The 57,671-nt window shown below is 59.9% G+C and carries 46 protein-coding genes, 3 tRNA genes and 1 riboswitch (1 of these 50 running past the window's edge); of the genes, 31 read left to right on the top strand and 18 right to left on the bottom strand.

What is annotated here, in order from left to right:
* From CO583_RS09075 to CO583_RS09060, 4 genes are all read left to right on the top strand, one after another.
* Window positions 1-486: the end of a glycosyltransferase gene (locus CO583_RS09075; RefSeq protein WP_248630878.1), read on the top strand. 2,496 nt of this gene lie to the left of the window's left edge; 486 of the gene's 2,982 nt are visible here — the last part of the coding sequence; its start codon lies off the left edge, out of view; the stop codon is at window positions 484-486.
* Window positions 487-620: 134 nt separating this feature from the next.
* Complete coding sequence (locus CO583_RS09070) at window positions 621-1,511, top strand: hypothetical protein (protein ID WP_081563372.1); 891 nt, start codon at window positions 621-623, stop codon at window positions 1,509-1,511.
* Window positions 1,512-1,560: 49 nt separating this feature from the next.
* On the top strand, window positions 1,561-2,814 hold the full coding sequence (locus CO583_RS09065; RefSeq protein ID WP_197981651.1) for a glycosyltransferase: 1,254 nt from the start codon (window positions 1,561-1,563) through the stop codon (window positions 2,812-2,814).
* A complete protein-coding gene (locus CO583_RS09060) occupies window positions 2,811-3,350 on the top strand; it encodes a hypothetical protein (protein WP_086431843.1) in 540 nt (179 codons plus the stop codon). Before CO583_RS09065 ends, CO583_RS09060 begins: the two co-directional genes overlap by 4 nt.
* Before the next feature lie 163 nt (window positions 3,351-3,513).
* Here the strand turns inward: CO583_RS09060 and dps are convergent, their stop codons facing one another.
* Together dps and CO583_RS09050 are read right to left on the bottom strand one after the other, a co-directional pair.
* Complete coding sequence (gene dps, locus CO583_RS09055; RefSeq protein WP_043559660.1) at window positions 3,514-4,020, bottom strand: DNA starvation/stationary phase protection protein Dps; 507 nt, start codon at window positions 4,018-4,020, stop codon at window positions 3,514-3,516.
* 90 nt (window positions 4,021-4,110) lie between these two features.
* A complete protein-coding gene (locus tag CO583_RS09050) occupies window positions 4,111-6,615 on the bottom strand; it encodes a glycosyltransferase (RefSeq protein WP_248630869.1) in 2,505 nt (834 codons plus the stop codon).
* 255 nt (window positions 6,616-6,870) lie between these two features.
* Here CO583_RS09050 and pstC point away from each other — a divergent pair, with 255 nt between their 5' ends.
* The 4 genes from pstC to phoU are packed head-to-tail and all read left to right on the top strand — an operon-like array spanning window position 6,871 to window position 10,293.
* The gene (gene pstC / locus CO583_RS09045) at window positions 6,871-7,815 is read left to right on the top strand and encodes a phosphate ABC transporter permease subunit PstC (protein WP_081562574.1); all 945 of its coding nucleotides are present in this window, start codon (window positions 6,871-6,873) and stop codon (window positions 7,813-7,815) included.
* A complete protein-coding gene (pstA, locus tag CO583_RS09040) occupies window positions 7,812-8,720 on the top strand; it encodes a phosphate ABC transporter permease PstA (protein ID WP_103765329.1) in 909 nt (302 codons plus the stop codon). The genes pstC and pstA overlap by 4 nt, the downstream gene beginning before the upstream one ends.
* A 20-nt stretch (window positions 8,721-8,740) precedes the next feature.
* On the top strand, window positions 8,741-9,547 hold the full coding sequence (gene pstB / locus CO583_RS09035) for a phosphate ABC transporter ATP-binding protein PstB (protein WP_198027217.1): 807 nt from the start codon (window positions 8,741-8,743) through the stop codon (window positions 9,545-9,547).
* Window positions 9,548-9,567: 20 nt separating this feature from the next.
* Complete coding sequence (gene phoU / locus CO583_RS09030; protein ID WP_103765328.1) at window positions 9,568-10,293, top strand: phosphate signaling complex protein PhoU; 726 nt, start codon at window positions 9,568-9,570, stop codon at window positions 10,291-10,293.
* Window positions 10,294-10,401: 108 nt separating this feature from the next.
* Here the strand turns inward: phoU and CO583_RS09025 are convergent, their stop codons facing one another.
* Complete coding sequence (locus tag CO583_RS09025; protein ID WP_043559646.1) at window positions 10,402-11,820, bottom strand: amino acid permease; 1,419 nt, start codon at window positions 11,818-11,820, stop codon at window positions 10,402-10,404.
* Between the two features lie 172 nt (window positions 11,821-11,992).
* Window positions 11,993-12,622: a TetR/AcrR family transcriptional regulator gene (locus CO583_RS09020; RefSeq protein WP_052349008.1), complete on the bottom strand. Its 630-nt coding sequence runs from the start codon at window positions 12,620-12,622 to the stop codon at window positions 11,993-11,995.
* Between the two features lie 264 nt (window positions 12,623-12,886).
* Here CO583_RS09020 and CO583_RS09015 point away from each other — a divergent pair, with 264 nt between their 5' ends.
* From CO583_RS09015 to CO583_RS09000, 4 genes are read left to right on the top strand one after another with little or no spacing between them, the layout of a single operon-like run.
* Window positions 12,887-14,062 carry an efflux RND transporter periplasmic adaptor subunit gene (locus CO583_RS09015; RefSeq protein WP_081562571.1) on the top strand — a complete coding sequence of 392 codons (1,176 nt, stop codon included), beginning with the start codon at window positions 12,887-12,889 and terminating at the stop codon, window positions 14,060-14,062.
* A 6-nt stretch (window positions 14,063-14,068) separates the two neighbouring features.
* Window positions 14,069-17,212 carry an efflux RND transporter permease subunit gene (locus CO583_RS09010; RefSeq protein ID WP_043559643.1) on the top strand — a complete coding sequence of 1,048 codons (3,144 nt, stop codon included), beginning with the start codon at window positions 14,069-14,071 and terminating at the stop codon, window positions 17,210-17,212.
* 2 nt (window positions 17,213-17,214) lie between these two features.
* The gene (locus CO583_RS09005) at window positions 17,215-18,702 is read left to right on the top strand and encodes an efflux transporter outer membrane subunit (RefSeq protein WP_143539876.1); all 1,488 of its coding nucleotides are present in this window, start codon (window positions 17,215-17,217) and stop codon (window positions 18,700-18,702) included.
* Window positions 18,703-18,728: 26 nt separating this feature from the next.
* Complete coding sequence (locus CO583_RS09000; RefSeq protein WP_052349007.1) at window positions 18,729-19,082, top strand: hypothetical protein; 354 nt, start codon at window positions 18,729-18,731, stop codon at window positions 19,080-19,082.
* Between the two features lie 25 nt (window positions 19,083-19,107).
* Here CO583_RS09000 and pnuC read toward each other — a convergent pair whose 3' ends face one another.
* Genes pnuC through CO583_RS08985 form a run of 3 tightly spaced genes read right to left on the bottom strand, consistent with a single transcriptional unit; the run spans window position 19,108 to window position 23,042 of the window.
* Window positions 19,108-19,683, bottom strand: coding sequence for a nicotinamide riboside transporter PnuC (gene pnuC / locus CO583_RS08995; RefSeq protein WP_248630867.1), 576 nt, complete (start codon window positions 19,681-19,683; stop codon window positions 19,108-19,110).
* A gap of 3 nt (window positions 19,684-19,686) precedes the next feature.
* Complete coding sequence (locus tag CO583_RS08990; protein WP_248630866.1) at window positions 19,687-20,811, bottom strand: phosphotransferase enzyme family protein; 1,125 nt, start codon at window positions 20,809-20,811, stop codon at window positions 19,687-19,689.
* Window positions 20,812-20,813: 2 nt separating this feature from the next.
* Window positions 20,814-23,042: a TonB-dependent receptor domain-containing protein gene (locus CO583_RS08985; protein WP_249103374.1), complete on the bottom strand. Its 2,229-nt coding sequence runs from the start codon at window positions 23,040-23,042 to the stop codon at window positions 20,814-20,816.
* Window positions 23,043-23,292: 250 nt separating this feature from the next.
* Window positions 23,293-23,407: riboswitch (TPP riboswitch) on the bottom strand.
* Window positions 23,408-23,566: 159 nt separating this feature from the next.
* Between CO583_RS08985 and rpe the strand changes: the two genes are divergently transcribed.
* Together rpe and CO583_RS08975 are read left to right on the top strand one after the other, a co-directional pair.
* Window positions 23,567-24,241, top strand: a complete 675-nt coding sequence (gene rpe / locus CO583_RS08980) for a ribulose-phosphate 3-epimerase (protein WP_081847690.1) — start codon at window positions 23,567-23,569, stop codon at window positions 24,239-24,241.
* A gap of 3 nt (window positions 24,242-24,244) precedes the next feature.
* Window positions 24,245-25,888, top strand: a complete 1,644-nt coding sequence (locus CO583_RS08975) for a heparinase II/III family protein (protein ID WP_052349005.1) — start codon at window positions 24,245-24,247, stop codon at window positions 25,886-25,888.
* A 5-nt stretch (window positions 25,889-25,893) separates the two neighbouring features.
* Here CO583_RS08975 and CO583_RS08970 read toward each other — a convergent pair whose 3' ends face one another.
* From CO583_RS08970 to CO583_RS08950, 5 genes are all read right to left on the bottom strand, one after another.
* Window positions 25,894-27,114 (bottom strand): GIY-YIG nuclease family protein, encoded by a 1,221-nt coding sequence (locus CO583_RS08970; RefSeq protein ID WP_081562567.1) that lies wholly within the window; start codon window positions 27,112-27,114, stop codon window positions 25,894-25,896.
* A gap of 4 nt (window positions 27,115-27,118) precedes the next feature.
* A complete protein-coding gene (locus CO583_RS08965) occupies window positions 27,119-29,212 on the bottom strand; it encodes a DEAD/DEAH box helicase (RefSeq protein ID WP_249103373.1) in 2,094 nt (697 codons plus the stop codon).
* Window positions 29,213-29,216: 4 nt separating this feature from the next.
* Window positions 29,217-31,967 (bottom strand): DNA methyltransferase, encoded by a 2,751-nt coding sequence (locus tag CO583_RS08960; RefSeq protein ID WP_249103371.1) that lies wholly within the window; start codon window positions 31,965-31,967, stop codon window positions 29,217-29,219.
* 128 nt (window positions 31,968-32,095) lie between these two features.
* Complete coding sequence (gene tyrS, locus CO583_RS08955) at window positions 32,096-33,346, bottom strand: tyrosine--tRNA ligase (protein WP_043559705.1); 1,251 nt, start codon at window positions 33,344-33,346, stop codon at window positions 32,096-32,098.
* A 45-nt stretch (window positions 33,347-33,391) separates the two neighbouring features.
* Complete coding sequence (locus CO583_RS08950) at window positions 33,392-34,084, bottom strand: alpha/beta hydrolase (protein WP_043559620.1); 693 nt, start codon at window positions 34,082-34,084, stop codon at window positions 33,392-33,394.
* A 324-nt stretch (window positions 34,085-34,408) separates the two neighbouring features.
* On the opposite strand from CO583_RS08950, the gene CO583_RS08945 reads away from it, so the two are divergent.
* From CO583_RS08945 to putA, 5 genes are all read left to right on the top strand, one after another.
* A complete protein-coding gene (locus tag CO583_RS08945) occupies window positions 34,409-35,617 on the top strand; it encodes a cysteine desulfurase family protein (RefSeq protein WP_086431858.1) in 1,209 nt (402 codons plus the stop codon).
* Between the two features lie 7 nt (window positions 35,618-35,624).
* Window positions 35,625-36,758, top strand: coding sequence for a cysteine desulfurase family protein (locus tag CO583_RS08940; RefSeq protein WP_248630877.1), 1,134 nt, complete (start codon window positions 35,625-35,627; stop codon window positions 36,756-36,758).
* 32 nt (window positions 36,759-36,790) lie between these two features.
* Window positions 36,791-37,105: a ferredoxin family 2Fe-2S iron-sulfur cluster binding protein gene (locus tag CO583_RS08935; RefSeq protein ID WP_043559617.1), complete on the top strand. Its 315-nt coding sequence runs from the start codon at window positions 36,791-36,793 to the stop codon at window positions 37,103-37,105.
* 11 nt (window positions 37,106-37,116) lie between these two features.
* The gene (gene mnmA / locus CO583_RS08930) at window positions 37,117-38,193 is read left to right on the top strand and encodes a tRNA 2-thiouridine(34) synthase MnmA (RefSeq protein ID WP_043559613.1); all 1,077 of its coding nucleotides are present in this window, start codon (window positions 37,117-37,119) and stop codon (window positions 38,191-38,193) included.
* Window positions 38,194-38,482: 289 nt separating this feature from the next.
* Window positions 38,483-42,118 (top strand): bifunctional proline dehydrogenase/L-glutamate gamma-semialdehyde dehydrogenase PutA, encoded by a 3,636-nt coding sequence (gene putA, locus CO583_RS08925; RefSeq protein ID WP_248630859.1) that lies wholly within the window; start codon window positions 38,483-38,485, stop codon window positions 42,116-42,118.
* A 147-nt stretch (window positions 42,119-42,265) separates the two neighbouring features.
* On the opposite strand, the gene CO583_RS08920 is transcribed toward putA, so the two are convergent.
* On the bottom strand, window positions 42,266-43,213 hold the full coding sequence (locus CO583_RS08920) for a hydrogen peroxide-inducible genes activator (RefSeq protein ID WP_043559608.1): 948 nt from the start codon (window positions 43,211-43,213) through the stop codon (window positions 42,266-42,268).
* Window positions 43,214-43,446: 233 nt separating this feature from the next.
* On the opposite strand from CO583_RS08920, the gene ahpC reads away from it, so the two are divergent.
* Entirely contained in the window at window positions 43,447-44,019 is a 573-nt protein-coding gene (gene ahpC, locus CO583_RS08915) for an alkyl hydroperoxide reductase subunit C (RefSeq protein WP_043559605.1), read from the top strand.
* Between the two features lie 147 nt (window positions 44,020-44,166).
* Window positions 44,167-45,732, top strand: a complete 1,566-nt coding sequence (gene ahpF / locus CO583_RS08910; protein WP_043559602.1) for an alkyl hydroperoxide reductase subunit F — start codon at window positions 44,167-44,169, stop codon at window positions 45,730-45,732.
* A gap of 91 nt (window positions 45,733-45,823) precedes the next feature.
* Here ahpF and CO583_RS08905 read toward each other — a convergent pair whose 3' ends face one another.
* Together CO583_RS08905 and CO583_RS08900 are read right to left on the bottom strand one after the other, a co-directional pair.
* Window positions 45,824-46,693, bottom strand: coding sequence for a restriction endonuclease (locus tag CO583_RS08905; RefSeq protein WP_248460240.1), 870 nt, complete (start codon window positions 46,691-46,693; stop codon window positions 45,824-45,826).
* A gap of 29 nt (window positions 46,694-46,722) precedes the next feature.
* Window positions 46,723-46,797, bottom strand: a tRNA-Thr gene (locus CO583_RS08900).
* Between the two features lie 116 nt (window positions 46,798-46,913).
* Between CO583_RS08900 and CO583_RS08895 the strand changes: the two genes are divergently transcribed.
* Genes CO583_RS08895 through CO583_RS08885 form a run of 3 tightly spaced genes read left to right on the top strand, consistent with a single transcriptional unit; the run spans window position 46,914 to window position 50,698 of the window.
* Window positions 46,914-48,356 (top strand): paraquat-inducible protein A, encoded by a 1,443-nt coding sequence (locus CO583_RS08895; protein ID WP_043559600.1) that lies wholly within the window; start codon window positions 46,914-46,916, stop codon window positions 48,354-48,356.
* Window positions 48,353-50,035: an MlaD family protein gene (locus CO583_RS08890; RefSeq protein WP_249103369.1), complete on the top strand. Its 1,683-nt coding sequence runs from the start codon at window positions 48,353-48,355 to the stop codon at window positions 50,033-50,035. The genes CO583_RS08895 and CO583_RS08890 overlap by 4 nt, the downstream gene beginning before the upstream one ends.
* Window positions 50,036-50,038: 3 nt before the next feature.
* On the top strand, window positions 50,039-50,698 hold the full coding sequence (locus CO583_RS08885; RefSeq protein ID WP_248460243.1) for a membrane integrity-associated transporter subunit PqiC: 660 nt from the start codon (window positions 50,039-50,041) through the stop codon (window positions 50,696-50,698).
* 162 nt (window positions 50,699-50,860) lie between these two features.
* Here CO583_RS08885 and nusG read toward each other — a convergent pair whose 3' ends face one another.
* The 3 genes from nusG to CO583_RS08870 form a co-directional block, all read right to left on the bottom strand.
* Window positions 50,861-51,394 (bottom strand): transcription termination/antitermination protein NusG, encoded by a 534-nt coding sequence (nusG, locus tag CO583_RS08880; protein WP_043559594.1) that lies wholly within the window; start codon window positions 51,392-51,394, stop codon window positions 50,861-50,863.
* 9 nt (window positions 51,395-51,403) lie between these two features.
* The gene (gene secE / locus CO583_RS08875) at window positions 51,404-51,658 is read right to left on the bottom strand and encodes a preprotein translocase subunit SecE (protein ID WP_081562558.1); all 255 of its coding nucleotides are present in this window, start codon (window positions 51,656-51,658) and stop codon (window positions 51,404-51,406) included.
* 69 nt (window positions 51,659-51,727) lie between these two features.
* A tRNA-Trp gene (locus CO583_RS08870) sits at window positions 51,728-51,804 on the bottom strand.
* Between the two features lie 189 nt (window positions 51,805-51,993).
* On the opposite strand from CO583_RS08870, the gene CO583_RS08865 reads away from it, so the two are divergent.
* The 7 genes from CO583_RS08865 (at window position 51,994) to atpC (ending at window position 57,336) form a co-directional block, all read left to right on the top strand.
* Window positions 51,994-52,068: transfer RNA gene (locus CO583_RS08865), tRNA-Gly, on the top strand.
* A gap of 27 nt (window positions 52,069-52,095) precedes the next feature.
* Window positions 52,096-52,380 (top strand): hypothetical protein, encoded by a 285-nt coding sequence (locus CO583_RS08860; protein WP_143539988.1) that lies wholly within the window; start codon window positions 52,096-52,098, stop codon window positions 52,378-52,380.
* A gap of 15 nt (window positions 52,381-52,395) precedes the next feature.
* Window positions 52,396-52,971: an ATP synthase F1 subunit delta gene (gene atpH, locus CO583_RS08855; protein WP_249103368.1), complete on the top strand. Its 576-nt coding sequence runs from the start codon at window positions 52,396-52,398 to the stop codon at window positions 52,969-52,971.
* Window positions 52,971-54,506 carry a F0F1 ATP synthase subunit alpha gene (gene atpA, locus CO583_RS08850; RefSeq protein WP_043559586.1) on the top strand — a complete coding sequence of 512 codons (1,536 nt, stop codon included), beginning with the start codon at window positions 52,971-52,973 and terminating at the stop codon, window positions 54,504-54,506. Before atpH ends, atpA begins: the two co-directional genes overlap by 1 nt.
* 12 nt (window positions 54,507-54,518) lie before the next feature.
* Window positions 54,519-55,415: a F0F1 ATP synthase subunit gamma gene (locus CO583_RS08845; RefSeq protein ID WP_043559583.1), complete on the top strand. Its 897-nt coding sequence runs from the start codon at window positions 54,519-54,521 to the stop codon at window positions 55,413-55,415.
* Between the two features lie 22 nt (window positions 55,416-55,437).
* Window positions 55,438-56,901 (top strand): F0F1 ATP synthase subunit beta, encoded by a 1,464-nt coding sequence (gene atpD, locus CO583_RS08840; RefSeq protein WP_043559688.1) that lies wholly within the window; start codon window positions 55,438-55,440, stop codon window positions 56,899-56,901.
* Window positions 56,902-56,904: 3 nt separating this feature from the next.
* On the top strand, window positions 56,905-57,336 hold the full coding sequence (gene atpC, locus CO583_RS08835; protein WP_043559580.1) for an ATP synthase F1 subunit epsilon: 432 nt from the start codon (window positions 56,905-56,907) through the stop codon (window positions 57,334-57,336).
* The last annotated feature ends 335 nt before the right edge of the window (window positions 57,337-57,671 follow it).

Here is a 57,671-nt window from a genome sequence, read left to right as displayed (position 1 = left end):
ATCAGGGCATCAGGCCCCCTGTTGCGCAGTGAGCGCCTCCCAACGCCGGAGCGGCCTCTGAAAATACTGGTTCTGGGGGGAATCAGCCGCTGGAAAGGTCATGATGTGCTTCTGGCGCTGGGGCAGCACATCCAGAGGGAAGGGCTTCCTCTGCAACTCATAGTTGTTGGAAGTACGCATGATGACACGGCCAGCCTTGCGGCGGGCATCAGGGTGACTGGCTCTTATGAGGACAGGGATGTTCTGCCCCTGATAGAGGATGTGAAGGCGGATGTTGGTTTCGTGACATCCATTGCCCCCGAGACATGGTGCTATGCGCTGGGCTGGTTGTGGAAGGCCCGGCTGCCGGTCGTGGGCTTTGATATCGGTGCTTCTGCGGAACGTCTCAGGCAGGCGGGGCCAGCCTGGGGACAGGTTCTGCCGCTGGGGCTTCCGGTGGAACGGCTGGCTGGTGTTTTCCTGCGGGAAAAATGTCGCCAGGAGTGAACCGTGCCCATATATGACGATGACATTTTGCAGAATATTATCAAATCAGTTATGATTACAGGGACATTTTAAGATGTTCTGTGCAATGTGGGCGCCTCGCGCTTGACGCATGGAAGATGATCATCGGAGATAGCATGCCAGAGACGGACACAGAACAGCCTCGTCATCGTGTTGTGGACCTGAAGGCGGGAGCCCACGTGATGACGCTGGACGCCGGCGTTTTTTGTGTGTTTCACGCCCCGGGCCAGGTGGAAGCTGGGCCGAGCGGACTGCCGGGTGTGCGGATATCCCGGGCACCGGGTGTGCCGGAGGATGCCGTCGAGGTTGTCACGTTTGCTGCCGATGGCTGGATGGGAGCTGCCAACAGCGCTGCACTGGTAAGGGTGAGGCGTGGTCCTGCCGGTGTGATGGTGACGACCTATCAGGATGGTCAGGCAGGAAGTGAAACGCCCCGCCTTCAGGTGATCAGCCTTATCAGTGGGGTACCGGCGGACCCGGCTGCGGGCGCCATGGCGGAAGGGAACCGGGTTGGTGGCAGCAAGGCTTCCGTCTCTGGTGCTGTTGGTGGAGCAACCCGGGATGTTGTGGCCCATATCCAGCGTCGTGGTGATGTGGGCGGTGCTCTTGGTGAATGGATCGGACAGGTCGACAGCAAACGCTGGATCGAGGGTTTCGCCGTTCGTCCCGAGGGGCCTGTCCGGGCCAAGGATATTGAATATCAGGCCGTTCTGGGGCGTGGTTGGTTGTCTCCCTGGTCCGAGGGAGGGCAGTTCTGTGGTTCACGGGGGATGTCCCTGCCGATTCTGGGGCTGCGGGTCCGCCTGAAGGGTGAGGCTGCCCATAAATGGACGGTCAGGCTGGCGGCCAGCTTTACGGATGGTACGAAGGTGGGGCCCATCGAGGGGGGAGAGGAGGCTCTTCAGGCTGAGAGTCTGGCCCCGCTGGAAGGGTTCCAGCTTGAGTTTGTCCCGGTGAAGGGGCAGGGGAAAAACCAGGCTGCGGCGGCTTCTGGCAAGCGCAAATAAGGCCGTAGAAGGGGGTTGCAGGCAACGGCCCTGACAGGGCGTCAGGGGCATGATCAGGCCGGGGGAAGTGGTGCGTTTTCTTTTTGTTCATCAGAGCTTCCCAGCGCAATATGCCCATATGGTGGCTCATCTGGCCCGCAGGCCGGAGCATGACGTTGTGTTCATCACGGCGGGCAAGGGGCCGGATATTCCCGGTGTCCGCCGGGTGCTCTATCGTCCGCCGGAGGTGAGGCAGGATGGGGCGCATCCGTTCGTCCGGGAGATGGACCACGCCATCCATCGGTCTGAGGCCATTGCGACAGTGGCCCGGTCGTTGCGGGATCTTGGGTTCCGGCCAGATATTATCATTGGGCATCATGGCTGGGGGGAGCTGCTGAATATCGATTCAGTCTTTCCCGGTGTGCCTGTGCTGGGTTATTTCGAGTTCTATTATGGTCTGGAAGACCGGGACATAGGGTTTGACCCGGAGTTCCCCATGCCGCAGGAAGCGGGCCTTCTGATCCGCTGCAAGAATGCCATCAATCTTCAGGCACTGGCCGGGCCGGGGGAGGGGCAGACACCGACCCGTTTCCAGCTGGGAACGTATCCGGCCTGGGCGCAGGAGAAAATCACCCTGCTGGATGAGGGGGTTGACCTCACCCAGTATCGGCCTGACCCTTCATTGCGGCAGAAGCCATTCCGGCTGGGAAGCATCAGCGTTGCCCCTTATGAGACGCTGGTGACCTATGCTGCCAGGAATCTGGAACCATACCGGGGGTTCCACAGCTTCATGCGCTCTCTTCCCGCCCTGATGAAGGCTCGGCCGGACTGCCGGGTCATTCTGATGGGGCAGGAGGATGTCAGCTATGGTCTTCCCCCGGCGGGTGGCGGCACCTGGCGGCAGACCATGCTGAGGGAGCTTGAGGGCAAACTTGATCTTTCCCGCATCCATTTTGTCGGCTGGCTGGAGAGGGAGCAGATGGTCCGGGTTCTGCAGCGTTCGGATGCCCATATCTATCTGACCTACCCTTTTGTCCTGTCATGGTCGCTCAGGGAGGCCATGGCCGTGGGCTGTCCGCTTGTGGCCAGTGATACGGCCCCGGTGCGGGAATATCTGACGCACGGGGAGACGGCTCTTCTGGTTCCCTTCCTGCAACCGGATGCCATCGGTGATGCTGTCCTGCACCTTCTGGAAAACAGGACACTTGCCGAGACGCTGGCTCATAATGTACGGCGCCATGCAGAAAATGTGCTGGATGTAAGGCAGTATCTTGCCCAGTATGAGGCCTTGATAGGCAGAATGACAGGTCGTGAGGGAATATGAACATGCCGGAGATGGACAGGGCTGCCTTTCAGGCATTGGTGGCTGGCTGGATTGTCAAGAAATCCCCGTCTTCTGCGCCGCAGCGGCTGACGGAAGAGGACTTTGCCCAGCTGGAAGATGCTGCCTGGCGGAGCTGGTGGGCCGGGCAGGCTGGGGCTGAGGAGAATCCGGCAGAGAAAGCCATGCTGAAGAGCGTGACCGAGGGCTGGATCGTGCAGCGGGAGCGGGGGGGCATACCGGGGCCTCTGGGGGAAGAGGATTTCAGGGCGATCATGAATAGCCTGAAGCCTGAGAGAGTTCCGCCTGCCGTGCCTGAACCTGTTGTGGAGGCCGAGCCGGAGGCCGTGTCCGAACCGGACCAGCCTGTTCTTCAGCCTTTGCCTGCAGATGCCAACATCAAGGACTGGCGTGCTGATTACATGCCGGATGATCTGGGGGCCGGGAACGATGTCCTGCCGGATGGTCGTGCTGTCAGGGATGTCTTGAAGGAAGATCCTTTCTATTTCGCACGGCTTCATCTGGCTCTGTCCCTCTGAGGGCAGATACGGTGCGGAGATCGGGAAAGGGTGGCTGTGGCCACCCTTTTTTCATGCCTGAAAGGGATGCGGGTGTCGGGCAAAGAAAAAGGCATGCCCCTGTGGGAGACATGCCTTTTCCCGGTCAGCACGAAGCCCGAAGGCCCCGGTGTGGCCCAAACCCTTAGCGGGGGCCTGCTTCAGCCTGGAGGTGAGCCTCGAGGAACCAGAGGTTCTTGTCCAGCCCGCGGGAGATCTCGGTGAAGATGTCGGATGTATCTTCATCGCCAGCTTCGGCCGTCACCTTGATGGCTTCACGGACCTTGTTGGCCACGACGCCATAACGCTCTGCCAGAGCCTTTACGTGGTCATGCACGGTGTAGATGTCCGTGGGGTACGGAGCGCAGTTGGTGTTCTTCTGCACTGTCTGCACGGTACCGAGAGCCACGCCACCCAGCTGGACGGCACGCTCTGCGGCGGTATCGACAAAGCCATCCAGCCCGCTGCGGAAGCCGTCCAGCATCTCGTGTACGCCGATGAAGTTGACACCCTTGAGGTTCCAGTGGGCCTGCTTGGTCACCAGTGCCAAGTCGATCAGGTCAGCCAGACGAGCATTCAGTGTCTCGATGGAAACAGCCTTCGTGTTGTCCGGTGTGTTGTTGCTGGTGTGATAATGATTGATCTTGCTCATCATAGTGCTCCTTCGTGTTCTCCCGTCCTTCACTGGAGGGGAGAAAACTTTTTCAGAAACCGGGAGGGACTCCTCCGGGCCTCGTTACCCTCAGGACCATAAATCCTCTGGGTTGCGGAGGTCAAAGAAGGTCCTCAGGTCCTGCCGGAAATAATGTGGGTATGCCGGATCATTTTTAAAGAGCGGATTGTCTTTCCATCGTTCCAGCATGATCTGTTTTTCGTTGAAAAAACGGGCCTCATGTTCCGGGCGGTCGTCACTCCCCCGGGAGAAGCTCTCATGATGGACGGCTTCCGCCTCGGCGCAGAAGAGGATGCGGTACCCGTTGTCGCGGATTTTCAGGCAGAGATCGACATCATTGTAGGCAACGGTCAGGCCGACTTCATCAAATCCCCCCATGGCATCAAAGAGCGGGTGGGAGACCAGCATGGCAGCCCCGGTGATGGCCGTCACCTCGTGGCTGATACACAGGCGCCCGATGTAGCCGAAAGCTTTCGCCGGCTGGAGACGATGGACATGGACCCCGATGATGTCTGGCCCGACAGCCACACCAGCATGCTGGATGGTGCCATTGGGGTAGAGGAGCCGGGCCCCGACGGCGCCAACATCCGGTGCGGCCTGTGTTTCCTGCACCATCCGTTTGAGGAAATCCGGCTGGGTGACGATGACGTCATTATTGAGGAAAAGCAGCAGGTCGCTGTTGCTGTGTCTGGCTGCCAGATTGTTGAGCCGGGCGTAGTTGAACGCTTCTTCTACATGCAGGATGCTGATCCGGTCATGGTTCCGTATTCCGTCCAGCCATGCCAGCGTTTCCCTGTTTGTAGAGAAATTGTTCACAAGGATGATGTCGAAGGCACTGTAGGTCTGGGTGTCCAGGAGGGATTCAACACAGCGCCGTGTCATGTCCAGCTGGTCCCGGAAGGGGATGATGATGCTGACGGCAGGCTGCTTCCGGAACGGCCAGCGAATGGAATAGAGGCTGAGATGCTCCACGGAAGAAACGGTCGCCTTGATGCCACGGCGTTTCAGATGTTCGGTGATACAGGCTTCACCGGCCCGGATGGCATTGCCCTTGTTGCTGACACTGCTGGACGTGGAGTTGGGGCTCTTGCGCCAGTGGTACAGAATTTCCGGTACGTGGTGGATGGCCTCGCGCGGGATGATCTCCACGGCACGGAGGAGGAAATCATGGTCCTGTGCCCCGTCATGGCGGCTGTCCAGTGGGCCGGTCTGGCGGACAGTGTCTGCCTCCATGAAGGTGAGATGGCAGATATAGTTGCAACCCAGAAGGTAGCGGTAGTCATAGTCGGGTTTCAGGTTTGGTTCGAGGAAGTGCCCTCCAGCATCCACCTTGTCCTCGTCGCAGTAGAGCAGCCTGGCGCCGGTCTCCAGCGCAGCCCGGACCATGTTCTCCAGGGCGACATCCACCAGCAGGTCATCATGGTCGAAGAAGGCAATGTAGGCGCCCTTTGCGTGGCTGATGGCCTTGTTGGTTGCCCCGGCAATGCCCCGGTTCACTTTCAGTGAGAATGTGCGGATTCTTCTGTCTTTCCGGGCATATTCCCTGAGGAGCGCTCTGGTCCGTTCACACTGGCTACCATCATCGACAAGGATGAGCTCCCAGTTTTCATAGGTCTGGTCCAGGACGGATTCGACAGCAGCGCGGAACTCCGCCTCATCTGGCCGCCATGTCGGGCAGAGGACGGAGACGAGAGGTGTTTCCTTCAGCGGACGGGCCTTGCGCAGCAGGGCTGTCTGTTCCCGCAGGAGGGGGTAATAGCTTTTTGCCCAGCGGTCATAATGCTGGAGGCTGAGCGGCTTGCGGGGAATCAGCGAGCGTGTGGTGTTGCGCAGGGCTGTCAGCTGCTGGTGCAGGGCGGCGATGCTGTTTTCAATCTGTACGAGTTTTGCCGTCAGCTGGTCATCGGCCAGGGCCGTGACCAGCGGGCTGCCGACAAGCGGGATTTCGTCAGGCAGGCTGGTAATGGTGATCTCGTGGGGAAGGCCATCATGATAGCGCTGGGGGATGGGCAGCTCGAATCCGCAGTTGGGGGCGCTTTTCAGGAACTCGACAACATCGCCCCGGTAGCAGTCGGCCCGGACAGTCCCGACCGGCACACCATCCACCCTGACAGACACGACAACATGGCCGGACCAGTCAGCCCCCGGATGATTGCGGGAAACGACCCAGCCCCGCAGCAGCCCTTCGAACATGCCATCAACGCAGCTCTGATATTCGGTCTGGGGCGGGCGTGAGAAGGTGAGGGTCTCATGCGCCCTGTCGGGCTGGTCCTCATCGGGGAAGAGAAGGGCGGTGCGGTCATCAAAGCGGATGGAGATGCCGTGCTGTGCGCCATCACAGGCTTCCGGGGGGAGCCTGAAGCGGAAGCCCAGCTTGTTGCTGGGAATACGCAGGATCTGGCGGACATCCTCCCGTTTGAGGTCGCAGAGAACCTGCATGACTTCCTGGCCATCCACCAGGACATGCAGCAGGACAACACGGGACGGCTCGTGCAGGTTGACAGCCCAGCCTGCAATGATGCCGTTCTGGCTGTCCACCGTATCAACAAAACCCTGGAACTGATGTGCAGGCATTGTCCTCTCCTGAAATCAAGGTCTGGTGAAAGAGGTCTGTTTCATAATTGTGAAATATTTCCGTGCCAGACACATGGCATTTTTCATTCCGAAATGAGGAATACAGAAAAAAGCGGGTTCTTCCACCATCAAAGTGGGACAATCGCTTTTTCTGACGGTTGTTCTTTGCGGGCAGGGACGGTAATGCACGAAGGCGAGGCATCCTTCATCATGAGGGCAGGCCTCTGAAGGTGAAACGGTCAAGGCTTCGGATACATGCGCATGACGCCCGTATTGCGTTCATCACACCGTAGAGCGGGGTTCGACGCCGTTTTCCATGGGTTGCTCCTGCTCTGCTCACTGCTGGTGCTGGCCATGCTTGGCGGGCTGATCCTGCTGATGGCCACAGGCGGCTGGCAGGCTTTCACAAGGTTTGGCCTTTCCTTTTTCACGACAGTCTCGTGGAATCCCGTCAAGGATACATACGGGGTTCTGGCCCCTCTACTGGGGACACTCGTCAGCACGCTCATTGCCATGCTGATTGCCGTCCCCATGGCGTTTGGTACGGCCTTCTGGCTGACCTACATCGCCTCGGGGCGGTTTGCCTCCATCGTCGGGACGACCATCCAGCTTCTGGCGGCCGTGCCCTCCATCATTTTCGGCATGTGGGGGTTCCAGACCATCGTCCCGTTCATTGCCCGTGATGTACAGCCTTTCCTGAACCATCATTTCCGGCATGTGCCTGTTCTGGGGTCCGTGCTCTCCGGTCCTCCGGTTGGTACGGGGCTTGTGACGGCCGGTATCATATTGGCGGTGATGATCGCTCCATTCATCACGGCGGTGATGGTGGATGTGTTCGGGGCGGTTCCCCCCATGCTGCGGGAAAGTGCCTACGGGCTGGGGGCAACACGCTGGGAGATGATGCGCAAGATTGTCGTGCCCTGGTCCCGCAATGGCATGATCGGGGCGATTGTGCTGGGCATGGGGCGTGCACTGGGTGAGACCATGGCCGTGACTTTCATCATCGGTAACGTGACGACCGTGGGCTGGTCCCTGTTTGCGCCACGCAGCACCGTGGCCTCGCTGATTGCCCTCCAGTTCCCGGAAAGCCCGGAAGGCTCCCTGCGTCTCTCGTCTCTCATGGCGCTGGGCTTCATCCTCATGCTCCTTTCCTGTGTCAGCTTGGCGCTGGCACGTTGTCTCAGAGGGAAACGTCAATGACGGAACCTGTGATCTCTCCGGCATCTTCCAGCGAGGCCGACAGGGCCGGTTCTGAGTCGGGGCGATGGCGTCCGGGGCGCAAGGCCCTGCGGCGGCAGATGCTGGATTATGTGGCGACAGGCGTCAGTATTGTGGCGGGGAGTGTCCTGCTTCTGGTTCTGGTCTCCATCCTCTGGACGCTGTTGAGCCGTGGGCTGGTAGGTCTCTCATGGGCAACACTGGCGCACAGGATGGGGCCTCCCGGTTCTGGTGGCGGGTTGGCCAATGCCATCGTGGGCAGCCTTTTGCAGACGGGTCTTGCCCTGTTGATGGCGGCCCCGGTCGGGCTGATGTGCGGCATCTATCTCTCCGAATATGGGCGCAAGGGCAATCATTTCGCCAGTGCCGTGCGGTTTGTGGCGGACATGCTGATGTCGGCCCCGTCCATTCTGATCGGCCTGTTCATCTATCAGCTGCTTGTCGTGCCATTCGGTCACTTTTCCGGGTTCTCAGGTGCTGTGGCGCTGGCCGTGCTGGCCCTGCCCCTCATCGTGCGGACAACGGAGGACATGCTCCGCCTGGTACCAACGGCCATGCGGGAGGCGGGAGCGGCCCTGGGAGCGGCCCGCTGGCGGGTCATCCTGTCCCTTTGCCTGCGTTCGGCCCGCAAGGGCGTGACGACCGGCATTCTGCTGGCCCTGGCCCGCATGGGGGGAGAGACGGCTCCGCTGCTGTTCACATCGCTGGGCAATCAGACCATGTCCACCGACATGACCCGGCCCATGGCCAGCCTGCCCATCGCCATCTACCAGTATGCCGGTGCCTCTTATGAGGACTGGGTGCAGCTGGCCTGGACGGGTGCCCTGCTGGTGACGTTCGGCGTACTGCTCATCAACATCACCGTGCGGCTTTCATCCCGTCACTGAAATCAAGGGAAGAGAATTTCATGCCTTCTGCCTCGATGTCATCTGCCAGCCTGTCGGGCAGGGAACCTGTACAGGATGTCGCCCTTTCAGTACGGGACCTGAACTTCCATTACGGGACGCACCATGCCCTGCATGGCATTTCGCTGGATTTCCCGGCCCGCTGCGTGACGGCCATGATCGGTCCCAGCGGGTGCGGCAAGTCCACCCTGCTGCGTGTCTTCAACAAGATTTACGCCCTTTACCCCGGCCAGCGGGCCACGGGTGAGGTGATGTTCGATGGACGCAACATCCTTGATGATTCCATCAATCTGGACATGCTGCGCTCCCGCATCGGGATGGTGTTCCAGAAGCCGACGCCGTTTCCCATGTCCATTTATGACAACATCGCTTTTGGCGTGCGCCTGCATGAGAAGCTGAACCGTACGGAGATGGACGAGCGGGTGCAGGACGTGCTGACCCGTGTCGCCCTCTGGAACGAGGTGCGGGACCGGCTGAATGCCCCGGCGACCGGGCTTTCCGGCGGACAGCAGCAGCGTCTCTGCATTGCCCGCAGTATTGCGACCAGGCCGGAGGTTCTTCTGCTGGATGAGCCGACCTCCGCTCTGGACCCGATCTCCACCGCCCGGATTGAAGAGTTGCTGGATGAGCTGAAAGAAGAGTTCACCATTGCGATCGTGACGCATAACATGCAGCAGGCTGCACGTTGTGCCGACCGTGTCGCTTTCTTCTATCTCGGCAGGCTGGTGGAGGTGGATACGGCAGACCGTATCTTCACCAACCCTCGTGAGAAGCAGACACAGGACTACATTACCGGCCGGTTCGGATAAGCGGGAAGGGGAGAGAGATCATGCCACACGAGCGTTCTCATATCGTCTCGAGTTTTGAGCAGGAGCTGGAACAGCTCCGGGCCATGATGGTGAAGATTGGCCGTATCGTGGAGGAGCAGGTGGGGCTTGCCCTTCGTGCCATTTCCGACCATGACGAGTCCGCCGCTGAAGAGGCCACGAGGCTGGACCCGGAGGTGGACGAGCTGGAGCGGGAGGTCGAGAGTCTGGTCATCCGTCTGCTGGCCCTGCGCAGCCCGATGGGGGCGGACCTGCGGGAGATCGTTGCGGCCTTGAAGATTACGGGGGACCTGGAGCGTATCGGCGATTATGCTGCCTCCATTGCCCGCAAGGCCATCAAGGCGGCGTCCGGTGACGGGCAGATTTCCCTGTCCGGCCTGCGGAGTATGGGGCGGCTGGTGAAAGAGAATCTGGGCCGGACGGTGGATGCCGTCATTGCGCACGATGCCAACCAGGCGATGGAGGTCTGGCACGCCGACCGGGGCGTGGACGAACATTACGTGACCGTGTTTCGTGAGCTGGTCACTTACATGATCGAGGATGCCCGGAACATCCGTGCCTGTACGGAGCTTCTCTTCATTGCCAAGAATCTGGAGCGTATTGGCGATCATGCCACCAATGTGGCCGAGCGGGTCTACTACGCCGTGACGGGTGAGAACCTGCCCACAACCCGCCCTCGCGGAGGAAGCCCAACCCGCTCACTCGGGCAGGGTGAAGACACGGACTGATCTGCTCCTCCTACCGGCTCCCGGGAGGGCCAGCCAGCAGACATGAAAAACCCCCGGCAGGCTCAGGCTCTGCCGGGGGTTTTGTGTGATGGCGGGATGCCGGGTCCCTCAGGACTCGGCCTCGTCATCATTGCGTTTCAGGAGCAGCCAGCCGCCATAGAAGATCAGGGCCAGAACAGGGATGGAACCAACCGTGATGGTGCCGGATGGATAATCAAAAGCCATCATGATCAGGACCATCACCAGGAAGGCCAGTGTCAGCCAGCCTGTATAGGGGGCTCCCGGCATGGCGAAGCCTGTCCTGGCAATGCGCCCCTGTTTTATGGCTCTGTGCAGGCGCAGCTGGCAGAGCAGGATGGTGGCCCATGTCCCCAGAATCCCCAGAGAGGAGATGCTCAGCACGATCTCGAAAATCTGCGTGGGGTACAGATAATTCATCAGTACGCCAATGAGATAGATGAAGAGTGTTGCCCCGATCCCCACATAAGGGACGGCATTGCGGTTCAGCTTGCTCATGGCCTGTGGGGCAGAGCCACCAAGGGCCAGGGCACGCAGGATACGCCCTGTGGAATACAGGCCGGAGTTGAGGCTGGAGAGGGCGGCCGTCAGCACCACGAAATTCATGATGCTGTCAGCAGCAGGCAGGCCCAGTTTGTGGAAGAAGGTGACGAACGGGCTTTCTCCGGCATGGTAGGCCGACCATGGCATGAGGCAGACCAGCAGGGCGACAGACCCGACATAGAAAACCACAATGCGCCAGATCACGCTGTTGACGGCATTGGGGACGACCTTGCGGGGGTTTTCACACTCACCGGCGGCAATGCCGATCAGCTCTGTTGCAGCATAGGCAAAGACGACACCCTGGATCAGCATCAGCGAGGCAACGACTCCGTGCGGGAAGATGCCGCCGGACTCGGTAATGAGATGGAGACCCGGCGTGTATGAGCCGACGTGCGTGCCGCTCAGCAGGACATAACCGCCCACGCTCAGAAAGATGACCAGCGTGAGGACCTTTACCAGTGAGAACCAGAATTCAATCTCACCAAAGTACCGCACGCCTGTGAGGTTCACCGCTCCGACCACAACCAGAGCTCCCAAGGCAATCAGCCACTGGGGAATATGGCCGAACATCGGCCAGTAATGGATGTAAAGCGCAATGGCCGTGATGTCGACGATGCCGGTCATGGCCCAGTTGAGGAAGAAAAACCAGCCAGCCGCATAGGCGGCGCCTTCTCCAAGAAACTCACGGGCATAGGTGACGAAGCTGCCGCTGCTGGGCCGGTACATCACCAGCTCCCCCATGGCCCGCAGGATCATGAAGGCACAGATACCGCAGATGGCATAGGTGATGGCCAGCGACGGCCCAGCAATCTGGAGGCGGGACCCCGCCCCCAGGAACAGACCGGTGCCGATGGCTCCACCGATGGCGATCATCTGCACATGCCGCCGGCTCAGATCTTTCTGGTAACCTTCATCCGTGGCGCTGGCCTGTCTGGGTCTGGTCTGGTCGGAGGGAGATGTAGTCATGCGATGATCCTGCAATGGTCGGTCTAGAAGGCCCATGGCCCGGCAGGGTGATACCTTTTCGCTTCCGTCTGGTCTGCCATGTGTTTTACGAATAGATTCTATAACTAACACTAAAGGCTTTGCCAATGCGCAGCGGAAGGAAAGAAACTTTTAACAACCTATTATTTTGCGGTTACTGGTCTGCCATGCCTGTCATGCTGGCTCTGGTGCGGCATCCATGCAGGAATATGCGGAGTCCTTCTTCCAGATAATGGTGCAGGTTTTCCCTGTCACGTGCCGGCCCGCAATGGGCAAGCCGGGACAGGATGGGGCCGCCGATGGTCAGGCCGAAAAGGTGGTCTGCGGCATCGGCAGCATTGCCAAAATGCAGCAGTCCGGCCTTTTTCTGTACCTCAAGCCAGTTCTGGATGTTTGTCTTGCTGCCGGCGTTATGGAAGAGCTCTGTCATGAGCTGCTGGATGGAGGGGGAACGGTTTGTTTCACCGATGATGGTGCGCATCAGGCCGAGGCGTTTTTCGCAGAGGAGAATTTCCGCCATCTGGAACACCATGGCACGGAGCTGGTCTTCCATCCCGGTTTCCGGGATGGGGGAGGGGGTAAGCGGGACAAAAAGCTCGGAGAGCAGGAGCTGTTCCAGCAGGTTCCGTTTGGAGGGGAAAAAGAGGTAGAGCGTCTTTTTCGACATTCCTGCATGGTGGGCGATATGGTCCATCGTGGTGTGATGGTAGCCCTGCTGTTGCAGCAGCGTGCAGGCGACCCGGAGAATGGTGCTGCGGCGGTCCGTGTCATCATGAGGCTGCATGGCACCACGCTCCTTGCGAGATGGAAGAAGAAGTTTTGCCTTGTGCCCGATTCCGGCATGGGTCTGTCAAGCCCTGCATGAAAAGAGACCGTTTTCATGATCTTTTTGTGAGAAGAGAGCAGGGATGGGATTGACCGGCGGGGAGGAAACTGGATAGTTTCCTCTTCCACTACGTTTTTTTCATGGCGTGATATGGTGCAGGCGGTCTTTTTTGCCTGTAGCCTTGTTGCCCCATGTCCATTCCTCAGAGAGGCCGTCACGTTTATGCTCATGTTCCGCCCGAAACTGGCTGTGCGTCTGTCCCAGACGGTCATTTATGGCAGTACGGCCCTGCTGGGTTTTGGGGTTCTGGCCGGGTGTCAGAAGAAAACGCCCCCAGCACCGCCGCCCCAGTCCGTTGCCGTCATGACACTGCACAGGCAGAGCGTTCCGCTGGAAACATCACTCCCGGGTCGGACGGATGCCTACGAACAGGCACAGATTCGCCCGCAGGTCAGCGGCGTGCTCGTTTCCCGCACCTTTGAGGAGGGCAAGGACGTACAGGCCGGGCAGCCTCTCTATCAGATTTATATTGCACCGTTTCAGGCGGCGTATGACCAGGCCCGCGGGCGGTTGATGGAGGCCCAGGCCAGCGCCATCCGTGCCCATGCCCAGCTGAAGCGTTACAAGGCTCTTGTCGGGCCCAGGGCCATCAGCCGTCAGGAATATGACAATGCGCTGGCTACGGCCCGTCAGGCGGATGCCGAGGTGGTGCAGGCACAGGCCGCCGTCGAAACGGCCCAGGTCAATCTCAACTACACTCATGTGCAGTCACCAATTGATGGACGCATCGGCCGGACGCTTTACACGGCAGGCACACTGGTCACGGCCAATCAGAGTACCCCCATTGCCGTGGTTACACGGCTGGACCCGATCTATGTGGATGTCAATCTGGCGGCAGAAGACATGATCCGCCTGCGGCGTGAGCTGGCATCTGGCCAGCTGGAGCGGAACGGCAGCGAGGCCGCCGTGACGCTGGAACTGCCAGATGGCTCCACCTATGGTCAGACAGGTCAGCTGAAACTTTCTGAAGTGACGGTCGATCCCGGTACGGGGACGCTGGTGATGCGTGCTGTCATGCCCAACCCGGACAAGCTGCTTCTGCCGGGCATGTTCGTCCATGCCCACATCAAGGAGGGCAGCGACCCGAATGCCCTGCTCCTGCCGCAGGTTGGCGTGCAGCGGACGCCCAAGGGTGAGCCTTATGTCATGGTGGTGGATGGGCAGAATCACGTCCATCTGCGCATGGTCGGGCTAGGGCAGACAGTTGGGGCCCGCTGGATGGTTACCAGAGGCTTGAAGGATGGGGAAAGGGTGATCGTTGAGGGCTTGCAGAAAGTTCATCCTGAAGGGGAGGTCAGACCCCATGAGGTCAGTCTGGCTGATCTGGGGATGGAGTAACGGCCCATGTCACTGTCACGTTTCTTTATCGACCGCCCCATCTTTGCCTGGGTGGTCGGGCTGATCATCATGCTTGTGGGTGGTGTGTCCATCACACAGATGCCAATCGCCCAATATCCCACCATTGCTCCGCCGCAGATTGCTGTCAGTGTGGATGATCCCGGTGCCTCGGCCGATACAGTCAACAACACGGTGGTACGGCCCATCCTCCAGCAGATGTCTGGTCTGGACCATCTGGAGTATCTGTCTGCCCAGTCCTATGGCAGCGGCCATATGGAGATCGACCTGACCTTCGAGCAGGGGACGAATCCCGACATCGCCCAAGTGCAGGTGCAGAACAAGCTCCAGCTTGCCCAGCCCCGTCTGCCGCCCGAGGTGGTCAGCCAGGGGCTGAGTGTCACCAAGGCAGCCAAGAACTTCATGCTCGTCATCGGCTTCATCTCCACTGACGGGAGCATGAACGGGAAGGACATTTCGGATTACGTGGCGTCCAACGTGATGGACCCGCTGTCCCGCATTTCCGGTGTGGGGGATCATACGCTTTTCGGGTCCGAATATGCCATGCGCATCTGGATGGACCCGGACAAGCTGTACAAATATGGCCTGACCGTGAGTGACGTGCAGAGTGCCATCCAGAGCCAGAACATCCAGGTGGCATCCGGTGAGCTGGGTGGCCTGCCTGCCCGCAAGGGGATCGGGCTTGATGCCAACATCATCGGCCCTGTCCGCCTGACGGAACCGGAACAGTTCAGCAACATGCTGCTGAAGGTCCAGCAGGATGGCAGCCAGGTCCGCATGAGAGATATCGGGCACGTTGAGCTGGGGGCACAGAGCTACAATTTCACGTCCCGTTACAACAACAAGCCGGCCACGGCCATGGCCCTGAAGCTGGCCCCCGGTGCCAACCAGCTTGTGACGGAAGATGCCGTCCGGGCGAAGATTGCCCAGCTGTCGCAGTTCTTTCCCAAGGGGTTGAAGGTCGTCTACCCGCTGGATACGGCACCGTTCATTACCCACTCCATCGAGGAGGTGATCGAGACACTGCTGGAGGCCATTGCGCTGGTCTTCATCGTGATGCTTGTCTTCCTCCAGAATTTCCGGGCGACCCTGATCCCTACCATCGCTGTTCCGGTGGTGCTGCTGGGAACGTTCGGCATCCTGTCGGTGCTGGGTTATAGCATCAACACGTTGACCATGCTGGCCATGGTGCTGGCTGTGGGGCTGCTGGTGGATGATGCCATCGTGGTGGTGGAAAATGTCGAACGTGTGATGAGCGAAAAGGGCCTTTCCCCACGGGACGCCGCCCGTGAATCCATGGATGAGATTTCTGGAGCGCTGGTGGGTATCGTTCTGGTCCTCAGTGCGGTGTTTCTGCCCATGGCCGCCTTTGGCGGGTCCACCGGGGTGATTTACCGTCAGTTCTCCATCACGGTGGTGGCGGCCATGTGGCTGTCCGTTCTGGTGGCCATGGTCATGACGCCGGCTCTTTGTGCCACCATGCTCAAACCCATGAAACATGAGGTCCATTTCCGTCCGGCAGTCTGGTTCAATGAGCGGTTCGACTGGCTGACGAAACGGTATGTCAGTGGCGTGCGCCGCATGTTGCATTTCCGCACCCCTGCCATGATCGTTTTCCTGGCCCTGACAGGGCTGGTGGGCTTCCTGTTCATGAAGGTGCCAACGGGCTTCCTGCCAGACGAGGATCAGGCCCTCATTTTCGGGCAGGTCAGCATGCCTGCCGGGGCAACCGATGCGCAGATGGGAGCCGTCAACCACCGCATCACCGAATACGTGCTGAAGACCTATGGCCGGGATGTGGAATCCGTCTTCACCATGAATGGCTTCAGCTTCGCCGGGCAGGGGCAGAATGCCGGTGCGTTCTTCATCAGGCTGAAACCGTGGGACAAGCGGCCTGGTTATGCACATTCCAGCATGGCCATTGCCAACAGAATCATGGGGCATTTCTGGGGGGATCCGGCAGCGCAGATTTACGCCCTGAATCCCCCTGCGGTGATGGAACTCGGTAATGCCACCGGGTTCGATCTGGAGCTGGAAGATAACGGCCATATCGGTCATCAGGCCTTCCTTGCCGCCCGGAACAAGCTTTTGGCAGCGGCGTCCAAAAATCCGCTTCTGTCCGCTGTGCGCCCGATGGGGCTGGAAGATGCCCCCCAGTTTGTATTGGACCTCAACCGTGAGAAGGCCAATGCACAGGGCATCAGCAATGCGGAGCTCAACACGACGATCCAGGGGGCCTTCGGCTCGATTTACGTCAACCAGTTCACCCGCAATGACCGTGTAAAGCAGGTCTATATCCAGGGTGAGCCTTTCTCCCGCATGACGCCAGAGGATCTGAACCGCTGGTATGTCCGCAACAATCTGGGGGACATGGTACCCTTCAATGCGTTTGCCACGGGTCACTGGATTCTCGGTGCGCAGAAGGTGGAAAACTATAATGGCCTGAATTCCTATGAGATTCAGGGTGTGCCTGCCGTTGGGGTCAGTTCCGGCCGTGCGGTGGAGGAAATCGAGAAGATCATCAAGACCCTGCCGCCGGGAGTGGGGCATGAATGGACGGGCCTGACCTTTGAGCAGCTGGCGTCCGGCAACGCTACGGGGCCGCTTTATGCGCTGGCGGCCATTGTGATCCTGCTCTGTCTGGCTGCCCTGTATGAGAGCTGGGCCATCCCGTTTGCCGTGCTGCTCGTGCTGCCGCTGGGCGTGCTGGGGGCCATCGGTTCGACACTCTGGCGTGGGCTGAGCAATGACGTCTATTTCCAGGTCGGGCTTCTGACAACCGTGGGGCTGGCCGTGAAGAATGCGATCCTGATCGTGGAATTCGCCAAGGCCTTTTATGAGCAGGGCGACACGCTGGAAGATGCTGTCATGAAGGCCGGGCAGGAGCGTCTGCGTCCCATTCTGATGACCTCCATAGCTTTCGTCTGCGGTGTGTTCCCACTGGCTATTGCCACGGGTGCCGGTGCAGCCTCCCGTGTGGCGATCGGGACCTGTGTGGTAGGCGGTATGCTTACCGCTACCATTCTGGCCATCTATTTCGTGCCGCTGTTCTTTGTGGTTGTGCTGCGTCTCTTCAGGGTCAGGCGGCTTTCGGAACAGCCTCATGCAGGGCAGGAAGGAGATCACGCATGACCATGAAGCAGCACGGCAGGAACAGGGCCGTTCTTGCAGGGATGATGGGGCTGGGCAGCCTGCTGCTGACTTCCTGCAACCTGTCTCCGAAATATCATCGGCCGGATGCGGCCGTCTCGCAGACCTACCCGGCCGATGCAGAGATCAGGCCGGGCCAGCCCGCCCATCAGCAGGTGTCCGATCTTGGTTGGGAAGATTTCTTCACCGATCCACGGCTGAAGGCCCTTATTGGTCTGTCCCTTGCCAACAACCGGGACCTTGCTGCCCAGATGGCCGCCGTGGCGGCCGAACAGGGGCAGTATCAGGTGCAGAATGCCGCCCTGTTCCCGACCATTTCAGTCGGGGGTGGTGCACAGTATGTGGGGCCGTCCGATACGGCCGGGTTCGCCTTCGCACCGGGGTCTGGCACATCGGTGTCCACACTGCGTTTCTATCAGACGTCCATCGGATTTTCGTCCTATGAGATCGACCTCTGGGGACGCATCCGCAACCTGAGCCAGGCCCAGAAGGAACAGACGCTGGGCACGGTCGAGAATCTGCGGAACCTGTGGATCACCACCGTCTCACAGGTGGCAAGCACCTACATCCAGTGGCTGGCGGATCGGCGTCTGCTGGACCTCGCCCACCGTACAGCCCGCACGAGGGCGGATACATGGCGTCTCAACAAGCTGGAATATGATCATGGCGAGCTGGATGCCCTGACCTTGGCCCAGAGTGCGACCGAGCTGGAGCAGGCCCGTTCTGACGAGGAGAAGGAAACAAGGGCTGTGGCGGATGACGAACATGCGTTGCAGCTGCTCGTCGGCACGCCCCTGCCTGCAGACCTGCCGCCGCCCCTCCCGATGGGCCGGCAGACGATGATTTCCGACCTGCCAGCCGGTCTGCCGTCCGACCTGTTGCAGCAGCGGCCCGACATTATGGCGGCCGAGCACAGCCTGCTGGGAGCCCATGCCTCTGTCGGGGCGGCCCGGGCCGCTTTCTATCCCCGTGTGACGCTGACGGCGAGCGAGGGGACCAGTTCTCTCCAGTTCCGCCGCCTGTTCAGCCATCTGGCCGAGACATGGGGCGTCTCCCCCAATATCAGCATCCCGCTGCTGACATGGGGTGTCAATGAAGGGAACCTGCGGACGGCCAAGGCCAAGCTGAAGCAGGGCATTGCCGAATATCAGAAGGCCATCCAGTCGGCCTTCCGGGAAGTGTCCGATGCGTTGACAGCACGGGAGACATACCGTCGGCAGGACAGTCATATGATCGTGCTGGAAACACAGGCCCAGCGGGCTTACGATCTCGCCCGGATGCGCTATCATGCTGGCATCGACAGTTACCTGACCACGCTGGTGCAGGAGCGCCAGCTCTATCAGGCCCAGCAGACCCGCATCATGGTCGAGGCGGCACGGTTTCAGAACATGGTAACGCTGTATCGTGCCCTGGGTGGCGGCTGGAGCCGCAAAAGCCAGGGGACATCAAACACACCACCCGGCCATCTGTAAGGGGTCGGGCCGAGGGGAGACGGCATATGCGTTTTATGAAACAGGCTGGCCTGCTGGCAGGAACTGGCATGATGCTGATGGGCGTGGCCGGACTGGCTCCTGCGCAGGCTGATGAGGCTGATTCGGTTGTCAGAAAGCCGATGCCCGGCTCGTCCCTGCCCAGGGTACATGCCGATTATAGCATGTTTCATTTTGTTCCCCGGGGTGATGAGGTGACCGTGCAGCCCGAGCGGAACCGCCTGCTGTTCCGCAAGAAAAGTGGTCAGCCAGATGGCTATGGCGAACGCCGTGGGGCTGCCATCGTCTATTATGATTCCAGCGGGAAACCCGTCCGCATCCAGCGTCTCACGCCGGAAGAGCTGGATCGGATGAACCAGTAGGAACGGTCCTGCCTGTTTCGGGGGGTCAGCGTTTCCACTTCCAGTAGCCGTAGAGGCCGAGGCCGGTATAGCCGGCATAGAGCAGGGCCGTGATGGTGAGAGAGCGGTTGATGAACAGGCCCGTATAGATCACGTCAATGCCGGACCAGAGCAGCCAGCTCACACGGTGGCGCCGGGCTGTCCAGAGCTGGGCAAGCAGGCTGGCTCCGCTCAGCCCTCCATCCAGAAGAGGAGTTGGGTCGTCACTCCAGCGTTGCAGGGCCAGAATCCAGAGAATGGAGAGAATCAGGAAGAAGCCCGTCTCCAATATGGCCCGGTTGAAGGCGAGAGGGCGGGCGGGCAGGTCATCTGCCGGGCTGGATGGCCTATCGTGGCGGAGGTTCCCTCCGGCCTGTTTTTCTCGTGCCCACAAGGCCCAGCCATAGAGGATGGCGATGCTGAAGACACCTTGCAGCACCGTGTCTGCATAGAGATGGGCCTGGAAGAATACCGTGCCATAGAAGAGCGTTGCCAGCAGGGAGATGGGCCAGCCCATCATGAGGCGTTGTGCTGTCAGCCAGACGCCGGAGGCACTGAGCAGTGCGGCGATCAGTTCCGTCATGGGTCAGTCTCTTTCCAGCATGGCCAGCAGGGCCCGGCCACGCTCCGTCTGGAACCAGCGTGCATGGCCGATGAGGTAGTCCCGCCGGGATATGTCGGCGGCGTTCCTGTTGCCGAGGACATGGCCGTAATAGGCAACCTCTGAAAGGGCAAAGGTGACGTGGCAGAGGGGCAGCCAGCAGGCGGTGAGGCGTTTCTCGGCAGGGCTGCGGGGCCGCTGGACATCATAGGCGTGCAGGAAGGCCCTCAGCTGCTCCTCATGCACGGTCGGGCAGCCATCCGGGGCCAGCCAGCTGATGAAGCTGCGTTCCATGGCCACGGCGAGGTCGAAGCTGGCACTGGTCAGGTCACACATGCCGAAATCGAAGGCACGGGCAGCCACGAGCCCATTACTCTCCCTGTGCCAGAGGAGGTTGGCCCCGTGCCAGTCCCCATGCCCCCAGAGGGGGCGGTCTTCTGGCAGCAGGGGGAGCAGGGCTTCATGGAACGGGACCAGAAGGGGCAGGACATCCCGTTGCAGCGATGAGAGGGGATATGTGTCTGTCAGCCCTTCCTGTCGGGTGATCCACGGGATCAGGCTGTCCGCCAGTCTGTCGCCCAGCAGGGGATGCCGGGCGGAAATGAGGGGTGGGTCATGGCGTGGTGGGGCCTGATGGCCCTCGCTGGCCTGATGCAGCCGTGCCAGAAGTGTTCCGCTGGAAGCCGCCTGTGCCGTGTCGTGATAGGGCCGCCATGAGTCCAGCCCCCGATAGGCGTCCTGCTCCGTGTAAAGGGGGAAGGCTTCGTAGGTATGCTCGGGCGTGGCCAGGGCGGTCCGGCCATCCAGCATGGGCAGTGGGGCGGCGGCTGGCAGGCCCCGCTTTGCCAGATGGCTGGCGAAGCGGTGTTCTTCCGTCAGTGTTTCCACAGAGCGCAGGGCACGTCCATGGCGTTTGAGGAACAGCCGTCCCCCGTCTTCCAGTGCCACGATGGCCGAGGCGGAGAAGGGGCGGCGGCTGTGCCAGAGGAGAGGATTCCGGGCGGGCCGGACACCCCAGCGTGGCAGAAGGGCCGTGACGTCACCGTCTGTCAGGGGAGGCCAGACGCAGCCATTGTAACCGCTTTCCAGACCAAGGGGGCGTGCCGACATGCTCAGAACCCGGCTGTCAGGCTGGCAAGGGCGGCGAAGGGTGCCCCGATGTAATACCCCGGAGCCGAGCCGCTGACCCGCCCGCCATGAAGGCCGGTCGTGTCATGGGCATTCAGGGTGGTGGAGTTGATGCCCGAGAGATAACGCTGGTTGCTGATGTTGCTCAGGTTCAGCCGCAGGGTGGGCTGGTGCAGGAAACCCGCATTGTTGAAGCGGTAACCAAGGGTCAGGTCGGCTGTCATGATGGCAGGGATGCGCTCGTCATTCATGAAGGTGGAATATTGATGGCTCATGTAATGCATGGAGATCATGCTGAAGAAGTGCCCGTCATCATAGCGCAGGCCTGCTCCTGCCTGAAAATGGGGGCTGCGGACGGCTGTTTTGCCCGCTGTGGGCAGGATGTCGCTCCCGGCGGCGATGTTGTTGTCGATGGTGGCATGGAGATACTCGAAGGACGCATAGGGGCTGATATGGTGCCATGGGCGTGTACCGAGCTCCACATCCACACCGCGGGAGGTCTGTTTCCCGGCATTGATGGTCGTGGTGATGTTGGGGTTGCTCGCTTCCCCGGTCTGTACCTGCCGGTTGCGGAAATTATAGTTGAAGAAGGTCAGGCTGGCCGTCAGCCAGTCTCCCGTGCGGCGGTAGCCGAATTCCTCGGAGACGGAATATTCATTCTTCAGGCGGTTGGTCCCGGTGCGGCTGATGGTGCCGTTGGGCACGCCATTGGCATCCACACCGGCATAGCTGTTGTAATAGGTGGAGATGGCCGGTGCCCGGAAGTTGGTGTTCACGTTGAGGAAGAGCTGGTCCTTCCTCGTGACGTTCCAGCGCATTCCGAAACGGGGCAGGGGTTCCTGCCTGTTGCTGGAGATGTTGCGCTGCGGGCCGGGTACGTCGTTGGTTCCCCAGCGGTGCATCATGACCTCCTTGAAGCCGATGTCCATCACCAGCCTGTCCTGCATCAGGGAGATGTGGTCTCCCACATAGAGGGCGTTGGTCTGGGACATGGTGTGGAAGCCCCCGGCCAGATAGGGGTTGCCATCCGGCATGAGGATGCGGCTGCGTTTCCTGTCAGCCCAGATGCTGGCGGCAGAGCCGTCATTTCCGACGGCCGTGAAGGGCTGTGGTTCGTTGTCGTCTGAATAGTCGTACCAGTAGCCCATGACGAAGTCGTTCCATTTGTAACGGGCATGGAGGGCCATGTTCACGCCAGAGCGGTAGCTGCGCTGGGTGTAATCCGCCCGTACGGTCTGGCCGTCCGTCACGGGCAGGGAGGTGACGGGCTGGGTGCCGTAATAGTTCCCCGTGCTGGAGAGTGTAGAGCCGGAGGGGAAGTTGCCATAGGCACGCTGGGCATAGGGCGTGATGTCGAAGGACAGACGCTGGCTGAAATGCAGATGTACCGGCGCACCGACATAAAGCGTTTCCTCCGGGTCGCGGGAGAGGCGCCAGTAACTGGTGCTGTTCTCGCCGGGCTCGAAATGCTGGGTCAGTTTGCCGCTATGGGTGCCGTAGGTTTTCCAGTCCTCAAGGGAGGTGAAGGGATAATAGCTGGTATTGGCCCTGTTCCATGACCCCAGAATGCCCGCCTGATTGCCTTGCCCCCATTCTTTGAGCAGCCGGAAATCAATATGCTGGCGGGTATCATAGCCGCCACTGCGCCAGTTATCCGCATGTGTGTTGGAGTAGGAGACAAAGCCTCTCACGCCGCTATGGCCTATCTCACCCGTTTCCAGCCGGATGAACCCCCGTCTTGTATTGAAGGACCCATAGGAGAAGGAGGCCAGCCCACCGGGCTTCAGGGACGGGTCGAGGAAAGAGAGCTTCATCAGCCCACCGGCGGCGTTGAGAACCGGGCTATCCAGATCGGCTGACCCCTGCTGGAGACCGACCTTGCTGTAATTCTCCGTATCGGCGAACTGGTTGGGGTACCCGCCATAGGAGGCAACATCGTTGAGCGGCATGCCCTCCAGCACGTAGCCCAGGGCATCACCGTTCAGGCCGCGGACGCTGATGTTGGTGTTGGGCGAGATGCCGAAGGGGTCGGATGTCATGACATTGGCACCCGGCAGGACGGACACGAGCTGGAAGGCCGAGGCCGTAGGCGCCTGTATGTCCATGTAGCTCCGGCCCACCTCGCTGATGGATTGCGTGCCATGCTGGGGCTGGATCAGCCCGCCGCCCCGCTGCACGGTTTCCGGGGCCGCCCGGGTAGTGATGTATTCCACCTTTTTGGCCTGTACGGCTTTGGCCGGTCTGGCATGGGAAGGCTGTTGGGCCGGGTGGTGGTGTGCCGCCGACGGATGAGTCGGTTTTCCTGAGTCTGCCAGTGCCAAGCCGGGGCTGCACAGGAGCAGAAAGAGAGGGGCCTTTTTGTGGCTGGAAAAAAATAAGCGCATGGAATCTTCGCCTTCGGAGCACGATGGTGAAGGTTCGCTGTGCAGGCGTCAGTTCAGGGGAGATGACGGGGACATCCCGTTCCGTGCTGTTTTCCTGTCCCTTCGCCGGTACGAACCGGATCAGGTTCAAAGGGTTGGATGGGCCGGACCCATCCTCTCAGCCTTGTATGGTGAAGGCACCCCTCGGAACATTGCCCCCTGTTAGCAGAGAAGGCAGATCGTGTCCATTTTCTGTCATCTCTGTACAGATGAATGGCCATGTACCGGCGCAAAATGGGCTTCTCTTGTAAAAAAGCCTTATTCTGCCAATATCGGATGAAAATATGCATCTTCAGTTTTCAGAGAGAGGTTACATGCCCATCATCGCACCGAGCCTGCTTGCCGCCGATTTCTCCAATCTGCGTCATGAAATGGGCAGTGTGGCGGAGGCACCATGGCTGCATCTTGATGTCATGGATGGGCATTTTGTTCCGAACATTTCCTTTGGTATGCCCGTCATCAAGGCGCTGCGCCCTCACAGCAGGGCGCGCTTTGATGCCCACCTGATGATCGAGCCGGCAGATCCCTATCTGGCTGCCATGGCAGAAGCGGGAGTGGACCACATCACCGTGCATGTGGAGGGGAATGCCCATCTTCACCGTACTCTCCAGAGCATCCATGCGCTGGGTTGCAAGGCAGGTGTGGCCATCTGCCCTGCCACGCCGCCGGAGGCTCTCTCCGAGGTCATGGACATGGTGGACATCATTCTGGTCATGACGGTCAATCCTGGTTTCGGAGGGCAGAAATTCCTGCATGGCCAGTTGGCCAAGATACGGACCCTTGCCGGGATGATCCGGCAGAGCGGCCGTGACATCGTGTTGGGTGTGGATGGTGGTATTGATGAGACCACCACCCCACTGGTGACAGAAGCCGGAGCAACCATGCTGGTGGCTGGTTCAGCCATTTTCGGCAGGGATGACCGGGCGGCAGCGATCCGGGGCCTGCGTGCGGCGGCCAAGCCTGCCACACTGGCCCCATCAGGGGAATGATGGTTGTTTAGGTCCTTCAGGCGGTATTTCCGGTTGCTGCTCGTCTCCCTGCCCCAGCGGCAGCATGAGGGGACAAGCCCTGTCTGTCTCTATCAGGACAGGGAAGAGGGCGATGTGGACCAGGGCGCCCTGCTGACGGGGGGGGTGTTCCGTTTTGCCCAGAAAACCTACAGCTTGCCCCTGCGGGGGGTCTGGCAGAGCAATAGCTGGCCGGAGGATGTCCGGCGCTGGTTCTATGGGTTTGACTGGCTGAAGGACCTGCGGACCTTTGGCACGAATGGAGCCCGGCTTCTGGCGCGCTCCATGGTGGCATCATGGGCAGACCGCCCCCCGGCTGATCCTGTCGCCCGGGAAAGCAGCGTGATGGGGCGGCGGCTGGCCAATTGGCTGGGGCATTATGAGTTCTGCCTTTCCACGGCTACGGAAGGGACGCAGCAGCTGGTGCTGGATGCCGCCGTGAAGGAGGCCCGTCGTCTTTCGGCCATGCTGCCTCTGCCTCCCATGGGGTGGGAAGGGCTGGCTGTTCTGCGGGGCTTGCTGGCCGTCTATATGGCCGTGCCGTATTATGATGGGTTCTTCAAACGGTTTGAGCAGCAGCTGCCGCTGGAGCTGAAGCGCCTGCTGGGTGATGAGGGCATTGTGGCCGAGCGCAGCCCGGAGGCCCAGTATCGTTGCGTGCAGGAGCTGACAGCCATTCAGGGCATGTTCACCACGTTGCAGTGGATGCCGCCGGACTGTGTCCCGGTGATGCTGGGGCGGGCCTGTGCCGTGTTGCGGGCCTTCTGCCATGGGGATGGGGGGCTGGCCCTGTTCAATGGGTCGCAGGAGCGTGGTGCGAAAGCCGTGCAGGCTCTGCTGGAGCAGGCAGAGCGATACAAGGTAGTGGCCTCCAGCCTGAGCCGGGGCGGTTTTGCCCGCCTGACAGCCGGAAGGGCCCTGCTGCTGGTGGATGCCGCCGCACCACCGCCGCAGGGGATGGATGGTATGGCCCATGCCGGTACATTGTCTTTTGAGTTCTCCCACGACCGGCAGCGTCTGTTCGTCAATTGTGGGGCAGCGGAGGGCGGCCCTTGGCGGCGGGCCCTGCGCAGTTCGGCAGCGCATACGATTCTGGTCGTGGATGGTGAATCCTCGTCCGATTTCGGGAATGATGGCCACGTGACCCGCCGTCCCTCACAGGTACGCTGCGAACAGAAACGGCAGGGTCGTGTTCAGGAACTCCATCTGTCGCATAATGGGTACTACCCGTCCTACGGTGTCCTCTGGTCCCGTTCCCTGTTTCTGGAACCATCCGGGGAGGAGCTGCGTGGCAGTGAAACGGTGGAGGGGGAGCGGGATGTGTCTTTCATGCTGCGGTTCCACATCCATCCCGATGTCCGTGTGGAGCGGGAGGATGATGATATCCTGCTTCATGCGCCCTCAGAGCTGTGGCGTTTCCGTCAGACAGGCGGGGTGATCATGCTGGAGGATGATCTTTACATGGGACGGGGCGTGCCGGAACAGACAGCCCAGATTGTCGTCCAGTCCTGCCCTGGCCGTCCCCTGCCGCCTGCTGAGGAAGAGGCAACTGAAGCCGGGGGCAGGGCCGCCAAAGCGTCCAGACGCCAGCAGAAGGTGGACTGGGTGCTGGAGCATGTCCCACTATAAGGGTGTCAGGAAGACGCCTCCTTGCGGATGATGGCCTGTTGATGGGGATCATACGTATGGAGGTGGAGGGTGCCCTTCTGGAGGAGGTGGGCTGCCTGGCCGACCAGTTCGGCGGGGAGCAGGAACCATTCCTTCGGGTAGATCTGTTTTCCCAGTCGGTCCCGGACGTGAAGTATTGCCCGTGAGGGGGCAAAAAAGCGGTGCAGGCAGTCTTCCACCTTGCGATGGGAAAGATTGACCAGCGTATAGGTGGCTACAATCTCCACAGGGGCCATGAGAAAGGTGGGGTCATTGCGGGCATCAGCGACCCGGCGGCGAACGTCACCACTTGTGACGCCGATCTTGTAAAGTTTTCCCCGCAATTTACGGATTGATGGAACTTCGGAGAGGGAGCGGGCAACGTAAATGGTACCGGTGGCGTTGGCCACGGTCTCGCTCCCGGCGAGGGGCCCAAGGCCGATGCGGGAGATGAACCGGGCCGTTTTGTCCTCTGTCAGGGATTTACGGAAGGACGACATGAGCGGGTCGCTTTCCGTCCCATTGGAGAAGATGATGCGCAGGCGATGCTCTCTGTCGCCATGGCGATAGGTCTTTTCGTACTTCTCGGCGACATAGGCGATCAAACCGTTGCGGATGAAGAAATCGCCTTCTGCAGGTTCAAGAATCTGATTCTTTCTCACACGCCTTGCCGTACGGAGGCCGTTGGTTATCTCCTGCTGTACGGTCTCGAACAGGGCCTCATAATCCTGAAAATTGGCGCAGGGCGTGATGGTGGCCTGATGCTCCGGCACGGCCCGTTCTGCGGCGGGGCTGGAGTGGCGGAGGCTGAAGATGCTGGTATCCATCTCCAGATCATCATCATCGAGAATATCTTTCAGTGTGTGGGGGATGTCTGTGAAGGCCTGCTCATCCCGCCAGTCGGGCAGAGGGGGGGATGATGGCAGGTTTGGTCTGGCAAGCAGCCCCAGCCTGTCAGCTTTCTTTATGGCCGGGGAAGGGTTCTGGGCCAGACGATCAAGTGCGGCAGAGAGGCACATTTCTTCGTGATTTTCAGCCGTGTGCCTGGGAAGTCTGCCATTGTTTTCGACAAAACGTTCTGCTTCCTTCAGAAGGTCCAGTCCTGTCCTGCGGTTGGTCTGCCCTGTGCGGGCTGAGGAGGTATCAACCGGAAGCAGGCCGAGTTCATCATCTTCTGTAAAAATATCGTTCAGCGTGAGACGTTTCATCAGGTCAGCCCTGTTGCTGCTGGCGGAGAGTCCTGGCTTTTTCTCTGGCAAGATGAACCAGAGCCATGGCCAGACGCTGCTCCAGCTCATCGGGTGAATGGCTGTCTGGCATACGGCCTTCCTGGTCACGAAAAGCCTTGATGCGGGGCCAGAGGGCAATGGCCTCCTCAGTCGCCATGGGGTAACGCTGGGCGGTGAAGGCGGTCTTGATCTGTGCCAGCAGGGGGGCGTCCATGTCGCGGGAGATGATTTCAAACCGTTCCCGGAAGCAGTTGACGCTGTCGATCAGCTCAATATCGAGTTCTTTTACGTTGATGAGTCGTTGGACGAGGCTGAGCAACGTGTTGGGGGCGCTGGCCGTCTTGTCTTCCTCTGTGGTCTCTGTGGTGGGAGGGGTGCCCGCCCCGGATGAAGACCCGCTCCCGTGGGGTGGTGCTGGGGGTGTATCCGTTTCCTGAAGGGTCTGCCGGGCCAGTGTGGAAAGATTGATGCGGGCGGAAAGCTGCTGCCGGACAGATTCCGTTTCATCCTCTGTCAGATCAGGGTAGCGTTTCTCGATGATGCCGGTCAGCATGGGCTGGTTGAGGACCTCGGGGGCCGTGCCGGGGTTCAGGGCACGGCTGGACATATGTTGATGGGTGGTGGCGACAAGGTCGTTCATGTCCCTTTCGCAGATGTCACGGGCACGCTGGGTCGGCGGTTCATCAAGGTTGTGGATGCCAATGGTGACATGCCCCTGTGCATCCGTGCTGACAGGAGCACGGATATCGCCGTCTTCCCGCCTGTAGAACTTGAAGTTCGGTGCAAGCACCTGTTCCATCAGCAGGGAGCCGGAAATGGCTTTGAGCATGTCATTCACGGCATCCTGCACGATTTGCGTCTCCACCCCCGGCTCGGCAACCAGATTGGTGAAGACAGCCCGTGTTTTGGCGGGGGCGTCCCGTGTGGCCCGGCCGATGATCTGGACGATCTCCGTGAGGGAGGAACGGTAGCCGATGGTCAGGGCATGTTCGCACCAGACCCAGTCGAACCCTTCCTTGGCCATGCCGAGGGCGATGATGATGTCCACCTTGGCCCGGTCGGCTTCGTCATCCCGTTTGCCATCCGGTCCGGTGATGGTTCTGGCAAGGCTGGCCTTGATGAGGTCCCGGTTGGGGCCATCATCCACAAGGTCAGCCAGTTTGATGAGTTGGCCATCAGGCCGGCGGATGATGTCGAAGCCGGTTTCCGGGTCCCGCCTTTCAACCGTGCCGATGAGGTCGATGATCTGCCCGACCTCATCATATTTGTCACCAAAGGCCTCGGATGATCCACGGTGCGGAATATGGATGATGGTCTTGCGTGTGGGGTCCAGAACATCCTTCAGCCCGTTGATGTAGGTCCCTTTATAGAACTCGTAGGAGATGCCCAGCGTCTTGAGGAACTCATAACCCTCCAGCTGCTCATAATAGCTGTAGGTGATGGGGGTGAAGCGGGTCTCATCCTCCGGGCGGAGAACGGGGATGGAATCCCCCCGGAAGTAACTGCCCGTCATCGCCATGAGGTGGCAGCGGTCCCGGTTCAGCAGCTCCCTCAGGATAAAGCCGAGGCGGTTATTGTCATCAGCCGAGACATGATGAAACTCATCCACGGCGATGAAGCAGGAATCAAAACAGGCCACATCATCCTGTGCGGCAATGGCATCATACCCGAAGCGGAAAGTGGCATGGGTGCAGACCAGCACCTGTGCCGTGTCATCCTTCATGAAATCCTGAAAAGCCCGCACCTTGCGGGGGGAGCTTTCGTCACTGTCGAGGCAGAGATTCCAGCGGTCTTCCACCACCCAGTCACATTCAAAACCGGGGAGGGATGTGCTGCGGAAGGAGCCGCCGATGGAGGTTTCCGGCACACAGATGATGGTCTTTTTCACATGCTGGTGGCGCATCTTGTCCAATGCCACGAACATGAGGGCACGGCTTTTCCCGGCGGCAGGCGGGGCCTTGAGGAGGATATGCTGGGCCTGCCGGACATTGTAGACACGCTCCTGCATGGGGCGCATCCCCTGTGCGTTGGTACCTGCCTTGCTGTGGCCATAGGTCATGGTGAGCATGTTTGCCATCGGGTCAGCCCTCCTGATTCTTTGTCGTGGAACGTTTTTTGCGGACGGTCTGTTTCTTCCGGCTTTGTGCCACATGGGTAGCATAGCGGCGGAAGAGATGCTCCAGCCGTTGCGTATCGTTGGTGAAGGGCTGGCCCTTGTTGTACAGCCCCTCCAGCAGGGCATCATTGGCCCGATGGGCCTCCCGGAGATCGGCAGGCATTTTGTCCGGGTCGTACAGTTCGGCCAGATTTTTGTCGAAGTAGTACGCCCGTACCCGCATGATCGCCCGCCCGGACTGCTTCAGGGCCTCTTTGTCTGCCTCCGTGAGGGCAGGCACGGGGAAGGTGTGCCAGCCGAGCGTGTTGGAGTAGCGGAAGTCTGTTTTCAGCTTGCCGCAGACTGAAGCTGCCCATGCCAGATGGAGGCGGGAAACCAGCAGGGCAAAGCACCATTCCGGGGCGTCATAGAGGACGAAGTTGAGGTTGGAGGAAATTGTGTCAGATTTGACCCGGATGGCCGGAAGATAGGGACGGCGTTCCGAGCTGACACTGGGGACGAGGTAGGCGTGGTTTTGTGGGGCGTCATGCTCCCTGAATTGCCAAGGCCGGTCCAGCAGTTTCTGGTTGTTGCGGGCGTCTTTCATGGCAAGACGGGCTGCATATGTAGCCTTTATGCGTTCGGCAATTGGTGGAATCTGCCTTGCCTGTTCCAGCTCTGTATCATCAATCCAGAGGCAATAACGTTCAAGGTTGTTGATGGCCTCTTTGGAACCCATGAAATGCCGGATGAAGGGCTCAGCCTGTGGGGCCTGTTGCAGGAGCTGGACTTTTTCGTCTGGTGAGAGGATGAGATGGCCGTTATCGGTGGGTTGATTGCCTCGTAACATTTCAGGCAGATTGAAAAGGCTTTTGCTGGCTTTTTCAATGTACACGTCTGGGGCATCCAGCAGATAGGCATTGATGTTCTGCGCCTGATGCTCTGTCTCTCCGGTGAAGAGCCGTTTTGGTGTTGCGATGGTTTTGGGGTCCGGGCGGTTGCGCAGCCCGACAATGATGCAGATGACAGCAGCATTATGGCTGGCATTGTTGCGCCATTTGAAGGAGGTATGGGCGAAGCTGATCTCCAAAGCTTCCCCCAACAGGTCGGGCCAGAGGGCATTGACGGCCTGCCCCTGGCAGAGCGAGTTGGTGGAGACCAGAGCCGCTTCCGCCTGACGTCCCTGAATATAGTGGGCGGTTTTGAAGAACCACGCCGCCACATAATCCAGCCCCTTATAGTTTTTCACGGAGCCGGAGAAGGTGATGGCCATATCCTTTTTCTGTTCTACCTTCTGGTATGTTGAACCCAGAAAAGGCGGATTGCCGATGATGTACACCAGCTCACCATCCTCCGGTGGCGGGCAGACCATATCCCAGTCGAGCCGCAGCGCATTGCCGCAGACAATATGGGCGGCCTCCCGCAGCGGCAGGGGGGCGATGGCCCGGCCAAAACGCTCTGCAAAGAGAGCATTGGCCTGATATTCCGCAATGAACAGTGCCAGCTTGGCCGTTTCTGCAGCAAAATCGGCACATTCTATGCCGTGAAAATTGGCAATCGGGATGGCAGAAAACAGCTCCATCGTGTCATTGCCGTTCAGCGCCGCCAGCCGTTGCAGGATGGTCATTTCCAGTTCCCGCAGCTGGCGATAGGCAACGACAAGAAAGTTCCCGGAGCCGCAGGCAGGGTCAAAAACATGGATATGCCCGAGCTTGTGCAGGAGCTTCTGTAGGGCAGCGGGTTTGTCCCAGTCCTTCTGGATATCGCTGCGTAGACCATCCAGAAAAAGGGGGTCGATGACTTTGCGGATATTGGGGACGGATGTGTAATGCATCCCCAGTTCGGCCCGGATGCCCGTATCCGCCACGGACTGGATCATGGAGCCGAAAATGTCGGGGTTGATGTCCTTCCAGTCCAGCGCACAGGCATCCTTCAGGTAGCGGAAGGCCGTGACATCAAAGGTCGGTATGGCGATGTCACCAGCAAACAGCCCGCCATTGACGTATTCCAGCGGGGCCGTCCAGTCTGGCTGGTGGCTGCGTTCGTCCTTTGGCAGGTTCATGGCCTCAAACCCTGCCTGAAGGACCGTATGCAGGGCCTCACCTTTTTTCCCGCCATAATCCAGTACGAGGCGGCTGAACTGGTCTTTGGGGAAGATGCCGACATCCTCGGAGAACAGGCAGAAGATCAGCCGCATCATGAACTGGTTCATGATGTGCGTGTGGCTGGGGTCCTTCCATTCCGGGTTATGCCGGATGAGGGCATCATACAGTCTGGCCAGCTTGCCCGTTGCCTGCACGTCAACGGGGTTTTCCTCCACGGCACGGTAACGTTCTTTGCCGGCAGCAGGGAGGAAGAAGCCGAAATGTTTGGCCATTTCATTCAGCGGACAATGGAGGCTCTCCCCGCTGGCAGGATGGAAAGCGGCCAGCATGGTACCGTCCGTCGTGAGGAGGATGGCCGGTTTCGCCTGTTTGTTGCGGGTGGAGGCTTTTAGCTGGTCCAGAACGGCATCAACCGTCGCCTGCTCCGTCTCTCCGGCTGGGGCAAAATGGAACCGGCGGCTCAGCAGAACCCCGCCGGAGAGGTCGGAACGGTTCGTTGCCCCCTTGCGAAGCCTGTCCACGGTTGCTTTTGCGGCATCCGTAGCAAGGGCAAACTCGTAGGGAAATGCGCTGGCATCGTAGGGCTGAGAGGTGAGGTCCGAGAGAGCATCGTAAATTTCAGTCGGATTCACAGCATTAACCCTACATTAAGAATGAGGGATAAGCGGATCACATACCGTCAGTTTTGTCCAGAGGTGTTGCGGCATGTCACGCTGCCAGAGAGGGCGCTGCTTTCCCTCCCTGACGGCGTGGTGTGCGGTTACCCAACCCGGATGAGGATGTGCTTCTTCTTGCCGGAGGACAGTTTCAGCGTGCCGTCCGTCAGGTCGGCGGGGGTGACGGTCTGGTTCTCATCCTTGATGACGACGTCATTCAGCCGGGCACCACCGCCACGGATAAGGCGGCGGGCCTCGCCACCGCTGGCGGCCAGTCCGGCCTCTGCAAAGAGCCTGAAGGCAGGCACACCCTCGGCAAACAGGCTGGCGGGCACGGCAACTTCCGGCAGGGCGGCCTGGACGCTGCCCTGCTCGAACACCTTGCGGGCGGTTTCGGCAGCTTCCTCGGCGGCTTCACGGCCGTGGCAGATGGCCGTGGCCTCGGTGGCCAGAATCTTCTTGGCCTCGTTGATCTCTGCCCCTTCCAGCGCACCGAGGCGTTCACATTCCTCCACGGACAGGTCCGTGAACATCTTCAGGAAGCGGCCCACGTCGGCATCCTCGGTGTTGCGCCAGAACTGCCAGTAATCGAAGACAGGCCGCCGCTCTTTGCGGACCCACACGGCTCCGTTGGCGGACTTGCCCATCTTGGCCCCGGAGGAGGTGGTGACAAGCGGCGTTGTCAGCCCGAACAGGCGTGCCCCATCCGTGCGGCGGGCCAGGTCGATGCCGGAGACGATGTTGCCCCACTGGTCGGACCCGCCCATCTGGAGAATGGCCCCGTGGCGGCGGTACAGCTCCCGGAAGTCGAACGCCTGAAGGATGGAATAGTTGAATTCAAGGAAAGTCAGTCCCTGTTCCCGGTCCAGCCGCTGCTTCACGCTTTCGAAGGAAAGCATCCGGCTGACGGAGAACTGCACCCCGACATCCTGAAGCAGGCTGATGTAGGAGAGCCTGTCCAGCCAGTCCGCATTGTTGACGAGACGGCACGCCCCATCCTCAAAATCCAGAAACTGTCCCAGAGAGGCCCGCAGCCCGGCAAGATTGTGGGTGATGGTCTCGTCCGTCATCAGGGAGCGGGCCTCATCACGGAAGGAGGGATCACCGATCTTTGCCGTGCCGCCGCCAATCAGGGCGATGGGGTTGTGCCCGTGCTTCTGGAGCAGCCGCAGCATCATGATCGACATGGCATTGCCCACATGCAGGGAGTCTGCCGTGGGGTCAAAACCGATATAGGCCGTAACGGGACCTGCCAGCATCAGCTCGTCCAGCGCCTCGAAATCGGTGCACTGGAAGATCATCCCACGGGCCTGGGCTTCCCGCAGGAATGGGCTTTTAAGTGATGTATCGGTCATGAAGGGCATCTTTCCTGATGGCTGTCCTGTCGGGGCGGAGCGGGCTTAGCCCACGGCCTCTGCCGCAGGCTGGATCATGGCGTCTTCAGGGGCGAAGAGATTCCGCTGGCGGGTCGTCACGTGGTCCTCCAGCGCATCGGCAATCAGTTCTGCCTGCTGGGAGAAGATATGATCGGCCTCGGGGAAAACACGGTAATCCACCGTGACATTCTTCTGCGTGTTCAGCTTGTCCACCAGCTTGCGGATGACAGGCTCGGGGGCCATGCTGTCCTTTCCACCGGCGATCATCAGGCCGCTGCACGGGCAGGGAGCGAGGAAGTTGAAATCGTAATCGTCAGCCGGAGGAGCGACGCTGATCCAGCCACGGATTTCTGGCCGACGCATGAGCAGCTGCATCCCCACGAAGGCACCGAAGGAATAACCGGCGATCCACAGCTCCGAGGAGTTGGGGTTGATCATCTGCATCCAGTCCAGCGCAGCGGCGGCGTCGGAGATTTCCCCGATTCCACCATCATACCGCCCCTGGGAGCGGCCAACCCCACGGGAGTTGTAGCGCAGGACAGAAAAGCCCATGGTCTGGAAACGGCGGTACATGGTGTAGGCGATGCGGTTGTTCATCGTCCCGCCATGCAGCGGATGTGGATGGATGATCAGGGCGAGAGGGGCGTTGGGGTCTTCAGAATGATGGTAATGGCCTTCGAGCCGCCCATCCGGGCCGGCAAACATGACTTCAGGCATGTGTCTCTCATCTCTTTGTCCACCCCGTTGCCTGCTGAAGGCCCAGAGCGGTTATGCGAACCGATAATGCCCGGGTCCCTGTCCGGGCCCGGGCATGATTTTACGCCCCGGGCAGAAGGCACGGCCCCAGTCCGGGAAGAACATACCGGCGTTGTATATCGGTTCCATCCTCGTGATTTCTACCAAAATCGACTCTTCTGCGCTGGTTTTTTCAAAATGGTAAAGAAGATTGTATCTATCATCCTGTTTGGGCAGGGTTTGTCATGGGGCTTGCGGGAAAGGCACTGTCCCGGATGTGCATGAGCGGAGCAGAAGGTTTTTTTCATGGTTCAGGATACAGCTGTGCAGCAGGGCCCTGTCTATCTCGATGCCAATGCAACCGAACCCCTGCGGCCTGCTGCACGGGCTGCCATGCTGGCCGGGCTGGAGCAGACAGGGAATCCGTCTTCTGTCCATGCCGCAGGACGCAGGGCCCGCATCATGCTGGAAGAAGCCCGCCAGACGATGGCCTCCGCTTTTGGCAGGGAGGCTGACTGCTGTGTGTTCACGTCAGGGGGAACGGAGGCGGATACGCTTGCCCTGCATGGCTTTGGTCGGGCGGAAGGCCGTGCCATTCTCATTGGTGCCACCGAGCATGATGCCATCCGCAAAGCTGCCCCGGAGGCGTCCCTCATTCCGGTTGACGGGCAGGGGGTGATCGACTGCATGGCGCTGGAGGAGATGCTGGCAGCCCATACTCCCGGAACAGGTGATCGGCCGGGGCCGCTGGTCTGCATCATGGCGGCGAATAATGAGACGGGGGTATACGCTCCCCTGCGGGATGTAGCCTCTCTCTGTCGCCAGCATGGTGCCTTTCTGCATGTCGATGCCGTACAGGCTGCAGGCCGGATGCAGGAGCGGGACGAGTTCTCACTGGCTCTGAAAGACGGGTCCCTGGCGGGGGCCAGTCTGGCCCTGTCCGCCCACAAGATGGGTGGTCCCAAGGGGGCCGGTGCCCTGCTGCTGCCGGAGGACAGGCCCCTGGCTCCCCTGCTGCCCGGTGGCGGGCAGGAACGGGGACGGCGGGGTGGCACACCGGCCCTTGCATCCCACATGGGTATGGCCGCCGCCCTTGAGGAGAGTCGGAAGCAGGACTGGACCCTCCTGGAGGCGCTGCGGGATGAGCTGGAGGGTGTCATGGTGCAGGCTGGAGCCCTCATCATGGGGCATGGTGTGGCCCGGCTGTCCAATACCATCAGTGCGGTCCTGCCCGGTGTGGCGGCCCAGATGCAGCTCATGGCGCTGGATATCGAGGGATATTGCGTTTCAGCCGGTTCGGCCTGTTCATCCGGCAAGGTGGCCCGATCCCATGTGCTGGAGGCCATGGGGCAGGGGGAGGCAGCCGGGCAGGCCATCCGTGTCTCGCTGCCGTGGAATGCCGAAGCTGGAGCTGTCAGGGCATTTGGGCAGGTTTATGCTCTCATGGCCCAGCGTTTTGCCGGACGTGGCCTTCTGAAACGCAGCTCTCTCCAGGGAGGTGGCCGTGCAACCTGAAGCTGATGTGATCTATCTGGATTACCTTGCTACGACTCCGTGTGATCCAGCCGTGCTGGAGACCATGCTGCCATGGTTCACACAGTATCCCGCCAACGCAGGGAGCCTGCATCTGCCGGGGCAGAAGGCCAATGCGGCCGTGGAGCAGGCCCGGGAGGAGCTTGCCGGGGCTCTCGCCGTCAGCCCGCAGGAGCTGATCTGGACCTCCGGGGCAACGGAGGCCAACAATCTGGCCATCAAGGGAGCCGCCCGTTTCCTGAAGGAACAGGGTGATGGGCGACGGCGCCTTGTCACCGTGGCAACGGAGCATAAATGTGTGCTGGAAGCTGTACGGTCACTGGAGGGCGAGGGGTTTGAGCCTGTCATCCTGCCGGTGGAGCCGGATGGCCGCCTGTCATCGGATCGTCTGGCAGAGGCCCTGAAGACACCCGCGCTGCTGGTCAGCATCATGGCAGCGAACAACGAGACAGGCGTGGTGCAGGACCTTGGGCGCCTCATGCCGCTGGTGAAGCAGGCCGGCGCCCTGCTGCATGTGGACATGGCCCAGATGTTCGGCAAGCTGCCCTGCACGCTGGAGGGTGTCGATCTCGCTTCATTTTCGGCACACAAGATATATGGTCCCAAAGGCGTGGGAGCGCTGTATGTCCGGCGGCGGCCCCGTGTGCGGCTGCTACCTTTGTTTTCAGGCGGCGGGCAGGAGCGCAGCCTGCGTTCTGGCACGTTGCCGGTCCCGCTGATCATCGGCATGGGGAAGGCCGCCCGGCTGGCCGTGGAGAGCGGGAAGGAGGAGGCTGACCGTCTTGCGGGCTTGCGGGAGAGGCTGTGGCAGGGTATGCGGCAGCTGTTCCCGGTGGTGCGTCTCAATGGTGCGCCTGCCCCACGGCTGCCGGGCGTCTTGAATGTGTGCCTGCCCGCCGGGCTGGAGGCCCAGCAGGTCATGGCAGCAGTGCCGGGGGTTGCTTTTTCATCCGGTTCGGCCTGTTCAGCGGCATCTGGGGCACCATCCTATGTCCTCAGGGCAATGGGATTGACAGAGGCGGAGGCACGCAGGAGCTTGCGCCTGTCGGTGGGACGTTTTACCTCGGCAGGTGATGTGGAGTGCGCAGTGGCCCGTTTTGGGCAGGGCCTTGCCGGGAGGTGAGACCGCTGCATGGATACAGGGAGTAGGGACTTATGCCCCGGATGGTTTTTGTTGAGCGTGATGGTAGCCGCCACGAGGTGGAGGCACAGGCAGGTCTCTCCGTGCTGGAGATCGCCCATGAGAATAATATCGACCTTGAAGGGGCCTGCGAAGGCTCGCTCGCCTGTGCGACCTGTCATGTGATCGTGGACCCGGCCTGGGCGGACAAGCTGAAAAGCCCGACTGATGATGAGGAAGACATGCTTGACCTCGCTTTCGGGCTGGAGAAGACATCCCGTCTGGGTTGCCAGATAGTCATGACGGAAGAGCTGGACGGTCTTGTCGTCCATCTTCCCAAGGCTGGCTGAGGTTTCCAGTCATGCGCATCCTTGTGGCCATGTCTGGTGGGGTGGACAGTTCCGTGGTGGCAGCCCTGCTGAAGCGGCAGGGCCATGAGGTCATCGGAGCAACCCTCCAGCTTTACGACCATAGCGGTCCGGCAAAGCCTGGGGCCTGCTGTGCTGGACGGGACATCATGGATGCCCGCATGGTCGCCGAGCGTATCGGCTTTCCCCATTACGTCATCGATGCGGAGAGCCGCTTCCGGGAAAGTGTGATCGAGAGTTTTGCCGATTCCTACGCTCGGGGGGAGACCCCCGTTCCCTGTGTGGCCTGCAATCAGGGGGTTAAATTCACGGACCTCCTGAACATGGCCCGGGACCTCGGCTGTGAGGCCATGGCAACCGGTCATTACGTACGTCGGCTGGAAGGCCCGGAAGGTGTGGAGATGCACCGCCCGGTGGACCGGGACCGGGACCAGAGCTGGTTCCTGTTTGCCACGACCCGTGAGCAGCTGGAGTTCCTGCGCTTCCCGCTGGGCGAGATGCCCGACAAGGCCCATGTGCGTGCTCTGGCGGAGGAGCTGGGGCTGGATGTGGCCACCAAGCGGGACAGCCAGGATATCTGCTTTGTCACGAACGGCTCCTATGCCGGGCTGGTGGAGAAGATGCGGCCGGAGATTGAAGGGCCGGGTGACATTGTGGCTGAAGACGGGACCGTGCTGGGCCGTCATGAGGGCATTGCCCGTTATACGGTTGGCCAGAGCCGTCGTCTGGGGGATATTCATACGGGGACGGGGGAGCGCCAGATGGTCACGGCCATTGATGTGCCCTCCCGCCGCATCATTGTTGGCCCCCGCCGGAAGGTGACCAGTGATGAAGGCCGCCGGACCGTTCGCCTGCGGGATATGAACTGGTTGATTGACGCCCCGGCAGAGGGTGTGCGCTGTGGTGTACAGCTGCGGGCACGGGAAGGGCTGCGGCAGGCCCTGGTGCGGCCCCTGGAGGGGAACCGGGCCGAGGTGCAGCTGGATGAACCCGCCCTGCCAGCCCCTGGTCAGGCCTGCGTGATGTATGAGGGTGACCGTGTTCTGGGGGGTGGTTTCATCCTTGCCTGAGGGGATGAAACACACTGTTTCCCCAAGCCTTCACACAATATTTATCCAGCCCTTCGGGAGGGTTGTTCCGTCTTGCAGGGGCAGTCGATTGAAGCGGAGGGACGGACATTCCTTGCCGTGCTGCCTTTCTGGCATTCGGAAACGTTTCGTAACCCGAATATAATTTGTGCGAATCGCATTTTTGGATATGGACAACACCCCATGTTTCATGGTCTGGCTGGAGATAGAGAAGTTCCTTCTCCTCTAACAACAGGAAGTGGTTGTCACGCGATCAGCTTGAAGGTTTGCTATGGCTTATTTTGCACGTCATTTTGGTTCATTGCCGGAACGTTCTGCTCTGCGGAAGGCCATCGCCGAGAAGATCCGGTATCCAGAGCAGGAGTGTGTGGAAGCGCTTCTTCCCGCCGCTGAACTGAAACCTGACGAGGAGATCGTGGCTGGCAAGGTGGCCCTTGCTCTGGCCCGCAATCTGCGTGATCACCGTCGGCCCGGCCTGGTTGAGACGCTGGTGCAGGAATTCAGCCTTGGTTCCGCCGAAGGTGTGGCACTGATGAGCATGGCCGAGGCCCTGCTGCGTACTCCTGACCACGCAACCCGGGATGCTCTGATCCGGGATCAGGTTGGTGTCGGTGACTGGCTGTCCCATATGGGGCGTGACAGTGGGCTGATCATCAATGCTGCCTCTTGGGGGCTTGATGTCACGAGCCGTCTTGTATCCCCCAAAAAGCGCATGGGGGCAATTCATGACCTGCTGCGCAAACGGGGTGAGCCGGTTGTCCGCAAAGCCGTGCAGTTTGCCATGCAGATGATGGGCCAGCAGTTCGTGCTGGGCCAGACCATCGAGGGGGCGCTGAAGGATTCCCACAAGCGGCAGGCCCAGGGCTTCAACTACTCTTACGACATGCTGGGTGAGGCAGCGCTGGACCATAACGATGCCGAGCGGTATCAGGCCTCCTACCATGCCGCTCTGGAGGCGATCGGCTCCATGGCCAGGGGCAACACGGTTTATGAGCGCCCCGGCCTGTCCATCAAGCTGTCTGCCCTGCATCCTCGCTACGAGCGTGCCAAGCGTGAGCGTGTGATGGGTGAGCTGCTGCCGACGGTCAAGGCACTGGCCGTACGTGCCAAGCATTACAATATCGGCCTGAACATTGACGCTGAAGAAAGCGAACGTCTGGATCTGTCCCTGGATATTCTGGACGCACTCTGCCGTGACCCGGAGCTGGCCGACTGGGATGGCATCGGTTTTGTTGTGCAGGCCTATGGCCGCCGTGCCGCTGCCGTACTGGATTACATCATCGCTCTTGGCCGTGAGACGCACCATCGCATCATGGTCCGCCTCGTCAAGGGGGCCTATTGGGATACCGAGCTGAAAAAGGCCCAGATTGATGGTGTGCCGGATTTCCCGGTTTTCACCCGCAAATGTCATACGGATGTCAGCTATATCGCCTGTGCCCGCAAGCTGCTGGCCGCTGGTGATGCCGTTTTCCCCCAGTTTGCCACGCATAACGCCCGCACGGTGGCGTCCATCTACGCCATGGCTGGCCGGGACTTCCACGAGGGGCAGTACGAGTTCCAGTGCCTGCATGGCATGGGCGAGGCTCTTTATGAAAGCGTCGTAGGGCAGAAACATCTGGGTCGCCCCTGTCGCATTTATGCCCCGGTCGGAACCTATGACACGCTGCTGGCCTATCTGGTCCGCCGCCTGCTGGAGAATGGAGCCAATTCGTCCTTTATCAATCTTCTGGGAGATTCGAAGATTTCCCTGGAGAAGCTGGTGGAGGACCCGGTCAAGACAACCCGGTCCTACACTCCGGTTGGGGCCCCTCATGCTGAGATCAGCAAGCCGCTCGACATGTTTGAGCCTGACCGCCACAATTCGAAGGGCATGGACCTGAATGATGATCTCGTTCTGGCCCGCCTTGGAAAGGGGCTTGAGGGACTGCCGGAGCATTATGAGGCGGCTCCGCTGGTTCCGGGCCTTGGCAAGGCCGAACGCCCTGTCCACCCGGTGACGAACCCGGCGGAGCGGAGTGACCAGGTCGGGACAGTGACATTCGCCGTGCCAGAGGATGTCACTCGTGCTGTGGATGTTGCTGAGGGAGCTTTCGAGGAGTGGGCAGCCCGGTCCCCTGATGACCGTGGCGCCATTCTTGAGCGTGCGGCCGACCTGCTTGAGGAACGCTACATCGCCTATATGGGGCTGGCTGTCCGGGAGGCTGGCAAGTCCTATCCCAATGCCGTAGCTGAGGTACGGGAAGCGATCGACTTTCTCCGGTACTATGGCGGGACGGTCCGGCGTGAGTTCAGCAGCAAGACCCACCTCCCATTGGGGACAGTTGTCTGCATCAGCCCCTGGAACTTCCCGCTGGCCATTTTCCTTGGGCAGGTCTCTGCCGCTCTGGCCGCCGGTAATACCGTTCTGGCCAAACCGGCAGAAGAAACGCCGCTGATCGCCATGGAGGCCGTCAAACTTCTGCATGAGGCTGGCGTGCCGGAAGAGGTCCTGCAACTCCTGCCGGGTGAGGGTGATGTCGGTGCTGCCATGGTGGCGGACAAGCGCATCGCTGGTGTGCTCTTTACCGGTTCCACGGTTGTGGCGCAGATCATTGCCCGCCAGCTGACTGGCCGTCTCGGGCGCAATGGGCAGCCTGTGCCGCTCGTGGCGGAGACGGGTGGCCTGAACGCCATGGTGGTTGATTCTTCGGCCCTGCCGGAACAGGTGGTGAAGGACATCGTTGCCTCCGCTTTCGACAGTGCCGGCCAGCGCTGTTCCGCCCTGCGTGTTCTCTGCGTGCAGGACGATGCAGCCGATCGCATCATTTCCCTCCTGAAGGGCGCCATGGAAGAACTGCGGATCGGCATCCCGGCCAAGCTGGCCACGGATGTCGGGCCGGTCATCAGTGAAGTGGCCCGCAAGGGAATTGTCGATCACATTGAGGCGCTGCGTGGCCGTAACCATCCGGTCTTCCAGGCGCCGGTTGTGAAGGACGAAACGGCTGACGGCACCTTTGTTCCGCCGACACTGATCGAGGTCAATGCGATCGCTGATGTGGGGGGTGAAATCTTTGGCCCGGTGCTGCATGTGCTGCGTTACCAGCGTGAAGAGCTGGAGGCCCTGATCACCCGTAGCAATGCGGGCGGCTATGGGCTGACCTTCGGCGTGCATAGCCGTGTTCCGTCCCGGATCGACTATCTGGTCGAGCGTGTCGAGGCTGGGAACATCTACGTCAACCGCAACATTGTCGGGGCGATTGTCGGTGTCCAGCCGTTTGGTGGTCATGGCCTCTCAGGGACTGGCCCCAAGGCAGGTGGTCCTCTGGCCCTGCGTCGGCAGCTCGCCCATGCGCCCCGTACGCTGCTGGCCAAACCGGACGCCATGCCTGCCATGGCACGGTCCTGGCTGTTGTGGCTGGGAACGGATGACCGTGAGCTGGTCCGTGAGGTGACGCCATGGATGGATCATGGCCTGCTGGATTGCCGTCTGGAGCTTCCTTCTCCTGTAGGTGAGCGGAATACGTACAGGCTTGAGCCCCGTGGCCGTGTGCTGGTTGTGGCAGAGACACCTACCGGCCTGAAGCGCATGATCAGCTATGCGATCAGCTGCGGGAATGAGGTCGTGGCGCTGGCTGCTCCTGCGGTCATTGCCTCTCTGGATACGCTGCCTGATGTTCTGCGGGAGGTGATCAAGCCAGCAGATTCTCTGGGGGATGTGGAAAAATGTTCCGTCATCCTGACGGAGACCATCAATGAAGGGCTGTGGCAGATCGTTGCAGACCATCTGAAGAACCCGGATGCACCTGTTCCGCTGGTCTATTGGGCTGACAGTGTGACGTTGCAGCCGGAAGCCCTGTTGCAGGAGCGGGTGGTCAGCGTCAATACGGCAGCTGCCGGTGGCAATGCCGAGCTGATGACACTGAGCTGACAGGCTGAAAGGGAGCCGGGCTGACAGGGTCAGCCCGGTGTTCCGGGCATGTTGTGTCTGTAAATGAAAGAACGGGTGGAGGAGCCATGCTCTTCCACCCGTTCTTTCATGTTGGGATATGGAGTCTGCCCCGGGGAGAAGAGCCCTTCAGGTCGGGATCTTCGTTTTGGGCAGCGGCAGGCAGCCATCTGGTGTGGTAGCCCGCAGGAAATTGGCCAGCTCCCGGAAGGATGTTGCCCGTGGGTCGGATGGACGCCAGACGAGGCTGATGGTCCGGCGGGCTTCGCTCTCACTCAGCTCCCGGACTGTCACAAGGCCGTCAAATTCCTGCCTGTTGTTCAGGGCCAGACGGGGAATGAGGGAGAAACCTTCTCCGGCGCCGATCATGTGCCAGAGCATTTCCAGACTGGTGGCCAGACGCTGGTCCTGCGAGCGGAAATTGCTGGGGCAGAGGGAGAGGGCCTGGTCCCGCAGGCAATGTCCGTCTTCCAGCAGCAGCAGGTCCGGCCGAGCTAGGTCGGCAATGGAGAGATTCTTCTTGGTGGCCAGCTCATGGTCTTTGGGGAATACCGCCAGGAAAGGTTCCTGAAAGAGCGGTGCATGTTCCAGTGTTTCGGTAGCAGCCGTGGGTGCCATGAAGGCAACATCCAGATCGCCCTGCCGGAGAGCCTGTACCAGATTGGGCGTGGTGTTCTCATTCAGCCTCAGGCCCAGCTGGGGGTACTTCTGGCGCAGGCGGGGCAGAAGGCCGGGGATGTAGTACGGCCCGAGAGTGGGAATGACGCCGATATGCAGGAGGCCGTCCAGCGGTCCTGTATGGGCCCGGGCGACTTCCAGCAGATTGCGGGCTGAGGCCAGCACATCCCGCCCCAGGGCGATGAGGCGCTCACCTTCCGGTGTGGGAGCCACATGCCGACGGGAGCGTTCGAACAGGGTGACATTGAGAAGCTGCTCCAGCTTTCTCACCTGCTCGGACAGCCCCGCCTGACTGACCCCGCAACGCTCAGCTGCACGGGAAAAGTTGCGCAGGTCATCAACTGCGACGACGTACTCGATGTCCCGAAGGGACAGACCGGAAAGAGGAACGTAGGACATAAGGATACCAATAAGCTGAGTTGGAGGCAGGGCCAAGGGAAAAAGACTGGAATCGCATAAGGATTGATAATGATTCTCAATTATACTGATAACAACCCTCAATTAGACGGTTTCAGAGCCGTGGGCTAGAAGGTGAACATGCTTGACATTCCCAAGGTTGGGCTGTCCCTTTGAGGGGACATCCGCAGGCCCTGCGGAAGTCTACAATTCTGAAAGTGAATGAGGAGGTTTCCATGCCTGCTATTGGTTCCGAGATTAAGCCGTTTACCGCCCAGGCTTTCCGTGATGGCAAGTTCCTTCAGGTCTCTGATGCAGACCTGCGTGGCAAGTGGTCCGTCGTGTTCTTCTACCCGGCTGACTTCACCTTTGTCTGCCCGACAGAGCTGGAAGACCTCGCCGAGAACTATGAGACCTTCCAGAAGATGGGTGTCGAGGTCTTCGGTGTCTCCACAGACAAGCACTTCACCCACAAGGCATGGCACGACACGTCCCCGGCCATCGGCAAGGTGCAGTACACCATGATCGGTGACCCGTCTGGCGACATCGCCCGCAACTTCGATGCTCTGCGTGCCGATGGCAGCCACACGGCTGACCGCGCCACGTTCCTGATCGACCCGGAAGGCAAGATCCAGTACATCGAGATCACCTCCGAGGGTGTGGGCCGTAGCGCTGCCGAGCTGCTCGACAAGATCCGTGCTGCCCAGTACATCGCTGCTCACCCGGGTGAAGTCTGCCCGGCCAAGTGGAAAGAGGGTGGCGACACGGCAACCCTGAATCCGTCCCTGGACCTGGTCGGCAAGATCTGATCACGCCCTGAAAACGGGAAGTATGGTGGGGGGCCTCTCCCCACCGTTGAGGGGAGGCGTGCTGCGTTGTGGTGCGCCTCCTTTTTCATGGGGCCGATTCCCCGGTCTGCCAGACCCTGAGCACCAGAGATTCTGGAGAGAGAATTCATGCTGAACGACGAACTCAAAGGCCAGCTGAGAGGGTACCTCCAGCATCTGCGCCACAACATCATTCTTGTTGCCTCCCTTGATGAGGGCGACAAGTCCCGTGAGATGAAAGAATTTCTTAACGAAATTTCCGAACTCTCTGATAAGGTTTCCTATCAGGAAGGTGGCAATGACGTCCGTCGCCCGTCTTTCCTGATCCGTGCCGCAGATTCAGATGTTCAGGTCTGCTTTGCGGGCATCCCGATGGGCCACGAGTTTACGTCTCTGGTACTGGCCCTGCTTCAGGTTGGTGGTCACCCGCCGAAGGTCGAGGCTGAACAGGTTGCGCAGATCAAGGCCCTGAAGGGTGATTTCCATTTCGAGACCTATTTCTCCCTGTCCTGCCACAACTGCCCGGATGTCGTTCAGGCCCTGAACACGCTGAGCGTGCTCAACCCCAACATCCGCCACACGGCCATTGATGGTGCCCTGTTCCAGGATGAGGTGAACGAGCGTGATGTGCGTTCCGTCCCTCAGGTGTTCCTGAACGGTGAGCGTTTCTCCACTGGTCGCATGGAACTGCCGGAGATTCTGGCCAAGATCGATACTGAAGGTGCTGCCAAGGCTTCCGAGAAGCTGAATGACGAGGCTCCGTTCGACACGCTGGTGATCGGGTCTGGTCCGGCTGGCTGTGCCGCCGCCATCTACACGGCCCGCAAGGGTGTCCGCACTGGTCTGCTGGCTGAGCGCTTCGGTGGTCAGGTCATGGATACGGCTGGCATCGAGAACTTCATCTCCGTACCGGAGACCGAAGGTCCGGCCCTTGCCAAGAATCTGGAGCAGCATGTTCGCAGCTATGATGTCCGTGTCATCACGGCACAGCGTGCTGCCAAGCTGATTCCGGCCGAGAAGGAAGGTGGCCTGCACGAGATCGTGCTGGAGAGCGGTGCCCACCTGAAGGCCCGTACCATCATCGTGGCAACAGGTGCCCGCTGGCGTCAGCTGAACGTGCCGGGTGAGGAAGAATACCGCACACGGGGCGTCGCCTACTGCCCGCATTGTGATGGTCCGTTCTTCAAGGGCCGTCCGGTTGCTGTTGCCGGTGGTGGCAACAGTGGCGTGGAAGCCGCCATCGACCTCGCCGGTATCGTGTCCCACGTGACGCTGCTTCAGTATGACCCTGTGCTGACGGCTGATGAGGTCCTTCAGAACAAGGTCCGCAGCCTGCCGAATGTCGATATCGTGGTGAACGCCCGCACGACCGAGATCCGTGGTGATGGCCGCAAGATGACCGGCCTGAGCTGGCAGGATGTCAAGGATGGCAGCGAGCACAGCATCGACGTGGACGGCATCTTCGTCCAGATCGGCCTGCTGCCGAACACGGACTGGCTGAAGGGTGGCATCGAGATGTCCCGCATCGGTGAGATCGGCATTGACGAGCGTTGCCGTACCTCCATCCCCGGCGTGTTTGCTGCCGGTGATGCCACGACGGTGCCGTACAAGCAGATCATCGTGGCGATGGGTGAGGGTGCCAAGGCTGCCCTGTCTGCCTTTGACCACATCATCCGTGTCCCGGCTGCTTCCTGAGGGAACACATGATAGGCCCGGGCTGCTTCTGATGTGGCAGTCTGGGTGACTGGATGAAGAGACCGGCCTGTTTCAGGCCGGTCTTTTTTGTTTATGGGTGAAAAAGGTCCGGCTGGGGCTGGAGGTCCATGAGGCCCAGTGTTGAAAGCTGGCTGTGATGCAGCAGATGGACACCGGTGGCATGGGCCAGCTGCCGGGCCGGGCGGGTATAGCCAGCGTTGGAGACGACAGCTGCATACTGGGCCTGACGGTGCTGCCGGGCTGTGAAAATTTCCTGGACAGCCTTGTTCCCGACCGGCCTGCCATAGAGTTTGCATTGTATGACGAGCCGGACTCCGCTCTGCTCGGCAATGATGTCCATGCCCTGGTCTGCCCCCGGTGGTGTGGTGCGTGCCTGCCATCCGGCCTGACGCAGCAGTCCGGCGCAGAAACGTTCATAATCCAGCGGGTCCATGGTGGCGGTGAACTGCCGTGGTGTGGTGCTGCTCCCGGCGGCGGCTGGGGGAGGAGATGTCCTGTTGCGCTTGAGAAGGATTTTTACCACACGGCTGATGCGTCGGAGGGTCCGCCGCCGCAGGGAGGGCCATATGTCAGCCAGATTTTCCTGCATCAGGCAGGTGAGAAGGATGCTCTGGCAGAAATAGTCCAGCTCCCTGTGCCAGCGTTGTTTGTCCACGACGCCATAATGGTTTTCGGTCAGGCAGGCCTGTTGGCGTTGCGCCAGTGTATGCTGATGCCGGGCAATGAGCTGGCAGAGAAGCTGCCAAGCCTTGCGCCTGCGTCGCACACGATGGCGGTACTGGAGAAACAGGACCAGGAAAAAGCCGAGGAGAAGTGCATCCGCGGGAAGGATGGCAATACCATGCCCGGGCAGGAAGGAGGGTGTTACGCTGCCGTGGTGAAGTGCTGGGGGCAGTGGACCGGAGCGGGGAAAAAAACCACCATCCGGTTGTCCCGCCATGTCCGCCTTCGATCCTGTGTAGGGGAAGCTGGTGCCGACACTCGGAATTGAACCGAGGACCTACTGATTACGAATCAGTTGCTCTACCCCTGAGCTATGTCGGCATCGGGTTGAGCCTATACAGAAAAATGAGGTGACAGGCAACGGTGTATGTAAAATATTTATGGATAACGGCCTGAAAGGGGTTGCAGACCCCTCTCTGGCGGCGCAAGAGGGGTGGATGTTCAGAAAAGATCATTTTCACAAAGGATTGTGGAGCCAGGGCGGAGCCTGTTCCTTCCTGCGGCATGATGTGGACCAGCCCGCACTCAAGGTGGTGGCCGGGGTGGATGAATGTGATGTCTGTGGTCTCTTCCAGCATGTTCCTCACCTGCGGCCAGGACATGTTCTGAGCTGCGCCCGTTGCGGAAATACCATGGCACGACGGCGCAGGACTTCGGAGATTGGCGGCCCGCTGGTCTTCTGCCTTTCAGCTCTGGCGCTGTATATCGTGCTGCTGGTCAGCCCGCTCATGACGCTCAACATCTACGGGCGGGAGAACATGGTCACCCTCATGAGCGGCCCGCTGGAAATGGCCCGGCAGGGTTATGGGAGCATTGCCATACTGGTGGCTCTGGCCAGCGTGCTCATGCCTGGCATCGTGCTCGTCTGCATGACGCTGATTCTTTATGGTGCGTCCCGGGATGAAATGCCCCGTTGGGTCCGTCCCCTGCTGGCCTGGTATGAAAAGCTGCGCCCGTGGTCCATGGTCGAGGTGTACGTCATTGGCCTGCTCGTGGCCTATACCAAGCTGGTTGATCTGGCCCTGGTCATCCTGCAACCGGGCGTGTACCTGCTCGGGGGGCTGATGGTGATGATGGCAGCCATGGATTCGGCCTTTGATGCCGACATGATATGGAGGCACAGGTCCGTCACCAGGCGCCCTGGTCTGGGCATATACATGGCGGAGGGGCGTGCCCTGCCGCCGGAGAAGCACATGCTGTCCTGCCATGCCTGTGGACTGGTTTTTGTCGCCCGTGGCCCGGTGGATGATGAGCGTGACATGGGGGATTGCCCTCGTTGTGGGCAGATACTTCGGCGGCGCAAGCGGAACAGCCTTCAGGCGGCCATGTGTTTTCTGGTGGCGGCTTTCATTTTCTACATTCCGGCCAACATGCTGCCGGTCATGGCCTTCGTGAAGGTTGGGCACGGACACCCCAGCACCATCATTTCTGGAGTGATCCAGCTTTGGGAGGCTGGCCTTTACTTTCTGGCTCTGCTGGTGCTTTTTGCCAGCATCACCGTGCCGGTCCTCAAGGTGTTCCTGCTGGCCCTGATGATCGGCTGTGAATGTCGGGGCAGGGCCTCTCACAAGGCGCTGAAGCGCCTGACAGGCCTTTACAAGGTCGTGGTGTTCATTGGTCGCTGGTCGATGATTGACGTGTTCATGATCTCCATTCTGGCGGCTGTGGTCCGGTTCGGCTTCATGGCGAGCGTGACGGCCGAGCTGGGTGTGGTCTTCTTTGCTCTTGTGGTTGTGTTAACTATTTTTGCCGCAGACCTGTATGATCCCCGGCGTATGTGGGATGCTGCAGGCTATAACCGGCAGGGTCTGGGCCATTCCAGGCAGGGTGGAGAAGAGGATGTGACGGAATTACGGGGTATGGAGCCTGAAAAAGCGTGAGAGATGAGCATCTGAAGCGACATTCCGAAGGTGGACATGGGGCAGAGGCCAATGTCCGGCTGCCACGGTTTTCCGTGCTCTGGATCATTCCCATCCTTGCTCTGCTGATTGCCGGATGGTTGGCCTGGAGGCACTTTGCCACCATGGGGCCGAGCATTGTCGTCTCCTTTGATGCTGCTGATGGCATTGTTCCGGGGCAGACGCAGGTCAAGAACAAGGCGGTGAACCTGGGTGTGGTGCAGGGCGTAGCCCTGAGCCCGGACATGACCCATGCTGATGTGACTATCCAGATGAGTGGCATCGATCCGCGGACGCTCAATGAGCATACCCGGTTCTGGGTTGTCAGCCCGCGCATCAACGGGGCCAGCATCACGGGGCTGGATACGCTTTTTTCTGGTGCCTATATCGCCATGGATCCGGGCAAACCGGAGGGAGGCCATTACCAGACCCACTTTAAGGGGCTGGAAGCGCCTCCCGGTATCCGCTCGGACAAACCGGGCAGCACATATTGGCTGGTTTCGTCCACCCTGGAATCCCTCGGGGCCGGGGCTCCCATTTTCTACCGGGACGTACAGGTGGGGGAAATCCTTGGTTATACCATGCCGCCTGGTGGAGAGGGGCCTCTTTTGATCAAGGCCTTCGTGAAGGCGCCCTATGATCGTTATCTGAGGGCTGACAGCCGGTTCTGGAATGTATCGGGGATGCAGATAGGCTTTGGAGCCGGGGGCATGAATATTCGCCTCCAGTCATTCCAGGCTCTTCTTTCCGGTGGGGTGGCGTTTGGTCGTCCTGACAGTGCACAGACTGAGGATACGCCGCCTGCGGTGGCCAATTCCGTTTTCCATCTCTACAAGACAAAGGAGGATGCGGATAATGCCCGTTATCGTCACAAGGTCCCTGTTCTGACCTATGTCGATACAGCTGTGGCTGGCCTGACGGAAGGCAGCAAGGTGACGATGTTCGGTCTTCAGGTCGGACAGGTGACAGGTGTGCATCTGGAGTTGGGAGGTAATAAACGTGGTCACGCTCCCCGTGTCCGGGTGGAGATGCAGCTTGAACCTGAGCGTGTGATTGCTGACGATGAGCAGGATTCCGCCCGGAAGAGCGATCTGCTGGGCAGTTTTGTGGCTGAAGGGATGCGTGCATCTGTTCAGAATGTCAGTTTCCTGACAGGGGAGGCCATGATTGCCCTGTCTTTCGCGCCTGACAAGACGCATGAAGGGCAGCAGATAACGTTTGAGAATGGTGTAGCCGTGATTCCAAGCCAGCCCGGCGGCATGGACAGCATCCTCCAGTCAGTGTCCACCATCACGGACAAGATTGCGGCCATGCCGCTGACCCAGATCGGTGACCATCTGAATGAGATTCTCGCTCATGGTGATGAACGTCTCAGAAGCCCCGAGGTCACACGGGCCATGGCCGGCCTGAGTGGCTCTCTGGTCTCGCTGAACCATCTGCTGGACCATGCGGATGAGCATCTTCCAGAGCTGATGGTCAATCTGAATGGCACACTGGCGCAGGCCCGTACGATGCTGTCCTCCTATGGGGGCAATCCGGACTTCCGCAGAAATCTTGAAGAGCTGATTGTCCAGCTGACACGGATGTCCCGCTCTTTCCATCTTCTGGCGGACTATCTGGACCATCATCCATCATCTCTCATTACCGGTCGGGGGCCCTGATCCATGAAGCGTTTTTTCCACCCTTCCTTCGTGCGTTCATGTGGGCTGCTGGGAGCTGTCTGCCTGGGAGGTGTTCTGTTGGCCGGGTGCAGCAGTACACCTACGACCTATTATGTTCTGGCACCGCAGACCGGGCCAGTGGCGTCCCCTGTGATACAGGCGGCCCTGCCACAGGCCATTGAGGTGCTTACCCCATCCATCACCTCCCGGCTGGATCGGGATGGTCTTTTGAGGGTGATGCAGGATGCCCAGGATCATATGGTGCCTGCTGCTGCTTGGAGTGAGCCGCTCGGCGAGATGCTTGGTCATGCCCTGGCAGCCAACCTGAGGCAGCGCCTGCCCGGCCATGTGCTGTTTTCCCAGAATGATTCTGTAGCCGTGACGGCTGGAGCCTATCTGGAGCTGAGCCTGTCCCGGTTCGAGCAGGATGTATCTGGTCATGCTGTCATTACTGGTGTGCTGTCTGCCCACAGGGCAGGGGCGCCAGATTCACAGGCTCGTGCAGTGAATGTGCAGTGGGTATCGCCGCAGCCTGTCGGAACGAAGCCAGCCGACATGGTGCGGGTTCTGGCGGAAGGTATGGGAGTACTGTCCGACCAGGCCATCCAGCTTCTGTATTCGCTACCGGCACTGCCGGTCCATGAGGAGGCCTCCAGCCTGTAACGGAACAGGGCTTCTGCCTGATGGGGAAACCCTGTACGGCCTCTGGAAGGCTGTACGGGGTTTTTTCATGCCTTCATGAATGAGAAGGGGAAGCCATAAAAAAACCACCCGCTTCAGACCATGAAGGGGTGGTTTCTTTGGAAAGGAACGAAGGCCCTTCCTTCAGAGTTTTTCGACCTGATTGTAGTCCAGATCCACCGGTGTGGAGCGGCCAAAGATGGAGACGCTGACCTTGAGGCGCTGGTTCTCCGTATCGACTTCTTCGACACTGCCATTGAAGGATGTGAAAGGCCCATCGGAAACCCGCACCTGCTCGCCAATCTCGAAAGACAGGCTGGAGCGGGGACGCTCGACACCTTCCTGAGCCTGCTGGAGAATCCGCTTGGCTTCAGCATTGCTGATGGGCGTTGGCTGGTTGTTGCGTGTACCCAGAAAGCCCGTCACTTTCGGTGTGTCCTTGACGAGATGCCAGGCACGGTCCGTCAGTTCCATTTTGACCAGAACATAACCGGGGAAGAATTTGCGTTCCGTGTTCACCTTGCGGCCACGACGGACCTCGGTCACTTCCTCGGACGGTACCAGAATTTCTTCGAACTGATCGCTCAGCCCCTTCTTTTCGGCCTGTTCACGGATATGATCGGCAATCTTCTTCTCGAAGCCTGAATAGACATGCACAACGTACCAGCGTTTTGCCATGATGCTGCTTTAGCCTCCGATGCCTAAGATTTTGCTGATCCCCAGGCCGATCAGCTGATCGACGACGAAAAAGAAAATACAGGTGGCGACGACCATGGCCAGCACGGCACCTGTTGTAATGATGGTATTGCGACGCGTCGGCCACGTAACACGTCTGGCCTCGGCACACACATCTGAAAAATATCTACGAAGGCTGAATCCTGGGCCTTTCTGGGCCGGAGGCATCTTCGGTGAATTGCCTTTCGGCTTTGTGACCGACACCATTATCCTCAAATCTATCTCGGCCCGAGCCCTGTCACCCGGGTAAGGCAGTCAGGCGGGCAGGGTATGACGTGGCAGGGGTGGAGGGTCTCGAACCCCCAACCTCCGGTTTTGGAGACCGGCGCTCTAGCCAATTGAGCTACACCCCTTCAGGGTCGAATCGACCTGCGACCGTCCGCCCCTCAGGGCTTGACGATGGGCAGGAAAAGATAACGACAGGCCCATAAAGTCAAGCACTATCTCCAAGAAAATGAAAAAACCTTTCACATCTGCAGGGTGGGGTGAATCCCCCCTTGTCTTGCTCTGGGAGAGCGGTTATATCTCCAGCCCGAAACAGAGCGGGCGTAGCATAATGGCTAATGCAGTAGCCTTCCAAGCTTCTGATGAGGGTTCGATTCCCTTCGCCCGCTCCAGTCTCCTGAAAAATTGACACTCTGCGCATGGGCCTCGCCATCTATCCATCTAGTAAATGGATGGAACGGGGGCTGCTTGGTGCTGGAGTCCGCGGGCATTGCATCCCTGCTATGCTGGCCGGTTCCACCGGTGTTGTGGGCCGTGGCCCGGTTGGTCCTCTGGTTGCGCTGGAGGGCCCCGCCGTGTTAGTGGACATGGACGAAACACTGGCCGGGTTCCGGCTCTGGGACGCCGTGCTGTCACGCAGCATGTTCCGGGGCATGCCGGTTGGGTTGTGCCGGGAAACCGGTCGTGAAAGCAGAACCTCATGAAGACGGAATGAACCCGTGACGGTTGCACAGGAAAAGCAGATCAGGGCGCCAGGCGAAGTGGCGCAGCGTTATGCCCGGGCCTTTGAGGACTATCTCTCGGACAGCAAACAGGACAAGGTCACCGTGCTGGAGCAGGTGCGGGCGCTGCGAAAGGCCATCGCCCAGCTGCCGGACCTGCGTACCGCTCTGGCGGATCCCCGGCTCGACATCAGCCAGACGGAAAAACTGGTGAAAGCCCTTGGCTCCGCTCTCGGGCTTGGTGAGGCCCTGCAGCGGTTTGTTGGCTTCATTGCCCATCAGCGCCGTCTGTCTGGCCTGGATGAAATCCTGTCAGCCGTTCTTCTTCTGGACGCCCGCCAGCGTGGCGAGGTGCGTGTGGAAGTGACGACTGCCCGCCCAATGGAAGATGGGCAGCGTGAAAGCCTCCGTGCCAGCCTCCAGCAGGCCGGGTATGCCAATATTGCCATGACTGAACATGTTGATCAAACCCTGCTTGGGGGTATGGTTGTGCGTGTTGGTTCAGTTCTTTTTGATACATCGATCGCCGGGCGTCTGGCCCGTCTGCAGAACGCCATGAAGGGAGCCGCGTGATGGAGATCCGTCCCGCCGAGATTTCAGAAATTCTCAAGCAGCAGATCGCGTCCTTTGATCAGCCTGCCGCTGTTTCAGAGACAGGGACCGTTCTGTCCATTGGGGATGGGATTGCCCGCGTTTATGGTCTGACCAATGTTCAGGCCGGTGAAATGGTCGAGTTTGAGGGGAGTGGCGTGCGTGGCATGGCTCTCAACCTCGAGAGCGACAGCGTTGGTGTCGTCATTTTCGGTGAGGGTGACCTCATCAGCGAAGGTGATACCGTGCTGCGCACCGGCAAGGTTGTGGAAGTTCCCGTCGGCAAGGGGCTTCTGGGGCGTGTCGTGGATGCTCTGGGCAACCCGATTGATGGCCGTGGTCCGCTGGAGAATGTCGAATATCGTCGTGCTGATGTCCGGGCTCCGGGTATCATGCCCCGTCAGTCCGTCAGTGAGCCGATGCAGACCGGCATCAAGGCCATTGATGCCCTCGTGCCGATCGGGCGCGGGCAGCGTGAGCTGGTGATTGGTGACCGTCAGACAGGTAAGACCGCCATCCTGATCGACACCATCGTGGCCCAGAAGGGTGTCAATGCCGAGGGTGACCCGAAGAAGTCCCTGTACTGCATCTATGTTGCTGTCGGGCAGAAGCGGTCCACGGTGGCCAACCTTGTGCGCAAGCTGACAGAAGCTGGTGCGATGGATTACTCCATCGTCGTGGCTGCCACGGCCTCCGATGCTGCCCCGATGCAGTATCTGGCTCCTTATTCTGCTTCTGCCATGGGTGAGTATTTCCGGGATAACGGGATGCACTCCCTGCTCTGTTATGATGACCTCTCCAAGCAGGCTGTGGCCTATCGCCAGATGTCCCTGCTGCTGCGCCGTCCGCCGGGGCGTGAGGCTTTCCCGGGTGACGTGTTCTACCTGCACTCCCGTTTGCTGGAGCGCTCCGCCAAGATGTCCGAAGAGTTCGGTGCCGGGTCCATGACGGCCCTGCCGGTGATCGAGACACAGGCTGGTGACACGTCCGCCTACATTCCGACCAACGTTATTTCCATTACGGATGGTCAGATCTTCCTTGAAACTGACCTGTTCTACAAGGGTATTCGCCCGGCCGTGAACGTGGGTGGGTCCGTGTCCCGCGTGGGGTCGGCTGCGCAGATCAAGGCCATGAAGCAGGTTGCCGGTACCATCAAGCTGGAGCTGGCCCAGTATCGTGAGATGGCTTCCTTTGCCCAGTTTGCCTCTGACCTTGATCCGGCAACACGCCGTCAGCTGGATCGTGGTGCCCGCCTTGTGGAGCTGCTGAAGCAGCCGGAAACCTCCCCGCTGGCTGTTGAGGAGCAGGTGGCTGTTCTGTACGCTGGAACCCGTGGCTATCTGGATTCCGTGGCAGTCAACCAGGTGACGTCCTATGAGGCTGCTCTCCTGGAGGAGCTGCGCAACGGTGGCAAGAGTGTTCTGGCCAGGATCCGTACCGAGCAGAAGCTGACACCGGAGATCGAGGGTGAGCTCAAGTCCCTGCTTGAGGCCTTCAGCAAACGTTTTTCAGCCTGAGGGTTGTAGCTCATGCCTTCATTGAAAGAACTGCGCGGAAGGATTGCGGGGGTCAAATCGACCCGCAAGATCACGAGCGCAATGAAAATGGTCGCTGCCTCAAAGCTGAGGCGCGCCCAGAATCAGGCCGAGGCAGCCCGCCCCTATGCTGATACCATGCGGCGTATGATGAGCGAGCTGGCAGCGGCATCGCAGGGGATGGACCCTTCCACCCTGCCGCCGCTTCTGGCTGGCACGGGACGGGACAATGTGCATCTTCTCATTGTTCTGACGTCCGATCGTGGACTGGCCGGTGGCTTCAATGCCAACATCATCCGTGCTGCCCGTCAGCAGATCGAGGACCTTCTGGCGCAGGGTCGTACCGTGCGTCTGCTGCCCGTTGGCCGCAAGGGCGCTGAGATCTTCAGGCGCTATTATCCGGACATGGTTGTGGATTCGCTCCACAACAAGGCGGGGACCCAGCAGGATGCTTATGCCCTTGCCCAGGATCTGGCGAAACGTGTTGCCGATCTGGTCGAGGGTGGGGAGATTGATGCCTGCACCCTGATGCGCAACCGCTTTGTCAATGCGATGACCCAGACGCCACAGGCCCTTGGTCTTGTTCCTCTGCCTGTTGCGGAGAATGACAATGCCGGGGAGAAGAGGACAGACGGCGCTGTCTACGAGTTTGAGCCTGATGAAGGCCACCTTCTTGCACAGCTTCTGCCACGCAATCTGCTTGTGCAGTTTTATGCTGCCGTGCTGGAGAGCGCTGCCGGTGAGCAGGGTGCCCGCATGACGGCCATGGATAATGCCAGCCGCAATGCGAGCAAGGCCATCGAGCGTCTGTCGCTCCGGTATAACCGGACACGTCAGGCCAATATTACTAACGAGCTGATCGAAATCATTTCCGGCGCAGAAGCCGTCTGAGATCATGCAGGAGAGAAATCTGATGTCTGAGGAACTCAACCGCTCTGCTGAAAATGCCGGTGTTGGTGTTGGACGGATCACCCAGATTCGTGGCCCGGTGGTGGATGTCCAGTTTACGGACAAGCTGCCGCATATTCTGAATGCCCTTCATGTCATGAATGGTGATCAGACGGTCGTGCTGGAAGTTGCGCAGGAAATTGGTGAGCGTCAGGTCCGTTGCATCGCCATGGAAGGGACTGATGGTCTCGTTCGTGGTGCTGAGGTGACCGATACGGGCAGCCAGATCACCGTGCCGGTTGGTCCGGCTACTCTGGGCCGCATCATCAATGTCATTGGTGAGCCGGTCGATGAGAAGGGGCCGATCAAGACGGAAACCCGCTTCCCGATCCACCGCCCCGCTCCCTCCTTTGAGGAACAGGCTGCCAATACCGAGATTCTGGTGACAGGTATCAAGGTGATCGACCTTCTTTGCCCGTATCTGAAGGGTGGTAAGATTGGTCTGTTTGGTGGTGCCGGCGTGGGTAAGACCGTCATCATTCAGGAGCTCATCAACAACATCGCCAAGGCGCATGGTGGTGTGTCCGTGTTTGCCGGTGTGGGTGAGCGTACCCGCGAAGGGAACGACCTGTATTACGAAATGCAGGGTGCCGGTGTTATCAAGATTGATGAGAACGGTCATACTGACGGGTCCAAGGTGGCACTGGTCTATGGCCAGATGAACGAGCCGCCGGGTGCCCGTGCCCGTGTGGCCCTGACGGGTCTCTCTGTGGCCGAGTACTTCCGTGATGTGGAAGGTCAGGACGTCCTTTTCTTCGTGGACAACATCTTCCGCTTCACGCAGGCTGGTTCCGAGGTCTCCGCTCTTCTGGGTCGTATCCCGTCTGCTGTGGGCTATCAGCCGACACTGGCAACGGAGATGGGTGCCCTTCAGGAGCGTATTACCTCCACGAAGAAAGGGTCCATCACCTCCGTTCAGGCCGTGTACGTGCCAGCCGATGACCTTACCGATCCGGCTCCAGCTGCTACCTTCGCTCACCTTGATGCTACGACGGTTCTGAACCGTTCCATCGCTGAGATGGGCATCTATCCGGCTGTGGATCCGCTGGATTCGACTTCCCGCTCTCTGGACCCCAAGATTGTGGGGCAGGAGCATTACGAGGTGGCCCGTGCTGTCCAGAGCACGCTCCAGAACTATAAGGAGCTTCAGGACATCATCGCCATTCTCGGCATGGATGAGCTGTCCGAGGAGGATAAGCTGGTGGTGGGCCGTGCTCGCCGCATCCAGCGTTTCCTGTCGCAGCCTTTCCATGTGGCGGAGGTTTTCACGGGGTCTCCGGGCAAGCTGGTGTCTCTGGAAGATACCGTGCGGTCCTTCAAGGCCGTTGTGAACGGTGAGTGCGATGACCTGCCTGAGGGTGCCTTCTACATGGTTGGCGCCATTGAAGAGGCGCAGGCGAAAGCCGAGAAGATGAAGCAGGAGGGCTGATCCATGCCGCTTCGCACCGAAATCGTCAGCCCGGAAAGACGCTATACGGACCGTGAGGTCGATATGGTTGTTGTTCCGGGTACGGAAGGGGACATTGCGGCCATGCCTGGCCGTGCCCCGTTGCTGTTGCAGCTTCGTGGTGGGGTGATCACTCTCTACAAGGACGACCAGGTTCTGGAGCGCTGCTTCGTCACGGGTGGTTTTGTCGACATGACAGCGGATCACTGCACGATTCTTGCCGATTCGGTGCGGGCGCTTGAAGACCTGTCCATTGATGATGCCAGCCAGACGCTGGATGAGCTGAAGAATCAGTGGACAAGGGTTGGTCCTGATGAGGTTGAGCTTCAGGAAAGCTTGGGACGTCAGATTCAGGCTGCCCGTGCGGAGATTGAGGTTGCTGAAAAGGTGAAGCAGCACGATCTCAAGTCTCTTTGAAGCCTTCTTGGTCTCAGACTGTTTTGGGAAAGCCGGTCTCCTTTCAAAGGGGACCGGCTTTTTCTTTTCCATGTTCGATTTTTTTGGTGGGGTGATTCGCCGGGGGTTGTGTTTTTGGGGCTGGGTGGCGGTTTTCTGGGGTTTTTTGGGTTTATGTGAAGAAACTTTGAGAAAGTTTCGGGAATCGTGTTGACCGTATGGGGGTGGGTGCGTATAAGCCCATTCACCGGCGGCGCTGGGGCGGGAGTTCTGGGGCGGCTGGGGTGGTCATTGACAAGAGAATATGGGTTATAAAGTAGAGACTGGAAGGGATATGTTGGCGGCGTTTTCGTTGG

It is taken from the genome of Parasaccharibacter sp. TMW2.1882 (assembly GCF_023337635.1).
GTDB lineage: Bacteria > Pseudomonadota > Alphaproteobacteria > Acetobacterales > Acetobacteraceae > Bombella > Bombella apis.
Note: the sequence above shows the minus strand (reverse complement) of the source record. Positions and strands in the feature narration are given on the sequence as shown.

What these genes read in the sequence shown, in the direction of transcription:
- CO583_RS08965 (WP_249103373.1), bottom strand. Translation starts at nt 29,212, where the DNA reads ATGGCAAACATGCTCACCATGACCTATGGCCACAGCAAGGCAGGTACC.
- CO583_RS08950 (WP_043559620.1), bottom strand. Translation starts at nt 34,084, where the DNA reads ATGCCTGAAGTCATGTTTGCCGGCCCGGATGGGCGGCTCGAAGGCCAT.
- atpA (WP_043559586.1), top strand. Translation starts at nt 52,971, where the DNA reads ATGGAGATCCGTCCCGCCGAGATTTCAGAAATTCTCAAGCAGCAGATC.
- nusG (WP_043559594.1), bottom strand. Translation starts at nt 51,394, where the DNA reads ATGGCAAAACGCTGGTACGTTGTGCATGTCTATTCAGGCTTCGAGAAG.
- CO583_RS08845 (WP_043559583.1), top strand. Translation starts at nt 54,519, where the DNA reads ATGCCTTCATTGAAAGAACTGCGCGGAAGGATTGCGGGGGTCAAATCG.
- CO583_RS08885 (WP_248460243.1), top strand. Translation starts at nt 50,039, where the DNA reads ATGAAGCGTTTTTTCCACCCTTCCTTCGTGCGTTCATGTGGGCTGCTG.
- ahpF (WP_043559602.1), top strand. Translation starts at nt 44,167, where the DNA reads ATGCTGAACGACGAACTCAAAGGCCAGCTGAGAGGGTACCTCCAGCAT.
- CO583_RS09010 (WP_043559643.1), top strand. Translation starts at nt 14,069, where the DNA reads ATGTCACTGTCACGTTTCTTTATCGACCGCCCCATCTTTGCCTGGGTG.
- CO583_RS09060 (WP_086431843.1), top strand. Translation starts at nt 2,811, where the DNA reads ATGAACATGCCGGAGATGGACAGGGCTGCCTTTCAGGCATTGGTGGCT.
- CO583_RS09070 (WP_081563372.1), top strand. Translation starts at nt 621, where the DNA reads ATGCCAGAGACGGACACAGAACAGCCTCGTCATCGTGTTGTGGACCTG.
- pstC (WP_081562574.1), top strand. Translation starts at nt 6,871, where the DNA reads ATGCGCATGACGCCCGTATTGCGTTCATCACACCGTAGAGCGGGGTTC.
- CO583_RS08945 (WP_086431858.1), top strand. Translation starts at nt 34,409, where the DNA reads ATGGTTCAGGATACAGCTGTGCAGCAGGGCCCTGTCTATCTCGATGCC.
- CO583_RS09020 (WP_052349008.1), bottom strand. Translation starts at nt 12,622, where the DNA reads ATGCAGCCTCATGATGACACGGACCGCCGCAGCACCATTCTCCGGGTC.
- CO583_RS08990 (WP_248630866.1), bottom strand. Translation starts at nt 20,811, where the DNA reads ATGTCGGCACGCCCCCTTGGTCTGGAAAGCGGTTACAATGGCTGCGTC.
- CO583_RS09005 (WP_143539876.1), top strand. Translation starts at nt 17,215, where the DNA reads ATGAAGCAGCACGGCAGGAACAGGGCCGTTCTTGCAGGGATGATGGGG.
- mnmA (WP_043559613.1), top strand. Translation starts at nt 37,117, where the DNA reads ATGCGCATCCTTGTGGCCATGTCTGGTGGGGTGGACAGTTCCGTGGTG.
- CO583_RS09015 (WP_081562571.1), top strand. Translation starts at nt 12,887, where the DNA reads ATGCTCATGTTCCGCCCGAAACTGGCTGTGCGTCTGTCCCAGACGGTC.
- pstA (WP_103765329.1), top strand. Translation starts at nt 7,812, where the DNA reads ATGACGGAACCTGTGATCTCTCCGGCATCTTCCAGCGAGGCCGACAGG.
- pnuC (WP_248630867.1), bottom strand. Translation starts at nt 19,683, where the DNA reads ATGACGGAACTGATCGCCGCACTGCTCAGTGCCTCCGGCGTCTGGCTG.
- secE (WP_081562558.1), bottom strand. Translation starts at nt 51,658, where the DNA reads ATGGTGTCGGTCACAAAGCCGAAAGGCAATTCACCGAAGATGCCTCCG.
- pstB (WP_198027217.1), top strand. Translation starts at nt 8,741, where the DNA reads ATGCCTTCTGCCTCGATGTCATCTGCCAGCCTGTCGGGCAGGGAACCT.
- CO583_RS09000 (WP_052349007.1), top strand. Translation starts at nt 18,729, where the DNA reads ATGCGTTTTATGAAACAGGCTGGCCTGCTGGCAGGAACTGGCATGATG.
- CO583_RS09065 (WP_197981651.1), top strand. Translation starts at nt 1,561, where the DNA reads ATGATCAGGCCGGGGGAAGTGGTGCGTTTTCTTTTTGTTCATCAGAGC.
- CO583_RS08920 (WP_043559608.1), bottom strand. Translation starts at nt 43,213, where the DNA reads ATGTCCTACGTTCCTCTTTCCGGTCTGTCCCTTCGGGACATCGAGTAC.
- dps (WP_043559660.1), bottom strand. Translation starts at nt 4,020, where the DNA reads ATGAGCAAGATCAATCATTATCACACCAGCAACAACACACCGGACAAC.
- CO583_RS08905 (WP_248460240.1), bottom strand. Translation starts at nt 46,693, where the DNA reads ATGGCGGGACAACCGGATGGTGGTTTTTTTCCCCGCTCCGGTCCACTG.
- phoU (WP_103765328.1), top strand. Translation starts at nt 9,568, where the DNA reads ATGCCACACGAGCGTTCTCATATCGTCTCGAGTTTTGAGCAGGAGCTG.
- rpe (WP_081847690.1), top strand. Translation starts at nt 23,567, where the DNA reads ATGCCCATCATCGCACCGAGCCTGCTTGCCGCCGATTTCTCCAATCTG.
- CO583_RS08970 (WP_081562567.1), bottom strand. Translation starts at nt 27,114, where the DNA reads ATGAAACGTCTCACGCTGAACGATATTTTTACAGAAGATGATGAACTC.
- ahpC (WP_043559605.1), top strand. Translation starts at nt 43,447, where the DNA reads ATGCCTGCTATTGGTTCCGAGATTAAGCCGTTTACCGCCCAGGCTTTC.
- CO583_RS09050 (WP_248630869.1), bottom strand. Translation starts at nt 6,615, where the DNA reads ATGCCTGCACATCAGTTCCAGGGTTTTGTTGATACGGTGGACAGCCAG.
- atpD (WP_043559688.1), top strand. Translation starts at nt 55,438, where the DNA reads ATGTCTGAGGAACTCAACCGCTCTGCTGAAAATGCCGGTGTTGGTGTT.
- CO583_RS08895 (WP_043559600.1), top strand. Translation starts at nt 46,914, where the DNA reads ATGTTCAGAAAAGATCATTTTCACAAAGGATTGTGGAGCCAGGGCGGA.
- tyrS (WP_043559705.1), bottom strand. Translation starts at nt 33,346, where the DNA reads ATGACCGATACATCACTTAAAAGCCCATTCCTGCGGGAAGCCCAGGCC.
- putA (WP_248630859.1), top strand. Translation starts at nt 38,483, where the DNA reads ATGGCTTATTTTGCACGTCATTTTGGTTCATTGCCGGAACGTTCTGCT.
- CO583_RS08860 (WP_143539988.1), top strand. Translation starts at nt 52,096, where the DNA reads ATGGGCCTCGCCATCTATCCATCTAGTAAATGGATGGAACGGGGGCTG.
- atpC (WP_043559580.1), top strand. Translation starts at nt 56,905, where the DNA reads ATGCCGCTTCGCACCGAAATCGTCAGCCCGGAAAGACGCTATACGGAC.
- CO583_RS09025 (WP_043559646.1), bottom strand. Translation starts at nt 11,820, where the DNA reads ATGACTACATCTCCCTCCGACCAGACCAGACCCAGACAGGCCAGCGCC.
- CO583_RS08935 (WP_043559617.1), top strand. Translation starts at nt 36,791, where the DNA reads ATGCCCCGGATGGTTTTTGTTGAGCGTGATGGTAGCCGCCACGAGGTG.